49 protein-coding genes and 7 pseudogenes (2 of these 56 running past the window's edge) are annotated in these 57,671 nt (G+C 55.6%); 23 read left to right on the top strand and 33 right to left on the bottom strand.

Annotated features, from left to right (window positions below; translation table 11 throughout):
• Nucleotides 1-144, bottom strand: the beginning of a protein-coding gene (gene sdhD / locus AXG89_RS27565) for a succinate dehydrogenase, hydrophobic membrane anchor protein (RefSeq protein ID WP_062002455.1). It extends 231 nt beyond the left edge of the window; the window shows 144 of its 375 coding nt (coding positions 1-144); the start codon lies at nt 142-144; the stop codon falls past the left edge of the window.
• A 2-nt stretch (nt 145-146) separates the two neighbouring features.
• A complete protein-coding gene (gene sdhC, locus AXG89_RS27560; protein ID WP_060818444.1) occupies nt 147-557 on the bottom strand; it encodes a succinate dehydrogenase, cytochrome b556 subunit in 411 nt (136 codons plus the stop codon).
• 147 nt (nt 558-704) lie between these two features.
• Between sdhC and AXG89_RS27555 the strand changes: the two genes are divergently transcribed.
• The 7 genes from AXG89_RS27555 (at nt 705) to tnpC (AXG89_RS27515) (ending at nt 9,284) form a co-directional block, all read left to right on the top strand.
• Nucleotides 705-1,592: a LysR family transcriptional regulator gene (locus tag AXG89_RS27555; RefSeq protein WP_062173826.1), complete on the top strand. Its 888-nt coding sequence runs from the start codon at nt 705-707 to the stop codon at nt 1,590-1,592.
• 2,489 nt (nt 1,593-4,081) lie between these two features.
• A complete protein-coding gene (tnpA, locus tag AXG89_RS27545) occupies nt 4,082-4,510 on the top strand; it encodes an IS66 family insertion sequence element accessory protein TnpA (protein ID WP_062173830.1) in 429 nt (142 codons plus the stop codon).
• Complete coding sequence (tnpB, locus tag AXG89_RS27540) at nt 4,486-4,836, top strand: IS66 family insertion sequence element accessory protein TnpB (protein WP_062173832.1); 351 nt, start codon at nt 4,486-4,488, stop codon at nt 4,834-4,836. The genes tnpA and tnpB (AXG89_RS27540) overlap by 25 nt, the downstream gene beginning before the upstream one ends.
• A 121-nt stretch (nt 4,837-4,957) precedes the next feature.
• Nucleotides 4,958-6,556 carry an IS66 family transposase gene (gene tnpC, locus AXG89_RS27535; protein WP_062173834.1) on the top strand — a complete coding sequence of 533 codons (1,599 nt, stop codon included), beginning with the start codon at nt 4,958-4,960 and terminating at the stop codon, nt 6,554-6,556.
• A gap of 284 nt (nt 6,557-6,840) precedes the next feature.
• On the top strand, nt 6,841-7,344 hold the full coding sequence (locus AXG89_RS27525) for a transposase (RefSeq protein ID WP_062173836.1): 504 nt from the start codon (nt 6,841-6,843) through the stop codon (nt 7,342-7,344).
• Nucleotides 7,320-7,673 carry an IS66 family insertion sequence element accessory protein TnpB gene (gene tnpB / locus AXG89_RS27520; protein WP_062173838.1) on the top strand — a complete coding sequence of 118 codons (354 nt, stop codon included), beginning with the start codon at nt 7,320-7,322 and terminating at the stop codon, nt 7,671-7,673. The genes AXG89_RS27525 and tnpB (AXG89_RS27520) overlap by 25 nt, the downstream gene beginning before the upstream one ends.
• A 30-nt stretch (nt 7,674-7,703) precedes the next feature.
• Nucleotides 7,704-9,284: an IS66 family transposase gene (tnpC, locus tag AXG89_RS27515; RefSeq protein ID WP_062173840.1), complete on the top strand. Its 1,581-nt coding sequence runs from the start codon at nt 7,704-7,706 to the stop codon at nt 9,282-9,284.
• 43 nt (nt 9,285-9,327) lie between these two features.
• Here tnpC (AXG89_RS27515) and AXG89_RS27510 read toward each other — a convergent pair whose 3' ends face one another.
• Nucleotides 9,328-9,675, bottom strand: coding sequence for a hypothetical protein (locus AXG89_RS27510; protein WP_236873512.1), 348 nt, complete (start codon nt 9,673-9,675; stop codon nt 9,328-9,330).
• Between the two features lie 2,623 nt (nt 9,676-12,298).
• On the opposite strand from AXG89_RS27510, the gene AXG89_RS27490 reads away from it, so the two are divergent.
• Nucleotides 12,299-13,411, top strand: a complete 1,113-nt coding sequence (locus tag AXG89_RS27490) for an alkene reductase (RefSeq protein WP_062173844.1) — start codon at nt 12,299-12,301, stop codon at nt 13,409-13,411.
• Nucleotides 13,412-13,748: 337 nt separating this feature from the next.
• Here AXG89_RS27490 and AXG89_RS43470 read toward each other — a convergent pair whose 3' ends face one another.
• On the bottom strand, nt 13,749-13,946 hold the full coding sequence (locus tag AXG89_RS43470; RefSeq protein ID WP_082771638.1) for a hypothetical protein: 198 nt from the start codon (nt 13,944-13,946) through the stop codon (nt 13,749-13,751).
• A gap of 1,905 nt (nt 13,947-15,851) precedes the next feature.
• Here AXG89_RS43470 and AXG89_RS27470 point away from each other — a divergent pair.
• From AXG89_RS27470 to AXG89_RS27460, 3 genes are read left to right on the top strand one after another with little or no spacing between them, the layout of a single operon-like run.
• Complete coding sequence (locus AXG89_RS27470; RefSeq protein ID WP_236873513.1) at nt 15,852-16,946, top strand: glycosyltransferase family 4 protein; 1,095 nt, start codon at nt 15,852-15,854, stop codon at nt 16,944-16,946.
• Nucleotides 16,939-17,979, top strand: a complete 1,041-nt coding sequence (locus AXG89_RS27465; protein ID WP_062173847.1) for a hypothetical protein — start codon at nt 16,939-16,941, stop codon at nt 17,977-17,979. Before AXG89_RS27470 ends, AXG89_RS27465 begins: the two co-directional genes overlap by 8 nt.
• Complete coding sequence (locus AXG89_RS27460) at nt 17,976-18,800, top strand: glycosyltransferase family 2 protein (RefSeq protein WP_062173849.1); 825 nt, start codon at nt 17,976-17,978, stop codon at nt 18,798-18,800. Before AXG89_RS27465 ends, AXG89_RS27460 begins: the two co-directional genes overlap by 4 nt.
• A 227-nt stretch (nt 18,801-19,027) precedes the next feature.
• On the opposite strand, the gene AXG89_RS27455 is transcribed toward AXG89_RS27460, so the two are convergent.
• Nucleotides 19,028-19,909, bottom strand: coding sequence for an H-NS family nucleoid-associated regulatory protein (locus AXG89_RS27455; RefSeq protein WP_062173851.1), 882 nt, complete (start codon nt 19,907-19,909; stop codon nt 19,028-19,030).
• A 936-nt stretch (nt 19,910-20,845) separates the two neighbouring features.
• Between AXG89_RS27455 and AXG89_RS27445 the strand changes: the two genes are divergently transcribed.
• Nucleotides 20,846-21,130: a hypothetical protein gene (locus tag AXG89_RS27445; protein ID WP_062173855.1), complete on the top strand. Its 285-nt coding sequence runs from the start codon at nt 20,846-20,848 to the stop codon at nt 21,128-21,130.
• Nucleotides 21,131-21,289: 159 nt separating this feature from the next.
• Here the strand turns inward: AXG89_RS27445 and AXG89_RS27440 are convergent, their stop codons facing one another.
• The 5 genes from AXG89_RS27440 to AXG89_RS27420 all read right to left on the bottom strand — a co-directional run bounded on the left by AXG89_RS27440 (nt 21,290) and on the right by AXG89_RS27420 (nt 26,932).
• Complete coding sequence (locus AXG89_RS27440; protein ID WP_069638446.1) at nt 21,290-22,612, bottom strand: hypothetical protein; 1,323 nt, start codon at nt 22,610-22,612, stop codon at nt 21,290-21,292.
• Between the two features lie 197 nt (nt 22,613-22,809).
• A complete protein-coding gene (locus AXG89_RS27435; protein WP_062173859.1) occupies nt 22,810-23,019 on the bottom strand; it encodes a DUF1488 family protein in 210 nt (69 codons plus the stop codon).
• A 189-nt stretch (nt 23,020-23,208) separates the two neighbouring features.
• On the bottom strand, nt 23,209-23,484 hold the full coding sequence (locus AXG89_RS27430; protein ID WP_062173861.1) for an HU family DNA-binding protein: 276 nt from the start codon (nt 23,482-23,484) through the stop codon (nt 23,209-23,211).
• Between the two features lie 580 nt (nt 23,485-24,064).
• On the bottom strand, nt 24,065-24,505 hold the full coding sequence (locus AXG89_RS27425; RefSeq protein ID WP_062173863.1) for an SET domain-containing protein: 441 nt from the start codon (nt 24,503-24,505) through the stop codon (nt 24,065-24,067).
• 1,020 nt (nt 24,506-25,525) lie between these two features.
• Nucleotides 25,526-26,932 carry a replication initiation protein gene (locus AXG89_RS27420; RefSeq protein ID WP_062173865.1) on the bottom strand — a complete coding sequence of 469 codons (1,407 nt, stop codon included), beginning with the start codon at nt 26,930-26,932 and terminating at the stop codon, nt 25,526-25,528.
• A 654-nt stretch (nt 26,933-27,586) separates the two neighbouring features.
• Between AXG89_RS27420 and AXG89_RS27415 the strand changes: the two genes are divergently transcribed.
• Together AXG89_RS27415 and AXG89_RS27410 are read left to right on the top strand one after the other, a co-directional pair.
• Nucleotides 27,587-28,798 (top strand): ParA family protein, encoded by a 1,212-nt coding sequence (locus tag AXG89_RS27415; protein WP_062173867.1) that lies wholly within the window; start codon nt 27,587-27,589, stop codon nt 28,796-28,798.
• Nucleotides 28,795-29,766, top strand: a complete 972-nt coding sequence (locus tag AXG89_RS27410; RefSeq protein WP_062173869.1) for a ParB/RepB/Spo0J family partition protein — start codon at nt 28,795-28,797, stop codon at nt 29,764-29,766. The genes AXG89_RS27415 and AXG89_RS27410 overlap by 4 nt, the downstream gene beginning before the upstream one ends.
• A gap of 2,158 nt (nt 29,767-31,924) precedes the next feature.
• Here the strand turns inward: AXG89_RS27410 and AXG89_RS27400 are convergent.
• The 3 genes and pseudogenes from AXG89_RS27400 to AXG89_RS44910 all read right to left on the bottom strand — a co-directional run.
• The gene (locus AXG89_RS27400; RefSeq protein WP_062173873.1) at nt 31,925-32,914 is read right to left on the bottom strand and encodes an IS1595 family transposase; all 990 of its coding nucleotides are present in this window, start codon (nt 32,912-32,914) and stop codon (nt 31,925-31,927) included.
• Nucleotides 32,915-33,555: 641 nt separating this feature from the next.
• Nucleotides 33,556-33,738: a transposase gene (locus tag AXG89_RS42415; protein ID WP_144029421.1), complete on the bottom strand. Its 183-nt coding sequence runs from the start codon at nt 33,736-33,738 to the stop codon at nt 33,556-33,558.
• Nucleotides 33,689-33,991, bottom strand: a pseudogene (locus AXG89_RS44910) (hypothetical protein); the annotation flags it as partial. The pseudogene AXG89_RS44910 and the gene AXG89_RS42415, both read right to left, overlap by 50 nt.
• Before the next feature lie 789 nt (nt 33,992-34,780).
• Between AXG89_RS44910 and AXG89_RS44905 the strand changes: the two are divergent.
• The 3 genes and pseudogenes from AXG89_RS44905 to AXG89_RS27375 all read left to right on the top strand — a co-directional run.
• Nucleotides 34,781-34,986 (top strand): annotated as a pseudogene (locus tag AXG89_RS44905) (DUF1016 N-terminal domain-containing protein); the annotation flags it as partial.
• A gap of 59 nt (nt 34,987-35,045) precedes the next feature.
• A pseudogene (locus AXG89_RS27385) lies at nt 35,046-36,020 on the top strand (alginate export family protein); the annotation flags it as partial.
• Between the two features lie 889 nt (nt 36,021-36,909).
• Nucleotides 36,910-38,154: a sensor histidine kinase gene (locus tag AXG89_RS27375; protein WP_062173881.1), complete on the top strand. Its 1,245-nt coding sequence runs from the start codon at nt 36,910-36,912 to the stop codon at nt 38,152-38,154.
• A 4-nt stretch (nt 38,155-38,158) separates the two neighbouring features.
• Here the strand turns inward: AXG89_RS27375 and AXG89_RS27370 are convergent, their stop codons facing one another.
• The 14 genes and pseudogenes from AXG89_RS27370 to AXG89_RS27305 form a co-directional block, all read right to left on the bottom strand.
• Nucleotides 38,159-38,542, bottom strand: a complete 384-nt coding sequence (locus tag AXG89_RS27370) for a hypothetical protein (protein ID WP_236873514.1) — start codon at nt 38,540-38,542, stop codon at nt 38,159-38,161.
• Between the two features lie 294 nt (nt 38,543-38,836).
• Nucleotides 38,837-39,091 (bottom strand): hypothetical protein, encoded by a 255-nt coding sequence (locus AXG89_RS27365; RefSeq protein ID WP_062173884.1) that lies wholly within the window; start codon nt 39,089-39,091, stop codon nt 38,837-38,839.
• Between the two features lie 51 nt (nt 39,092-39,142).
• Complete coding sequence (locus tag AXG89_RS42405) at nt 39,143-39,310, bottom strand: hypothetical protein (protein WP_162916140.1); 168 nt, start codon at nt 39,308-39,310, stop codon at nt 39,143-39,145.
• A 910-nt stretch (nt 39,311-40,220) separates the two neighbouring features.
• Nucleotides 40,221-40,610, bottom strand: a complete 390-nt coding sequence (locus AXG89_RS27360) for a phage holin family protein (RefSeq protein WP_236873515.1) — start codon at nt 40,608-40,610, stop codon at nt 40,221-40,223.
• Nucleotides 40,611-41,255: 645 nt separating this feature from the next.
• The gene (locus AXG89_RS27350) at nt 41,256-41,594 is read right to left on the bottom strand and encodes a DUF883 family protein (RefSeq protein WP_062173888.1); all 339 of its coding nucleotides are present in this window, start codon (nt 41,592-41,594) and stop codon (nt 41,256-41,258) included.
• 56 nt (nt 41,595-41,650) lie between these two features.
• A complete protein-coding gene (locus AXG89_RS42815; protein WP_062173890.1) occupies nt 41,651-42,034 on the bottom strand; it encodes a hypothetical protein in 384 nt (127 codons plus the stop codon).
• A gap of 167 nt (nt 42,035-42,201) precedes the next feature.
• Nucleotides 42,202-43,080 (bottom strand): YsnF/AvaK domain-containing protein, encoded by an 879-nt coding sequence (locus AXG89_RS27340; RefSeq protein WP_062173892.1) that lies wholly within the window; start codon nt 43,078-43,080, stop codon nt 42,202-42,204.
• A 95-nt stretch (nt 43,081-43,175) separates the two neighbouring features.
• Complete coding sequence (locus AXG89_RS27335) at nt 43,176-43,634, bottom strand: YsnF/AvaK domain-containing protein (protein ID WP_062173893.1); 459 nt, start codon at nt 43,632-43,634, stop codon at nt 43,176-43,178.
• A gap of 83 nt (nt 43,635-43,717) precedes the next feature.
• Complete coding sequence (locus AXG89_RS27330) at nt 43,718-44,434, bottom strand: hypothetical protein (RefSeq protein WP_062173896.1); 717 nt, start codon at nt 44,432-44,434, stop codon at nt 43,718-43,720.
• Between the two features lie 333 nt (nt 44,435-44,767).
• A complete protein-coding gene (locus tag AXG89_RS43455; protein WP_236873516.1) occupies nt 44,768-45,238 on the bottom strand; it encodes a DUF6723 family protein in 471 nt (156 codons plus the stop codon).
• A gap of 689 nt (nt 45,239-45,927) precedes the next feature.
• Nucleotides 45,928-46,910: pseudogene (locus tag AXG89_RS27320) on the bottom strand (tyrosine-type recombinase/integrase).
• A complete protein-coding gene (locus AXG89_RS43450; protein ID WP_236873517.1) occupies nt 46,903-47,136 on the bottom strand; it encodes a hypothetical protein in 234 nt (77 codons plus the stop codon). The pseudogene AXG89_RS27320 and the gene AXG89_RS43450 overlap by 8 nt, the downstream one beginning before the upstream one ends.
• Before the next feature lie 180 nt (nt 47,137-47,316).
• Nucleotides 47,317-47,592, bottom strand: a complete 276-nt coding sequence (locus AXG89_RS27310) for a hypothetical protein (protein WP_062173900.1) — start codon at nt 47,590-47,592, stop codon at nt 47,317-47,319.
• An 82-nt stretch (nt 47,593-47,674) separates the two neighbouring features.
• Nucleotides 47,675-48,238: a TetR family transcriptional regulator gene (locus AXG89_RS27305; protein ID WP_062173902.1), complete on the bottom strand. Its 564-nt coding sequence runs from the start codon at nt 48,236-48,238 to the stop codon at nt 47,675-47,677.
• Between the two features lie 49 nt (nt 48,239-48,287).
• Here AXG89_RS27305 and AXG89_RS27300 point away from each other — a divergent pair, with 49 nt between their 5' ends.
• On the top strand, nt 48,288-49,301 hold the full coding sequence (locus AXG89_RS27300) for an NADP-dependent oxidoreductase (RefSeq protein ID WP_335671975.1): 1,014 nt from the start codon (nt 48,288-48,290) through the stop codon (nt 49,299-49,301).
• A 495-nt stretch (nt 49,302-49,796) separates the two neighbouring features.
• Here AXG89_RS27300 and AXG89_RS43445 read toward each other — a convergent pair.
• Nucleotides 49,797-49,939, bottom strand: a pseudogene (locus tag AXG89_RS43445) (DEAD/DEAH box helicase); the annotation flags it as partial.
• A gap of 70 nt (nt 49,940-50,009) precedes the next feature.
• Complete coding sequence (locus tag AXG89_RS27290) at nt 50,010-50,735, bottom strand: SDR family oxidoreductase (RefSeq protein WP_062173904.1); 726 nt, start codon at nt 50,733-50,735, stop codon at nt 50,010-50,012.
• An 87-nt stretch (nt 50,736-50,822) separates the two neighbouring features.
• On the opposite strand from AXG89_RS27290, the gene AXG89_RS27285 reads away from it, so the two are divergent.
• The gene (locus tag AXG89_RS27285; RefSeq protein ID WP_062173906.1) at nt 50,823-51,773 is read left to right on the top strand and encodes a LysR family transcriptional regulator; all 951 of its coding nucleotides are present in this window, start codon (nt 50,823-50,825) and stop codon (nt 51,771-51,773) included.
• 34 nt (nt 51,774-51,807) lie between these two features.
• A complete protein-coding gene (locus AXG89_RS27280) occupies nt 51,808-52,029 on the top strand; it encodes a hypothetical protein (RefSeq protein WP_062173908.1) in 222 nt (73 codons plus the stop codon).
• Between the two features lie 343 nt (nt 52,030-52,372).
• Here AXG89_RS27280 and AXG89_RS27275 read toward each other — a convergent pair.
• Nucleotides 52,373-52,888: pseudogene (locus tag AXG89_RS27275) on the bottom strand (SDR family NAD(P)-dependent oxidoreductase); the annotation flags it as partial.
• 228 nt (nt 52,889-53,116) lie between these two features.
• A complete protein-coding gene (locus AXG89_RS27270) occupies nt 53,117-53,995 on the bottom strand; it encodes an NmrA family NAD(P)-binding protein (RefSeq protein ID WP_062173912.1) in 879 nt (292 codons plus the stop codon).
• Nucleotides 53,996-54,090: 95 nt separating this feature from the next.
• On the opposite strand from AXG89_RS27270, the gene AXG89_RS27265 reads away from it, so the two are divergent.
• Nucleotides 54,091-55,026 (top strand): AraC family transcriptional regulator, encoded by a 936-nt coding sequence (locus AXG89_RS27265; RefSeq protein WP_062173915.1) that lies wholly within the window; start codon nt 54,091-54,093, stop codon nt 55,024-55,026.
• A gap of 193 nt (nt 55,027-55,219) precedes the next feature.
• Here AXG89_RS27265 and AXG89_RS27260 read toward each other — a convergent pair.
• Together AXG89_RS27260 and AXG89_RS27255 are read right to left on the bottom strand one after the other, a co-directional pair.
• A pseudogene (locus tag AXG89_RS27260) lies at nt 55,220-56,019 on the bottom strand (tyrosine-type recombinase/integrase).
• A 184-nt stretch (nt 56,020-56,203) separates the two neighbouring features.
• Nucleotides 56,204-56,503, bottom strand: coding sequence for a hypothetical protein (locus tag AXG89_RS27255; protein WP_162916141.1), 300 nt, complete (start codon nt 56,501-56,503; stop codon nt 56,204-56,206).
• 219 nt (nt 56,504-56,722) lie between these two features.
• On the opposite strand from AXG89_RS27255, the gene AXG89_RS27250 reads away from it, so the two are divergent.
• Both AXG89_RS27250 and AXG89_RS27245 read left to right on the top strand, forming a co-directional pair.
• Nucleotides 56,723-57,181 carry a hypothetical protein gene (locus AXG89_RS27250; protein ID WP_162916142.1) on the top strand — a complete coding sequence of 153 codons (459 nt, stop codon included), beginning with the start codon at nt 56,723-56,725 and terminating at the stop codon, nt 57,179-57,181.
• On the top strand, nt 57,165-57,671 hold the 5' portion of the coding sequence (locus tag AXG89_RS27245) for a carboxymuconolactone decarboxylase family protein (RefSeq protein WP_062173920.1). Its footprint extends 63 nt past the window's final position; 507 of the gene's 570 nt are visible here — the first part of the coding sequence; its start codon is at nt 57,165-57,167; its stop codon lies off the right edge, out of view. Before AXG89_RS27250 ends, AXG89_RS27245 begins: the two co-directional genes overlap by 17 nt.

Below are 57,671 nucleotides of genomic sequence, written 5' to 3'. Positions count from 1 at the left end.
ACCGAAAAACCAGAACAGCAGCACCAGCGTGTACAAAGCCATGACAACGGCGGTAATGCGCTGCGCGAGCCAGTCACGCAGACCGTAATGCGCGCCCACTACAAGGCGCTTGGGACCGATTCGGTTGTTGTTATTCGCGGCCATTGTCAGAAGGCTCCGAAGAGTTTAAGCGCAACGACGATTGTCAGCAGGGTCGACACCGTCAGTACCACGATGGACGTCTGCTTGCCGCCTTCCTTGCTTACTGCACGGTGCGTATCGAGAAGGAGGAAACGGATGCCGGCGCAGAAGTGGAACAGGAAGGACCACGACAGCACGAGCACGACGAGCTTGACGAGAGGATTGGCGAGAAAGCCCTTGAATGCATCGAAACTGATTTCCGATGTCAGGCTTTGGTCCAGCAGATAAAGCAGAAACGGTAGCGCTACGAATAGAAGCAGACCACTGATGCGGTGCAGAATCGAAACCTTTCCCGCTAGCGGCAAGCGGTAGGTTGCGAGCTGAGCAAGTCCGATGTTCCGGTACTCAGGCCTTGGTTTTTTTACAGCTTCAGCCATGCTAGACCCCCTTACTTGGACGAGACTGATCTATTAACCTCATCGCAGTGCGTGCTCAAATGAGTGGCAACAACCCATAGTGTCGCAACGGTGATATTCTGTCCAATATCTATCATGTCTTCCTGAAATACCTTAAAAAGATATCGCATGGAACTACGTCACATTCGGTATTTTTTGGCAGTTGCTGAAGAGAGCAATGTCACGCGTGCGGCCGAGCGGCTGGGCATCGGTCAGCCGCCACTTAGCACACAAATTCATGCTCTAGAGAAGGAGATTGGAACGAGGCTATTTCGCCGCACCGGGCATGGCGTGGTTTTGACCGACGCTGGCAACGCTTTTGCGACCGATGCGAAAAGGCTTCTACAAGACGCACGGCACGCTGTTGAGAAAGCGCAGAGCGCAGCTCGTGGAGAACTGGGACAACTTAACATTGGGTTCACAGGCTCGGCTGCCTTTAACCCAGTCGTATCGAAGTTAATTCAAACCTATCGACAGTCATTCCCAGGCGTCAAGCTAACTCTCGCGGAGGGCAACACCGCCCAGCTTCTTGACCTTCTGCACGACGGCAGCGTCGATGTTGCTTTCGTCCGTTTGGGAGGCGAGTCACCAACCGGCGTTCAGTTAGATCATATTGCTACCGAAGCTATGAGGGTAGTTATTCCGAGCACACATCCACTAGCTAAAAAACGGCGGGTGGCGCTCTCGGACCTTTCGCAAGAGCCATTTGTTTTACTCCCGCGGGTAGTTAGTCCGACACTGCATGATGTCATCTTGGACGCGTGTCGTAACGCAGGGTTTGTTCCGCGCGAGGGGCAGCAGGCCCCACAATTGTCATCCGTAGTAAACCTCGTTGCGGCAGGATTCGGGGTCTCATTAGTACCTTCGTCTGTTTGTCAGATCCGAATTGATGGTATTGCATACGCCGATGTGCTTCCGCCAAACGTATCGATTCGCCTCGCATTGGCTTCACGTTCAGACGATAGCGACGTTAAAACAAATAACTTCGTCGCGATCGCCCGTGGGTCATCCGGCTGACGAAACCTGGTCTGACTCCTTTCTCCCGACGCGAGTGTTTCGGAGCTTTTGATGTCGACAGATATTGGCGGGTCATGTTCAATGTGTCCCAGACGTGCATAGATGAACGGGCCACAGCATTGGCTTTCGCCGGCTTTATTATTGTTGGAAAGGAAGCGACTGTGCGAGTGGGAGCGCCAATCCCTTGCGCTAATCGCGACCCTTATGCCGCGCTCGGCGATAAAACGAATTAGGCGGCTTGACTCTCTCGTGCGATTCGTAAGACGACCGAGAGCCAGACCAACCAAGACGATTCAAAAGTTGAGATCAAAGATCGGCTACTGGTCTTCAGTAACGACGAAGGACGCCCGATCCTTGCCTGTGATGCGATGGGGTTCTCGTCCCAGGCCACTCCAGAACGCACCCGAATCTGGGTCATGATAGGAAGGGCCACTGTCAACGCGTCCCTTCCGTGTTTTATTTGTCGAAAACAAACCATCCACCTTGAATCGGCCCCGGCAATTTTTGCTTCGATCTCGGTAAGTGCTGATGCCGCAGCCACGTCAAGGGCCGCGGCTATCTGGTAATCGAGCTCTAACGCCCGAGCCAACAATTCTTTGTAGTTCGAAGCCGTTCCTCTCTTTCTCTAAGATCGATTTCCGTACGGTAGCTACTCATGCAGACTCAGGGCTATAGCGAGTGCTGAACTGCACGTGCCGAGCCGGATATATCATCCCCAACGCCTGCGATCGTATTACAGCCTGTCAAGGTAAGAAAAGCACCCAAGACCGATACAATTGCCAGAAGACGTCCGAATTTTCTCATTATCAAAACTCCATTGCGGCTTCCGGCCGCAGTACGGGGCGCGCGTGCGCCATATTTCCGGTATCCAAATGCAACATAAACTCCGCGGAGCATGCAACGACCTTCCGCGCGGATCCACTCAAAAGGCTACCTTCGTTACCCATTTTTTCGCCTTAATTGCCATTTTACATACGGTATAGGTCCCATCTTAAATTTCGCCGGCGCCAACAATAATTGGCCTTTGCATCCACCGGTGATATTGCCAATGGCGCCGCTGTTTTGGTGGTATCGGCGCACGATTGCTGGCGACAGGTGGTTGCGCAACGCCATGTAAAGGTCTCGATCGCCACGATGGTGTGCTTAACGCAAATTTGCAATGTTCTGACGTTCGCAAATGGCTGACGCTGACGCCGGTCATGCAACGACCGGCGAAGCGAAAATTCGATGGCTACTGTCAAACGTCGCCTCACCGATGTTTCCTCCTGGACCTCGCAACCAAATTTCGTGAGCTATTTATCAGCCCATCGATTTGTTCTAAAGGTGCGAGGGCGCAAATAGCTGAGCCGCTTTCGCCGAAATTTTTATGGCTTCACGCGGACGACACCACTTGCGTTTGTAAAAGTCGGCCCCATGTGATTTTTCCAAACATCCGGAGGTGTTATGCGCGTTACGAAGGTCTTGATTTTTTCACTCCTGACATGCTTAGGAGTTGCCCAAGCCAATGCCGCGGGTTGCCTTAAAGGCGCGGCCGTCGGGGGTGTGGGGGGCCACTTTGTCGGCAGCGGTCATGCGGTGCTCGGCGCAGCCGGTGGCTGTATAGTGGGCCACCACATGGCTAGCAAAAAAGCAAAAGAAGATGCGCAAGCCAAGGCGCAAGCCCAGCAGCAGACTCAGGCGCCGCAGCAACAGAGCCAGTCTAGTCCCCAGTAGCTGCTTCCGTGCTAAGTCCTGGTCGCCACAAGGCGCCAGGCAAGTTACAACCGATGCTGCACAAGCGAAGGCGCTCGGGCACTTATGTAAGCTGAGTAGCTTGCAACGTCCACAGCAGTATGTGTGGTTGTGTCCCACGGACTTTGGATAGCCCCGAGCGTGGCATAAGCACAAAAGTCGACCGGTTTGCGATGCAGAAGACAGCGAGGTCCGCTTCGAAGCGAAACGTCAATGTACTCCCAACGCAACGATCACCGAACTTACTATTGCAGCGCCGTCTGCTGAACACTCGAGTTCAAGATCCACCCCGTTGGGCAGGTAAGCAGTCGGCCGTGCCGCTTGTGCCGACGGTCGCGGCACGCAGGATGATTCTGCACTGGTAGCCCGCTGTGATGCCGGCAAGCCCACAATGACGACCGGTGTCGCCGCATAGCCCGCAACGGCTGACTTGCGATTATCACAGCTTGGAACAACGTGTTTCCAGCGAACGGCTAACGCGACTTTTCAATGCGTGGTGCTCAATGGTGATGGGACCACCTACTGGCACGCGTGTGTGGCTGGCCGCGGGCTTCACCGACATGCGTGAAGGCTTAATAAGCCTCACAGCGAAAGCGCAAGCCGTTCTCGAGCGTAATCCGTTCAGGTCATGCGTAGAACCACGTCTTGATCTGCGCGCCCAATTCATGTGGTAGTACCGTAAGCGGTCCGTTGTCAGCGTCTAGCGGAAGCGCCTCACAGTGGCGACCATATGTCCACGTAAATCAACGTGGACATCTATGACTGACATCACCTCAGAGTTGAAAGCGCGGCTTATTGTAGGCCGCAAGCAGGACGGTCGATGCGTGTACGACCCGAAAGCCAAGCGAGAACTGATCGAGGCCTGCAAGGTGCCGGGCGTGTCCGTCGCACGTCTCGCGCTGGACCACGGATTAAACGCAAACTTGTTGCGTACGTGGGTTACGGCTGATAAAAAACGGCAGGCGAGCACCGGGATCGTGCCGGTGGCTAAGCCCTTGAACCCGGCGGCAGCGGCTTTCATACCCGTGATTCCAACTCAGGCCCAGCCAAAGGAGACTGCACCTCGCTTGGAGGTTCGATTTCCCAACGGCATCAAGGTTGAATTCGATGATGCCCGAGACGATCAGTTGCTGTCACTACTAACCACGCTGAGTACCTTGCCATGTTTCGATTCGACGAAGACTTGAAGGTCTTCCTTCACCGCGACGCCATCGACGGTCGTAAAGGGATTAACGGGTTGGTTGCATTGGTCGAGCAAGCATTGAAACTCGACCCGTTCGCGCCCGCCGTTTATGCCTTTACCAACAAGCGGCGCGACCGTGTAAAGCTCATCCTGTGGAACCGAACGGGCTTCTGGCTATTGATCAAACGGTTAGAGGCAGACCGCTTTGCATGGCCCCGCGAGGCGGCAGTTCTTGAGCTGACGGTGGAACAGTTGCACTGGCTGCTCGACGGTGTCGACCTGGCGGCCATGAAGAAGCATTCGGCCCGTCACTACATGCGCGCGAGCTAGCCGCGCTCACGCGCACGACCGGTGCATCTCGTTCATTGTCTGTCCCATCCACGAGACGCCGGTCAGATGTTTAGAAATTCCCGTAAACCTACGGAGGCTCGCGATTGGCTATTGTTACGCCATGGCCCGCGACATTCACAAACCCCACTCGATCACCGCCGAAGAGCTCGCCGCGCTCATCGCTGAGCGTGATGCGGCGCTTGCCGATAGCCGAGCGTTGCGCGGCGAACTACGGGTGACCAAGGTCGAACGCGACCTTCTCAAGGAACAACTCAAAGCGTTCCAGCGCCAGTTGTTCGGCGCCAAGAGCGAAGCACGTAGTGCTGAGCAGCGGGACCTGTTTCTGAACGAAGCCGAAGCGCTTGCCCCCACCGCAGCGACGGCGCCGGCACAGTCTGACGAAGCTGAAACTGAGGTCGCGGGTCATAAACGTAAGAAGCCCGGTCGAAAGCCGCTCGATCCTGCTCTGCCGCGTGAAGTGATTCGCTACGAATTGCCCGAATCAGAACGTACCTGCCCAAACGACGGCACGACGTTGATCGAGATCGGCGTCGAAGTCAGCGAGCAGCTTGACATCGTTCCACAGCAAGTACGGGTGATTCGTCACGAGCGCGTGAAGTACGCGTGCGCAGAGTGTGACCAGGGAATCTTGGTTACGCCGGCGCGTTTGCGCATCATCTCGAAGGGTTTGTTCACCGAAGCGGCGCTGGCCTGGTTCGTGGTGTCGAAATTCATGGATGGGTTGCCGCTGTACCGCATTGCGGCGCTGCTCAAACGCTTTGGCGGTGACATCTCGCGCAATACGCTTGCGGCCAGTGTCGTGCGCCTGGGCGAGGCGGTGCAGCCCATCATCAATTTATTGCGGGTTCCCTTACTCGACAGCGAGATTGTGTTCGCTGACGAGACCACCGTGCAAGTGCTCAAGGAGCCTGGGCGAGCGGCGCAAACCAAGAGCTATATGTGGTGCCAAATCAACGGCAGCGGGCGACCCGTGCGGCTCTTCGGATATGCACCCGGGCGTGGCACGCAACACGGGTCAAACCTATGGGCAGGCATGCGCCACGGCGCCGTGCTGATGAGCGACGGGTACGAACCATACAACGCGATCGCGCAAACCCATGGCGCCGTGCATTTAGGTTGCTGGGTTCACGCGAGGCGTTACTTCGTGAAAGCGGAAGACGGGTTACCCAAAGAGGCGCGTGGTGTACATCAGCCGTCCACGCAATTCATCCATCTCATTGCCAAGCTCTATGCGGCGGAGTCGCACGCGCATAAGAAGTCCAACTGGCGAGCGCGCTTACGTCGGCGCTACAGTCGTGCAGTGCTCACGGAAATCAAGAGACTCCTTGACCACCATCTCGATACGACTGCGCCGAGCGGAAAATTAGGCGAAGCCCTGAGGTATCTTGCCGGTCAGTGGCCAAAACTGATTCGCTATGTGGAAAACGAAGCGTGGCCCATTGATAACAATCCAGCTGAGAATTCGATTCGTCCATTTGTAGTCGGACGCCGAGCATGGTTATTCGCTGACTCTGTGGGTGGGGCTAAAGCGAGCGCGAACCTGTACTCGCTTGTCCAAACGTGTGTCGCAAATCGTGTCGACGCTTATCGATATCTGGTCGACCTATTTACGGCGCTGCCCTATGCCAAGACCGCCGACGACTACGAGGCCTTGTTGCCTTGGAACCTCGGCAAACCCGAAAGGGATGCCTCGGCATAATCTATTCCAGTCCGAGGTGTGTCCTTCACCGACCGCTTACGTAGTACCGGCCCGGCGCCGAAGTCAACCTGTGCGGCCCCCGCTGGCGCAAACTCAAGGATCGTTGTGGCCGGCACGCCGCGTTCGGCCCTCAGGCCCAGCAGGATACGGCGCATCGCCGAGAAGCTGGCGGTGTAGCCATGGTTGCGTTTCAGCGGTATGCGATCCATCAGTAGCGTCCTTGTGTAGAAATCGTTGCACTCTGATGCTAGGTGTCCACGTGGACACTTAGAGGATTTGCACCGATGACAGAAGAAAATGACTTGCGAAGCCGTTTAGTGATTGGCCAAAAGCGCGATGGCCGACGCGAATACGATGACGAAGCGCGGGATGAACTTATCCGTCTGTGTCTGAAGCGAGGCGTATCGATTGCCCGAACAGCCATGGAACATGATATCAACCCGAATCTGTTGCGCACCTGGGTTACGCAGTATCGGCAGCGGCAAGCCGCCACAGAATCGGTTGCTAAAGTCTCCGAGGTATCGGACGAAGTGATGATCGACATTGCGGTGCCTGCCGCGCTAACGATGTCGTACAACGATCACGCTGCGCCATTTGTTGCGGTCGCCCATGCGGCGACGCCACCATCGGCTGCGCCACCCCCGATGACGATGTCTCTGGCGCTGCATGTGCGTCTATCGAACGGCGTCGAACTTGAGCTGGGCAGCTCGATCGCGACCATCGACGAACTGACGACCGTAGTGCAGATCCTGGGGAGGTTGCCGTGTTCAGGTTCGACGAAAAGCTGAAGGTTTACTTGCACCGGGATCCTGTCGATTTCCGCTACGGTATGAACAGCCTGTCAATCCTCGTTGAGCAGTCCATGCAATTGAACCCGATGGACTCCTCTCTTTACATCTTCGGGAATCGGCGTCGTGACCGCATCAAGATTCTCTTCTGGGATGGCAGCGGTTTCTGGCTAATGATCAAACGATTGGAGACGAGCCACTTCATCTGGCCGGACAACAAGGCCGAGGTCGTGACGATGACAAGCGACGTCCTGCATGCGCTGCTCGACGGCGATGACATTACGACGATCCGGCGACATACAAAGCGAGAATATCTCCGCGTTAGCTGAACGCGCCCTTGGCATATTAGTCCAAGCAGTATGCCGATCGAGGTCACGATCACCGCCGACGAATTGAAAGAGCTGCTCGCTGAGCGCGAGGCCGCTCGCGCACTGCGCGAAGAACAGGAAACGCTACGTGGCGCGTTGCGGCTCGTGACAGCGGAACGCGATCTTGCCGAGGAGCGGCTTCGTGCTTACCGTCGTGAACTGTTCGGCGCGAAGAGCGAAGCGCGGGGTTCCGATCAACTGGGTCTGTTCAACGAAGCCGAAGCGCTCAGTGCGAACAGCACGGCCGCCTTGGAAGACACTCCAGAGACGACAGCTGGTACGCATCAGCGCAAGCGGCGTGGTCATCGCAAACCGCTCGATCCGAATCTGCCGCGCGAGGTTGTGCGACATGATCTCCCCGAGGCCGACCGCTTCTGCACGAACGACGGTCACGCGCTCGTGGAAATCGGGGTCGAGATCAGCGAGCAGCTCGATGTGATTCCAGAGCAGCTTCGTGTGATCCAGCATCAGCGCGTCAAGTATGCGTGCCCATGCTGCGATCTCGGCATCAAGGTCACGCCGGCGCCCGCGCGCATCATCCCTCGCGGACTGCTTACCGAATCGGCGCTTGCGTGGATCGCCACGGGCAAGTACCAGTTCGGAATGCCACTTTATCGTCAGGCTGGTTTGCTGCGGCGCTTTGGCGGCGACATCTCGTCCAACACGATCGCCGCGAGCATGGTTCGCGTCGGTCTGGCAATACAGCCTGTGATTAACCTGATGCGCGATGCATTGCTCGATGCGGAGCTGGTCTACTGCGACGAGACGACATTCCAGGTCTTGAAGGAGAAGGGGCGTAAGCCTCAGACGAAGAGCTATCTCTGGTCGCAGATGACGGATTCAGGAAATCCGATCCGCTGCTTCACCTACACGCCCGGTCGCGGTGCGCACCTGGCTGACAAACTGTTCACGGGCATTCGTAAAGGTGCGGTTCTGATGACGGACGGCTATGAACCCTATAACAGCCTCGCCGAGCGATACCAGCTTGTTCATCTTGGATGCTGGGTTCACGCGAGACGATACTTCATCAAGGCAGAGGAAAATGTGCCTAAAGCAGCGCGCTCGCCCGATCTGCTGGCCACGCGTTTCATCAAGCTCATCGGAAAGTTATTCGCCGTCGAGACACGCAGCGCGCAATGGGCTGTCGATCGACGACAGCGATTGCGACAACGGTATTGTAGGCGCGTGCTCGATGTGATTCATAAGCTGTTGACCGAGCAATCTCCCGGCGTCGTGCCAAATAGCCTCCTCGGCAAAGCGCTAACTTACCTGCGCGGACAGTGGCCGAAACTAATTCGATACACCGAGAATGGCAGCTGGCCCATCTCGAATAATGCTTGTGAAAACTCGATTCGCCCATTCTGTGTAGGACGCCGCTCCTGGCTCTTTGCAGACACCGTTGCGGGCGCCAACGCCAGCGCTAACATCTACTCAATCGTGGAGACCTGTCGCGCCCACCGCATTGATCCCTATCGTTACCTCACCTGGCTGTTTCAACGGCTGCCACTTGCAAATACCGTCGATGAATACGACGCGCTGCTTCCTTGGAAGATGCCGGCCGACATTCCCTGATGGCGCGCTCCCTACACCGTCCACACTCCAACGGCGTGTAACCTTAGAGAGGCGTCGTTGATGGATCGCATACTTTCAGCGCGTGGTGAATCGTTGTTCCCTGAACGCCGGCGTCATGCCAGTCACGGATCTGCTCGCGAAACGGCTCGAGCGTGGACACGCATGTGCTCGGCAAATGTGGAGTGCGGCCAAACACGCCGGCAATCACGGTGTCGTCAGGCAACGGCTGCCCGGGATTCAGCCAGCCGCGCTCGTCGGCCATACGACGAACAGCGGTCAACTTCTTGCGACCCATCAGGCCGCTACGCCCGATGTCGCGATCAGAATCGCCTTGCCGCATGCGGACAAGGACTTGACGGTACTCAAACAATTCGAACCTCCGGTTGGTCATGGACACTCCGTTCAGAAAGAACGGGAGAGTACCCATCTGGAAAGTTCGAATCGCGTTCAACACCTCGCGCCAGTGGCGCCTATACGCCGATCATTGACTGGCTCCTTTACGCCGGTCACGGACTGGCGCCATAACGCCGATCCTGCGCTGGCGCCTATGCGCCGATCATCAGGTGGCGCCAATACGCCGATCCCGGAATGGCTCCATAACGCCGGTCAATGACACGCCTCGACGATGGATGGGTCCCTGGAAACACCAATGGTGCAAAACCAAATAAGGCCGGCTGCCGATATCCGCGAAATGTTTCTTCGCGTATCCGGCTCACGCAAGTCGGTGTCATGGGGCAGCGAGAATTGCGGTCCGGACGGCTGAGAACAGCCACATCAGCACGGTCTTTTGAAAGAAGTCTAGCCGAGTTCAAACACATCCAGCTGACCATATCAATGAATCGATACTGCATTCGTGACCATTCGTGACAGAAGCTTGGAATTCCACTTGCTCGTTCGTCCACGTCCTCACTTATATGATCGCTAAACGCCACGTACAATGCATTTTGAATCACCAAGCGAATGGACCTAACATGCAAATTCTAAGTGAAGATGAACGGCAGGCGATCCGTGCAGTAGCTGACGGCGATCGCTCGCAACTCGAGTGCGCGCGCCGTGCGTTTCACCGTGCCGCCCCGCGCCATGGCATTGCGTCCTGTGTCGAACTACAGTTTATGTCGGAAGTCTTGACGCCCGTGCCGGACCTCCTGCTTCGATCAAGCTATCGCCGTGCGTTGCTGCGGCAAACCGCTTGACTGCTGTGGTTTATCCGACGGGCGTTTGTTCGTCGGCTCTCCGTGCTCGCATTCGCATTACGACGCACTTTCATTGTTTAGGATAACGGCGCTTGATAGCAAATACACACAGCCCCATCCATTTGGTGACAAAAGTTCTAAGCCGACTTTGCGGTGGTGAGAGTAGGCCCCAACTTAAGTGTCGGCGCCCCTGGATGCGGGTCTCGCCGTAGGTCGCTTACCTGCTCAATCCCATTCTTCAGTACCGATTCGCAGAATGCAAGCCGAGACCGATAGTACTCGGCCTGCACCTGCGCATCAAGAATGCGCTGCTCTGCCTGGTACAACGCCATGCGCAATTCAGGCATTGCTTTCTGCGCTTGCTGTTCCACTGTGGGCGCGTAACGGGCAGCCCAACTTGCAATCCATCGCAGCATTTCAATTCTCCTGTCCGAACCTGTCTCGGCACACGGGTGTTAATCTCCTTTTAGCGCCGTGATCTAAACATACCAAATACTCGGATACTTACTTTAGAAAAAGAGCGCACTGTTGCGGAAACGTCGAAATGCTTTATCAAAAAACTCTTTGCGTCGTCTTCCAGCATTCACGGATATTCGACACGCACAGACACCGAAGCGGTCCGCAGTGACGCGCGGCCTATGATTATTGTTGATAACGACTTCACATAGAGATGTGACTAAAACCACGCTCTAAAATTTGCTCGAAACGCACCGAAACGGTCAACTTTCACGTCTCAACATGTGCATTGCAGACCCGGTTACGCAAAATCTCGTACATGGCAGCCAAGTAGCGCTCCCCTATCGCGGAACTGGTATCTGCGGTTGGAAGCCTCGGGACTCGCAGACCGATCTGCCGACAGACCATAGATAAATACGGTTTCGAATCGCCCTGGGCACAGGCCTGTGCCGCTAGCGCGATCTCTGCATCCCCAACTTGCCCACGTAGCCAAGCCAAAAACCCTCCGATCCCGATCGTTCTGAACGCGCACCCAATTTTCCATAGCGCCTCCTAAATACTGTACATATATACAGTATAAGCTAGCCGACTTTTATGACAAAGGCAAGGCATACTCAGCAAGGCTATCGCCAAGCGCAGCATAGATCGAGACGAAAAACGGAGCGGCACAAGTGCGTTGAACCCGGCGTGAGTCGCCCGTGCACAAGATGGTAATTTAACTATACGCAGTGAAACCCGGCGGCTCGGACGATCGGTGCCGGCCATGCTCGATAACCAAGCGGTACCTCGATAGCGCGCCCCAGAATACGCCTGTCGCCAAATGAGCAAGTCCGCGGGACTCTGTAGGCGAACGCTTGCTCGCACGTCCGGCATAGGTTCTGCCTTGCACATAGTGAGCGACAGCGTGTAATGACTCTGCGGCGCTCGATCCATGACACCTTCCCGCGACTCAACTGCAGCAGCGGCGATTGCAGCACAAGTGCCAGACGCGAACGCGCGATCGAGTGAGCGAGCAAATTGATGATTTGGATGTTGCTTCTGTGTGTAATCGATCCACCGCAAGGGGCATTCTCAGACGTCAATCCGTCCCAGCGGCAATGGGACATTGCTCTGTGGATGCTCTCGCGAATTTAGAAAGACGGCAAGGATTGCCTTCATTCGACCCAAACCACGTTTTACGTGCGCGTTACGAGTGTCGATATCAAGAAACACGACGAGCCGTCCGGCTTGAGCCCGGCGGCTTTTTTGTGCCACCAACCTTGTATGCACAACCTTCTGTCGCAAGCAGGGAGCGATTATTGCACGGCAACAAATATCACCGCGACCTGTTGCGCTCGCTTCGCTCACGAATAAAAGGAATCCCACATGTCGCTAGACAAGCTGTTATCACCGATCAAGGTCGGTTCGGTCGAACTCAAGAACCGCATGGTCATGGCGCCGCTCACACGCAATCGCGCTTCTCAACCCGGCGATATCCCGACCGACTTGAACGCGCGCTATTACGCGCAACGTGCCGGTGCAGGTTTGATCGTGTCCGAAGCGACACAGATATCGAAGCAAGGACAAGGTTATTTCGCGGCACCCGGCATTTATACGGACGAACAGGAAGCGGGCTGGACCAACGTGGTTAAAGCCGTTCACGAAAAAGGCGGCAGGATTGCCCTCCAGTTGTGGCACGTCGGGCGGGTCTCGCATCATCTCGTACAAGCCGATGACAACCAGCCGGTGGCACCGTCGGCTATTCGTGCCGAGAACACGACCGCGTTCGTGAAGCACAAAGACGGTTTGCTCGGACCGATTCCGGCCGATACCCCGCGTGCGCTCGAGACGCGGGAGTTGCCGGGCATCGTCAAGCAATACGTGAGCGCTGCGAAGCGCGCAAAACAGGCCGGCTTCGATATGGTTGAGGTCCACGCGGCCAATGGATATTTGCTGCAACAATTCATGTCGACGAATACCAATCATCGCACCGACCAATACGGCGGCAGCGTCGAAAGTCGCGTACGGCTAGTCGTGGAGGTGCTCGAAGCAGTGGTGGCTGTGTTCGGCGCAGATCGCGTGGGGATTCGCATTTCGCCGAAATTTGTCGGCTTCGACCTAAAGGACACGGAAGCGGAAGCGTCGTCTCTTTACTTGGCGAAAGAGTTGACGCGCCTAGGCGTGGCGTACATGCATATTGCTGAACCGGACTGGGCTGGCGGCGAGCCGTTGTCAGACCTTTTCAGGCAAAAGCTTCGCGCAGCGTTCAGTGGAAAGATTATTGTGTGCGGGCAGTACACAGCCGAAAGCGCCGAGAAGCGGATCGAACGCGGTCAGGCGGATTTGATCGCCTTTGGCCGCGCGTATCTGGCAAATCCGGATCTCGATGTGCGGTTCCGCGAAAACGCCCCACTCAACAAGCCAAACGTAGCGACCTTTTACCGTGGCGCTGATGAAGGCTACACTAACTATCCGACACTCGATGGCAGCTCAACCTAAACCACGATGGCTCACAGATCAGTGACTTGAAAATTCAAGAGAGCCGCTGCTTGCCGACAACCGTCGCAGGCGGCAGCCTTTTGCCAATCGTTTGTCGAGTTTGAGCTGGCCTGTCGGCGCGCGTCACTAAATCGGTTTTGCGATGACAGAAACCGAAAGTCATGTTGACGTGAGAAGTGGATGTCACGTTGAGGTTCTTCTTCCGCGCGGTCGCGGTAGTCGCGCATGCTTCGGCCAAACAGTAGCGGGGCGACCCCGGATCAAAGCTCCCACGTTCGGCCAGGACTAAACTCAGTTGATATGCCGTGGTTTGAGGAAATCAACCACTTTCCTCGACCTAAGCATAATCTGATTCGCCTGACGGGGGAACGCCAGACGCGGAGTCCGGATCGACTAATGGGTTATCGTCGTCCTCCTTTGACGGCAACGGCTGATTTAAGCCGGGCTCTACCGGCGCTGGTATTGCATCGCCAACCGGTTTGGAAACTTCCGTTGGCGGTTGTCCCGGGTCTTCGTCGCGCGCGCTCGTTGTCATGTCACCCTCCAGTCGTCATGTATCCACCTATCTGAGCAAAAAGGAGGCCTCAAGCTGTAAGCAAGGCCTGCGGCTAGACTTCGCGGCTGAGATTAAACAGCACGAGTTATGCGGCTTTGAATCAGGAGTGAATGGCCTGTGGTCGGCCCGCCTCGTTGATGCACAATCGCTGCGTCCTTGAATTTTGGCAGCGGCCCTCTTCTTGTCTGCAACGGGTTTTGAAACAATGAATTGCCCCTTTTTAGTCGATTACGGAGGCTGTTGTGGATATGCTTGTTTGTCGAATGCATCCATGCCGGAGGGCGGCCTTCGTAGCTGAGCTGGGAACGGCCTTCGGCGACTTAGTGGACGGAGCGGTGTCTCGCGGGATGAATGGCAAGCCGGGAGTTCACGCGCGCGAAAACGCGCGCTTGGTCGGAACGCCGCCAGCCGACCATCACACTCTGGATGGCGACCAGGGACGTTCGGGACTGTCACTGTTGCGACGGGTGTGACGAATGTTGCGTCGGAACTGCGACCAGGTGAAGCCAGCGCATAGTTCGTGCACACCGCCGCACGATGCAGGTCAAACAGAAACGCTAGATGAGGAGTTGCATGATTGTAGAGAGTGAACGTCGCGCCGAATTGTTATGCTTCCTGGTCCTGACCGCTGCGGCTTCGCATAGGTTGACCAATGAATGGCGAGTGGACCACGTGGTCGAAAGTTGCCGGCTATGGCTCAGACGAAACGCTGTAAAGATGCCGTGGCTTGAGCGAGTCAACCTGGGGCAACTCGCACTACGGCTCGCGAGACATGACCTGTTCAAAGCCAAGGTCGTGATCCGGCAGGCTCACGTTCAAGCGTTATTCACGGGAGATATGTCGTTGAACCTTTCAAGCTCCATGGTTCAGCGCGTGTTGGCAATCTGCTCGGATGCGATCGCGCAGCGCCAATAGCAGCCGGCTTTTGGTTACTGAAGAGCCGAGACATACGCGCTAGCGTTGTATCCCAATGGCACAGCGCATCGCTATCGTGATGCACCGACGGGTTCCAATAATCTTCTCAAGGATCGTTGCTCAGTGAGCGTTTCCGAGCAAATGCCGAGCTCATCGACCATCGATCGCCGCCGGCGACGTCTTCAATCCATCCCCGGCAATAGGCATCGACATCGCTAGACCGGGCCGCGCGAGAAGAGAAGTGCACGACAGTACTTTCGCCATGGGCGTTTCGCAGATAGTCGGACGAAGATTTTGCCAACCCGGTTTCCCAGGTCTGAGATTGCCGAAAGATAATCAGATAGAACCTTTAGCTTGCGACAGAACTACCTTCAAATGGCTCGATCGCCTTATGGACCGAAAAGCGTCCCGTTCCGCTAACGGGGCTTTACGTATCTCGTCCCAGCAGTCTAAACACTCGCGCGGTCGTTCAATCTCAACATACACGCATTGATATGTATGTCGGGCCGATTAAGCTGGCATCTTTATTGCGGCTAAGCATCGCAGCCGTCATTAGCAATGTGCGGAGTGATGAGTTGCTATCTCCGGCCTTGGAAGTGAATCTTTTGTCACGAGGCAGGGCGGAGACCGGCAAAAGAGTGAACTCACCTAGATCTGAAGTCTGTGATGACCGATCTCTTTACTGAAAACGGAGCTTACGCGAAGGCCTAACAAGTGTTGGAGCAAGCGGCCAGCCCAGTTGACAGTGTAGAAATCAAATGAGCTCAATTGTTTTAAAGGGTGGGATACCTTGCCGTCCTACCCACTCGACGAGGTGAAGTCCCTGACAAGAAGCTTCACAAGAATTAGCGCAGCAACGAGTTTCGTCGATACGCTATTACTGTTCCCACACGCGGTCTACCGATGGTCGACCACGTGAAAACTCGCTCAAGACCGCAATGATGCGCGAAGGGCTAACTCCAGGCCATTGTGAACCCATCCCGTTTGAAGATCGGAATCCTCACGCACATCAAACACCCAATCCGCGAGCCCTTCGCAGGTGGCCTGGAGGCATTCACCCACGACATTACCCAGCACCTCAAGCATCGCGGCCATGACGTGACGCTCTTTGCGCATCCCGATTCGGCGCTCCGGTTGAATGCAGTGCCAATGGCGCCTGTCGGCAGTTATCGCGGCGATGCCGTTAAACATGAACACGACACGCTGAGCTCCGATTTTATTGCGGAACACCATGCGTACATGGACTGCCTGCAGGGTATCGATGCATACGAATTCGACATCATCTTCAATAATGCCCTGCACTACGTTCCCGTCACAATGTCTGGCATGATCGCCACGCCGATGCTGACCGTTCTGCATACGCCACCATTTTTTGAAATGATCAATGCCATTTCCGCTCAGCACAGACGTGGCGGCGGTAACTACTGCACGGTGTCGCGCTCCAATGCAGCAGACTGGGAGGAACTGACGCCCGACTGTCACGTCATTCCAAATGGTATTGACCTGGAGCAATGGCGGCCGACGCATAGACCTATTGGCAACCACGCATTCTGGTATGGCCGGCTTGTAGCCGACAAGGGCGCCCATCTCGCGATCGACGCAGCCCAACTTGCAGGAATTCCATTACGCATCGCGGGGCAGGCAATTGACCGCGCGTACTTCGACGAAGAGATCGCGCCCCGGCTTTCGAGAAATGTCGTTTATCTGGGTCACCTGTCGAGGGCCGAGCTTGTTGAAGAACTTGGTTGTGCGAGCGTCTGCCTCGTCACGCCGTGCTGGAACGAGCCGTTTGGACTCGTCGCGGCTGAGGCTCTGGCCTGCGGCACGCCGGTCGCGGCATTCTCTCGAGGTGCAATTCCTGAACTTTTGACTGCCGAGACGGGCGTGCTTGCTTCGGCCAACGACGCAGCGTCACTAGCCACAGCGTTGCTCAGCGCACGCACGCTCGATCGTGCCGCGTGTCGCCGCCATGCTTCATCGCACTGGGATATAGATCTAATGGTCGCTCGTTATGAGGTTCTACTCGCCAACTTGGCCCGGCTAAAGGTTCGTGATTATGGCTGAGACAACAGTCGGCTATTACGCGCATCATCAGGGAGCAGGACACGTTACGCGCGCCTTGACGATCGCAGCCCACCTGCCCGGCTCCGTGACATTGTTCGGCAGCAGCCTGCCTAGCGAAACCGAGCTTGCCAACGTAACGCTTTGTCACCTCCCAAGCGACTACGATGAGCACACACTCGTTGATACTCCGGTAGGCCTTCACTACGCGCCGTTGGCTGTAGCTGGCCTTAGGGAGCGCATGGGCGCAATGGTTGACTGGTTCAGATCAAGCTGGCCGTGTTTATTGGTCGTTGACGTATCTGTCGAGGTTGCGCTGTTTGCGCGACTTTGCGGCGTGCCGACGGTCTATGTGCGTCAACGCGGACATCGTCTCGATCAAGCTCATACGCTCGCCTACGCATGCGCGAGCCGTTTGCTTGCGCCCTATCCTGCACAGCTTGAAGAACCTGACACGCCTCTGGAGTGGACGCTCAAAACGGATTACGTCGGATCAATTTCGCGCTACGGTCGTTCCCCTTCCATGCGACAAACCAACCACCGGCATGTGACAGTCATTACGGGCTTCGGTGGTACGGAATTGACTGTCGCACGGTTGGTCGATGCCGCACGAGCTTGTCATGATTGGCAATGGACTGTGCTTGGACCAGTCGCCGACGATCCTTCGATTCCAACGCCGCCAAACCTCCAGCTGCTCGGCATGGTCAACGATCCGCTCCCATGGCTCACATCCGCACATGTTGTCGTAGGATCAGCGGGCGACAGTCTCGTGAGCGAGATCGCGGATCTGCGCTGTCGATTTATCTGCGTGCCTGAAGTTCGCCCGTTTGGCGAACAACAATCCGTCGGAGAACGGCTTGGTGGAGCCGGTCTGGCGATACACTGCGCGGTTTGGCCTGCGGCGGAATCGTGGCCCTCATTGCTCGATCGCGCCGCAGAGCTCTCGCCTGCGAACTGGACCACGTTCGCAGACGGCACCGGCGGGCAGCGCGCCGCGTCGGCTATCACGCGCACGGCACAAGAGGTAGGGCGATGAATGTCTTGACTCTCGTGCACGGTCGTCGCGGTCATTTGCTCAACATGATCCGTGGCCTTGAGCAGTCGACGGTACCGCCGGCTGCGCTCGTTATCGTGCAGATGAATGAAACGCCCTTCCGGTGGGAAAGCTCGCGTTTCCCGATCGTTCATTGCGCCCTAGACAGCGGCGACGACAAGTTACCGCTCGCAGCCGCTCGCAACGCTGCCGTCGACAATGCACCTGGTGATGACCTTGTATTTCTCGATGTGGACTGTGTTCCTGCGCCGGATCTGTTGGCAGCTTATCGCGATAAACTTGCCCTCTCAAAAAACGTCCTGTACCAAGGCGAGGTGCTGTACCTTCCCTCGGCCCTGGAGAACACTGAAACGGCAATGGACCTATTTGCGCAATACGGAGCGCCCCATCCGCTTCATGTGGGGCGATGCAGCGGTGAAACCGTGCCGCACGCCCTCTTTTGGTCACTCAACTTTGCGTGTCAACGTGAGACGTTCGAGCAAATCGGCCGCTTCGATACGCAATACCGCGGCTACGGCGCAGAAGACACGGATTTTGGCTTTCGCGCGGCGGAAACCGGAGTGCCAATAGAGTTCATCCAGGCGCGCGCGTTCCATCAGTTCCATCCTAGCTTCGATCCGCCGCTCAATCACCTTACAAGCATCGTTGCCAACGCACGACTCTTCCGCGCGCGCTGGGGATTTTGGCCCATGGACGGCTGGTTGACTCAATTTGCGAATGCTGGCTACATCGAAATGGACGATGAAGCGATCGTGCTGCGCCGAATGCCGACACGCATTGAAATCGCGGCAGCTCTACGATGAGGCTGACCCGTCACAAAGTAAGATAACCTTCGCATGGTGCTTGGCTCTGAGATGAGCCGACGCCACGGCAGGTTCGGAAGGGGTCGAGCCGTGGTACCCGCGTGCCGTGCATGTCGGCGAATCATGCATGACCGCCTGCGGTTTGAATCCAAAAACAGGGCTGCGGGTCCTGCTGGTTGCAACAGGAGCGAGCGGCCGAAAGGCCGCCCTACTTACTCTAGCTAGATTTACACTGCCGGCGCTGTCAACGCTGCTTGTGGATCGCTGACAGCGTCAGCCACTGTCGGTGCGGACGCTGTATTGCTTAATCGAGTCGCCTTCTTTGCAACTCTCTTTTTCGCGACCGGTCCTGACTTTTTAGCCGCAACCTTCTTGCGTCCAGCCACGGCTTTCCTCGACGGGGTTTCCTTCCCTTCACTTTTCACAGCAGTTGTTTTTTTGACAGTGGCCTTCTTCGCCGCAACCCTCCGCAATACTTTTTTGGCCGCGCTCGCTTTTTTGGCAGCTGCAGGCGATTTACGCGTCGCTTTGGTCGCGAGTTCAGTGACGGGCGACGCACCCGCCTCTTCAATCAAGAATTTGGTGCGGTCTTTGACGTTCGCGAGCCACGCGGGTGCGCGGCCTTTACCGCTCCATGTTGCGCCTGACTTGCGGTCGCGATATTTAGCCGGCTGCGGTCCCGTTCGGTACCCGCGGGGTTTCGCGGTAGCCGTTGCATTAGCGTTCTTGACTGCGGGAGACGTGACGTGCGCCGCCACCGCATTGTTTTCAATCAAGAACTTGGTGCGATCTTTTGCTTTCGCGATCCAAGCCGGTGCGCTTCCACGGCCGGTCCACATGGCACCGCTCTTCGGATCCTGAAACTTCGGAGCGACTTTAGTGCCAAGGGCATTGGATGCTTTCCGCTTTGTCGTAACAATCGGACTGCCTGCCCCTTTCGCTTCCCGCTTCGCTTTTGCTTTGGCTTCGATATCTTCGGTCGTTAATCCGTGTTCCAGCATCAGGCGACGAATCTGGTCCAATGCAGACTGCGCTTTCTTTGCGATCAGCGCGTCGGCTTGCGCCTGCAACCTCTTAAGCTTTTCTTGAATGACTTCGAGTGTGGGCATAGTACTTCCGATAGTAAATACTTGCACTATGCCATGCCGCTTGATTTATGCAAACAAACTAGTCAAATCACAGCACTACATCCATGTACGACACTACTTTGCGACCACAGACTTACCTTTATTTCCTGTACTTTGATGCTTGAGTCGGGAGGTGGTATAGATTGTCGCTTCCAAAACCATCGGTATCCATTTGCCTTGATGGAAGTTCATTGAGACTTCCCTGATCCTTCTTTTTTAGATTCGATCTGCCTTGCGCGATCCAAGCTTCTTCTTGTCTCGTCCCCCGGATCGGGTATGCGAAAATCCCCGTCATTCCAAAAATATAGCGAGCACAAAGAAGGATCCCTGGAGCCTTCGTCGCCGTTTAAAACGACAATTTGAGCCGGATATCGCTCAGTAGGTTAGGTAAGTCGTAACACAGACTGTCATTGACTCAAGCTTCGACGCATCGAGAGTAGTATGTCTCGCATCTGTTACACGAGGAAGTTGATATGGCCGAATTGAGTTGGTTTAACCAAATCCATCGAGAGTGGCTAGCGCTTAAGCTTCACGATACGGCGTTGGACATCGAACAGTTCTATCGACATGTTGTATCCGCGTATAGATCGGGTTTTGCGCCACTCGAGTCCATTGCCACGACCGCCAACGCCCTGCTGTTATCAACAATCGCCGGCGCTCCGTATCTTGGCCGGAAACTTCTTGTGCAGGTCGGTATCGATAAGCATCCAGCGTTGCGCGTCGCTACGCGTTGTCGCTCTTTGCAGGCACGGGCGGCGACAGCGACCCGGAGTTAGCCAATCGCATCCTTGGAGACGTCTTGAAGGATGAAAACGTGCAAGACAAGCGGAAGGGATTTTCGGCTGCGGCGCTTGGCGATAGCGCCCGTCTTGGACGGGGCGAGGCGCCTGACGTCGAGCTCGCAAAGGCGAGTACGAGATGGCATTCGGCTTTGGTCATCGCGAAGCTGCCCAAACGCTCGCTCTCTATTGGGAGAATCGCTGGGGGTGTGCGGCGTCAGGAGACTCGCTTCCTAACCGCGCAATTGCGCAGATGTGGTACAAGCGTTGCGGCGAAAATAGTCAAAATTTGCTGCAGATATCAAGCCCCGCCACTTCGAAGATAGTGACCTGCGATATCTTCCGGCTCAGCATCATCCGTCAGGCTAGACGCCGATTGACCGCCATACCGCTGCTCGGCTTGATAGATGCCTTTCCTCGATGAGCCCGTAGATGCGACGCTTCGACGACCTGTTTCAGCGGCGTCTGACCGACCTAAATCTGCACAAACCTGTTTGTGCCGCTGCCCCCCGCTTCCCGGACAAGCTAAACGAAAAGTGATGTGTTGATCAATCAAACAATGGGTCCAGGAAGAAATACTTAATCAGAGCAAAACCATTTGTTGCAAGAGTTCCAACGCCGTGGTTTCATTCAAATGACCCGTCCGCGCCTTCGCAGCAATTGTCTTCAGCAATGCTTCAGCGATGGGTGGAATGCCACGCAGATGAGCAAGGTCGCTTGCTACTGAAAGCGAAAACGCTTCGTTAGCCAAATCTTCCTTGGTACTCGACAATTGGTTAAACTGGTCTGCAACCTCAACCTGTTCAACGGGTGGTTTAAGTAAGGGTGCAGCCGCCATCGCAGTCGTGACATTTTCCATCGCGTTGCTCATCACGTCTTTCTCCGAGACGCCAACATTTTGCGATGGAGACACCGCACTGGTTTCGTCCACATCATCTCTCGCCGCCGCTTGCGGTTTTGGACTCGTTGCTGTTGGCATCACTTTCTTACGTCTTCTCGAGGTCGGTGCGAGGAGTTCGTTCACGTGACCAGGCACGTCATCCGGCTGTCGCGGCGTGTCGAGCCACCCCGCTGGCAGCTCCAATACATCGGTAAATCGCTTCGCCTCAACATCGTCCAAACGCTTCTTCCCGTGCAGCCGATGCGCCATGTTTGACTGGCTTAGATTCAACATTCGGCTCAGCAGCGCTTTCGATCCATTGCGAGCAGTCAAGACATGAAGGTTTGCTTGTCGAACCTCAGTGACCGACGGCGTGCTCGCCAGTTCAAGCGACTGCTGCTGCACCGCCTTAGCCGCTTTCAAAACGCTCTCCGGCTGCTCATTCTTCGCGCTTGCGCTGGTACCTTTCGGCGCAACCACTTTGCCCTTTTTGCTAGCCGGTACGGGAGCGGTGCTGGTCTTTCTTGGCATATCAACATCCTTGGCTGTTACAGCTTCGCTCACCGTGGGGTGCTCTATATGATCGGCGGACTGATGGCTCGGTGAAGGCTCCACGGGTTCATCAAAAACGCTGTCATTCGGCCTATTTTCCAGCGGGGAACGCAGTCGTGCGATCACGTTTGGTGGCAACGTCGGATTTGGATGATCGAAGAAACCATCGGGAAGACCAAGCGACGTTTCCATGTGAAACGCCGTCTCGGGCGTAAAACGCTCACCGCTGACCAATTCCGCGATGCGGGCCAGATTCGAGTCGAGACCCAATGCCACATTTTCGGCACCAACGGTGTCGACGAGTACTTTGAACGCTCGAGTCTTAAATATAGATGCTGTCTGGGTCGTATCCTTTGCCTGAACGGGTTTTACATAGTGTTTTTTTTGCGTCTGAGGCGCGCTGCTCGGCGGGTGCTGGCGCGCTGGACGTGGACCGCTGCCTCGCGAACCTGGGCGTCCAAATGTACGACTCATAAAATGAAACTCCGAATGTTTCGCTCGCCAATTTAGATAAGAGCGAGAGCCCAATATGCAAACAAATTTTTGTCAGGTGGCTCAAGGTTTGGCTACTGCAATACATTGAATCTAAAAATTAACCAGGCCTACGCGTCACCGCAAAACCGATAAGGGCTCAAAGTATCTGAGCGTGTTGAAAGCGTAAGCGCCTACTGCTAAAAGTCTTGCTCATCAAGGCGAACTTTTGTCGAACCGCTACGTAAAGCCAAACGTCGCGTGACGGCCGCGATGCGATGGCGGCCGTCAGCAAATATACGCAGCACATGGCCTTCGTTTGCATCTGGGCGCGACCAGAAGTACTGCTCTAACGCCGTCTTCGTGATCAGTGCGCTTACTTCGCGACCAGCGTTCAATGCCGTGGACATAACGACCCGGCCATCCTCCACAAGGGTTGGTTCATATGAATGTTGCACGCACTTCTTTCTTTGTCACTTTTCAGAGCTAAGCCGAGTCAAACGAATCATAACGCAAGCGTATCGACCCCAATGCTAACACTGCACCGCCTATGAGCACGTCGGGATTACTAGCGCGCAAACTGCCGGAAACACGGGGCGTTACTGATTGACGCTATCCTTGAAGCCTTTTCCTGCAGTGAACTTTACTGTGGTAGCTGCAGCGATTTGCAGCGGTACGCCGGTTTTTGGATTGCGCCCCGCGCGAGCGGCACGTGCCCTCTTACCGAACGAACCAAAGCCGATTAATTGAACGGTATCACCTGACACCACTGCTCGCGTGATCGCTACTAGGACCTCATCTACGATCTCGCTGGTCAAAGCCTTGCTTGCGCCGGTTTGTGCCGCGACTGCATCAACATGTTCTTGCTTGTTCATCAAAGGTCCTCTCAAGAGTTTTTTTGTTGGTCAATCTTTACCATCTTGCGTTAGGTCGGCACCAAGAGAGGTTTTAAGATAATCGATTAATATTTGCTGCGCGCTAGCCTCGGGTTCCCGCCACCCTCAACAGTGCCCGCTCCCGTTCAGGATGCTGCACAAAAGCTTTACCGTCAACGGCAATGGTCGAAGACTTGCCCTTGGTCTCAGCTGACATACGGAGAACATGGCTGAGGCTGCTAAGCATCGACGATTCGGAAGTTTAATTGTTTATTATGCTTCTCGGGACGTCCAAATGCAGACCGCAACGCTGTTGCGGATGCAGCTCGCAGGCATGCAAGTGCGACCGGCATAAAAATCGATCTCCTCTGTTTTCGAAGTGTTACAGGTTCGACGGGCGGTGCGGGATCGTCGACTGCGACGGCGCGTCAGCTGAACTTTATTTGCCCGATTAATGTACGCTGGCGATACGTTATCTTAAGCAAATTGATACGGAGTGCCAACAGATGGAACGGCGCAGGTTCGATTTAAGCGTGACGTTGAGCTACAGTTGATGAATGTTTTGCAATTTTTCTGCCTCTCATTGCACGTAGAGCATCGTCAGGCGACAATTTTTAGCACCACATCGACGGCCATAGGTCGCCGTCAACTTCTTAGTAGTACGGCTTCCAGTGTCGAGCCGATAATCAATGAAGGTTTGTTCACCAAGTTTGATTTTTTCGATAGTACGGGTACACATCCGATCGCCGTCCTGTTCGGCCTCTCGGTTCGTTTCACAACTTTGACTGATCCAGCATGCGGAATTTCCGCTAACGGTTCCATCGATCGCCCGGCCGTCGCCTAAACCAAAAAAATGACGTGCGGCCCTCCACGCTTTCGTGCGCGCAACCCGATGATTGGCCTCGCGTTCAGAAAGCACTTCGCCCTTGTATTCCAGCAAATAGTCGGCGTGCGCAATAATGGTATCGGCGAATACGCCGCGTCCATGGATCGGAGAACGCCTTACGAAAAATTCCTGCACGTTTCTTTGCCGCTCAATAGGCTAAATGACCGTCATCGATGACACATCAAAAGACGGAAAGTGACAGATTTGAGGCGTCTGGTTTCTGTCTAATAACATTGCTCGTTTTAAGCAACAGCCTCCTCGTGGGACACTGGTGCGTTATAACGATCGCGTAGCTGAGGTACTGGGTATCGCCAGACGTAACAAGTCCACGGGAGATCTGTTCATGCGAGCAGTACAACACGGAACCGTGCGGTCGAGTGTAGAAACCTGATAGCGCTTGGTGGCTGCTTCCTTCGCTAACATGTTTCATTCACTCGGCCCTTACTACTTACTTTCGCGCTATTGGTTTTTCAACAAGCCTTGAAGAAGCTGTACTCGCGTACACCATGAAGTATTCTACCGAGTTGACATTGGGCGGTCTGATTCTTCGAGACACAGATGCCACTCGTGCTCGACTTGCAATTATCTTCGCTGCAAAAGACAACGTAGAAGTATGACTCGGGCTCGGTTCGGCTAGCCGGCGGTGCAAGCTCAATGCCTCGCTACTCGTTCTGCGTTCAAGCGACATCCGCCAGATTAGAGTTCAACGGCCTTTTATGTGCGCTAAGCAGTAACGACAAACTTTACTCATCGAGAGCCTGGCCGAAATCTTCCACGGCGGTTTCGGATTTGCGTCGGCTGGCGCGCAATCGCTTGAAAGCAGCGATTGTGTCCATATCATAGTAGTGAACGATGACATGTCACGATGTGGCGCTTCGATTCCGTAGGAGGCTCAACATTGCGTCGGAAAAATTCGCCAATCCTATCGACGCTTACATTAATCACCACTGCCCGAATGAAGCGGATTAGCGCGCGTAATCACGGGCCGGTCCTCGGTGCAGTGCTTTATCACGGTCAACACGACTGAATCAGCCTTCAATACGAGCACTGCCTCTTCACCAGTGTCGTTCAAAGCGGGTAATAGGCGTTCATTTCCGTGCGCGCCACTCTCCTGACCATTAGGCAGTTTATCGTCTGTGTGCAGTTAAAATCGCATCAGCCTTGACGAGCGGACAGCGCTTTTTTCATCTTTACGAAGACATGCGAGCAAAATGCATCGGCGACAACCCGGTTTGCCGTGAGGATATTGCTTGGCGTCAGCAATTCGCGAGTCAGTTCCTGTTTTTCAATGAGTCGTTGCGGTATCCGCTGCCCAACGAACGAATTAAACAGATCGCTTTGCGTCTGTGCATCGGAGGAACCGAAGAAGTCGCGCCCTGCTCTAATTTCATCTTCCATCTTGGCTTTAGCGACGTTTTCTTGTGCCTGCCGATGGGCGTTAACGTTCGCCGTGACGACTTCGCGCGCCAGAGCGTCTTTCTTGTTTTCCGCAGCGTGCGCAAGTTTGAGTGCGGCCATCTTGCGGTCCGCTTCACCAATCCGATAACTGCCTTCCAACGCTTTGAACAAATATCCTTTTGGGCTGACTGTAATCGCACCACGGTCGAGCTGGAAGCGAGTGTATTCAATCGCTTGCTCAAGCCGAGCGTCGGTCCAGACGGCGCGATTTTTCGCGAGCCGTTCGAAGTCGGGGGAATCAAAGGCGAACTCATGGTGAAGCACGAGATACATGGAATCTTGGATGCCGGCGCGGGCAGCGTCCGCGCCTTGCTTTTTGGTGAACCTGAAACGAAGCTTCAATTTCTCGGGTGCAATGCGCTCAGCGTTAGCTTCCCAACTGACATCGAAATCGGAGACTTCGTTCAGTTGCTCGATCGCGGGCTGAAGGAAACGCTTTTTAAATTCCTTTAATTCCTTACGCGATTCGCCCACTTTGCCAGGCCACTCCAGCACGTCTTCGTATGCGAACCACTCCGTCACGCCCGGCCCTTCGCAGGGAATGAGCCGGTCATAGATAGCGCGCGCGAGCGAAAGCGAAAATGCTGTCGACGCGCGCAAACTCAGCCAGTGCGCTTTGTACGGGCTAATTAGGTATTTGATAAGCCGCCCGGACAGCAGGATGCAGACAACATTTCTCTCGATATAACAGTCGCCTAGCAGCCCGATGGTGCCCCACGAATCTTTCTCTGTCAGTTCTTCGATAGACGGAGCCGTCATGATTTCGACGCGTGCCTTGGCGGCGGCTCGCATCAACGAGATTAGGTGGCTATGGTTACGGCTGTCGTAGCGCATCAGCCATTTGAAATAATTGATTTCGGCTGTGAAGGTGTAGACACGATCGTCGGAAAGCTCCTCAGGCGCTTTTGTTGCCACAATGAAGTAGGCTGCGTCAAGCACCCGCCGCGCGGCAATTCCGAGCCCGCCTACACGGGTAAAGATGTTATTCCTGAGGAAGCCAATATCCCTCGTGGCACCGCTTATAGCCGTGCCTTGAGCGGACATGTCGTCATAGATGTCCAAGGCAAGCTGGTGCGGCGTAACAGAGATATTTTTGTTTTCCATGCGGTGGTTTCGACCTTAATGCTGAAACTTTATCAGTCGCCAGAAGGGTGTCAACACAAAAACCACCCCGTTCCAGTGGTCGCCCCGTCGCGCGTCGCCCCGAATTGGATTGACCATCGATTCTGTTTGGCATGAGTCGCGCAACACAATTTCCACCCCTAACGTCCCAATTTTCGCCGGGGTTGCCCAATTTCAGGTCGACCCTTCACAAAAACCACCCTGTGGGTCACAAAAACCACCCTTATTCACAGGAGTCGGCGTTGATTTCTAACGGAATTTTTTTCCTGTTTGTATGTTCGTGGGTTATTTTTTAAAGATTACAAAACAAACCTGCATCCAATTTGTCCGAGCTTGCTTTATTCATTTTCGAAGAAGTAATGCTAAGTATTTGAAAACAATCATAAAAATTTCCTGTTTGAACCAGCACAAAAACCGCCCCCGGGGTGGTTTTTGTGCTGAGCGAGACTTTGCCCATATTGGGGTCGTTGGAAAAGTATCGGGAATGCAAGACATGATCTGAGTTGCAGGGAAGGTTTAAAAGTACTGCCGTCCCAAGGCCGGCGCTGCGTCATGATTAAATGTTAGGCATCGCAACTGTGTTTACGCATATTCGTGTATTCTGCGCTTTAACGTCAATAATTGGAGAAGCGCAGAATGGTCAACGTTGGCACCTTACCGATGGAAAATCGTAAAGTCACACTTCGCGAGGTAGCCGACTTCGCAGACGGACTTGAGCCTTTCGCGGACAACTTGCGCGAGCAGATACTTGCACCGCGACCCAGGAAAGTTGCGCCGTTCTATACCATTAGTGAATTGGCTGAGATGTGCAACATGACTCGTCAGCAGATTCAATACTTAGTCACCAAGGGAGAGGCCGGCTTGCCGATCGGCACTTTGAACGGCAGCGGCCGCAGCCGAACATTTACCCTGCCGGAGGTTCGCGTATGGGTGAAGATGGCTTCGGACATTTATCAAACCCGACTGGACGAAGGCGACGGAAAGTTTCGGGGCAAGATACTGACAACAGCACAACTTAAGGGCGGTTCGGCGAAGACCACGACTACGGTCTGTCTTGCTCAGGCGTTGACGCTGCTCGGCCGTAAAGTGTTGTTGATCGATCTGGATCCGCAAGCGTCGGCTTCAGAGTTGTGCGGTCTTTACGCGGAAAAGGAGGTCACTGGAGAAGACACCGTCCTTCCTTATATTTACGACCAAAATATCGAGGGCGGACTTGCTGCAAAAGTCCAGTCGACTTACTGGGACGGTCTCGACCTCATCCCAGGGCACACCTTCCTATACGGCGCAGAGTTCCTGTTGCCCGCGCGTCAGAAAACAATCCAAGGTTATCGTTTTTGGGCGGTGTTGCGTCAAGGACTCGAACCATTGAAGTCGCTATACGACTATATCCTAATCGATACTTCCCCTTCCCTGTCTTACATGAATCTGAATGCCCTGCTTGCCGCTGACGCGTTGATTATGCCCATGGTGCCCGAAAATCTTGATTTCATCAGCTCGCTCGCTTTCTGGCGCTTGTTCTCTGATGTTGCGGAGGATTTTCTTCCTTATGAGGAGGACAAGGTTTACGAATGCATATCCGTATTGCTATCAAAGGTCGACTACGGGAAGACCTCGTCGGCGCCGGTCGTACGCCAATGGGCACAGAGCGCGTACGGGCGGTGGCTCGATCCGTTTGAAATACCTGCAAGTTCGGTCATGAGCGGAGGTGCGCTGTCCTTTTCAACTGCGTTGGATGTTGTGAGCAGTCATTCGACGTCGAAGTCTTTACAGCGCGTCAAGCAGCCAATGATCCAATACGCGAAGTGGCTCGACGACATGTTCGTCAAATCCTGGAAGGAGTCGGCATGAGCAATATCAGAGAGCAGCTAATGGCGAAAACGGCGAATTTGCCTACCCCGGCCGATTTCAAGGGTGACAGTAAAAAAGATAAATCCGGTCGCGGCCCGCAGACGATGCCAGGTATCACCAGTGCGCTCGCTGCGGCGCAATTGCGAATTCAAGAGCTGGAAGCAAAAGGAATCGCAACAGATATTGAAGTGGATTTTGTGACCCCAAATCCGTGGCAGCCACGACGCCAATTTAATGAGGCGAAACTTGCGGAGCTCGCTCGTTCCATCGGCGAAGTCGGTTTGCTACAGGCTGCGACAGTCCGCAGAGTGGGGGACGGGTTCCAGCTCGTCGCTGGGGAACGGCGTTGGCGAGCGCACAAGTTGCTTAACAAGCAGAGCATTCGAGCGGTGGTGATTGAATGCAGCGATCAGGATATGGCCGCTTTGGCGTTGATGGAAAATGTCACGCGCGATGATCTTACCGACTACGAAATTGCAATTGCGGTTCGCCGCGCAGAGAGCGAGTTTCCGCAACGTACCCGGCTCGCAAAGGTTATGGGCGTGACTCGGAACGATCTATACAAATTTCTTGCGTTCGATGAACTGCCTGACTTTATCAAGAGTGATCTTGATCTTAATCCATCGCTGTTAGCCGCGAACTCCGCGCAGGAGATTGCCAATGCGCTCAAGAAGACGGGGGAGGCAGGGCTAAAAGCAATAAAAGACCTTTGGCCGCTTGTTGTGAATGGTGATTTAGTTCCGTCGAAGGTCGCTGCATCGATCAATGCGCAAGTAACTAGAGGCGTTTCGGCTGCGGATGCTGGTGGGCGCAGCATTCTCAAAATCTTTTCAGGAAAGATTCAGGCCGGCAGCATCACCAAAGACGTGAAAGGTTTGACGATCAAATTCAAGGCCGGAGTGGTGACTGAAGAGCAGGAGACTCTGCTCCGTGAGCAGATTGGAAAGATGTTTTCAATTACGGAGTAGAAGGCAATCGTACCTTTATGGTTTGCTCTTGCTGAACGGGTAGCGCTTTGGATCCGCAGTCTTGGTGACTCTTGCACAAAATTGCGTGCGTTGGAAAGTGTTCTGATCAGAACACTATTTATTTTGTTCTGCCCATTCAGCCTGCTCCCGTAGCAAGGATAACAATCTTCGTGCGCCCAAAGCACCATGTCGTGATTGAACAAATATCAATCGCGAGGTGGGAATAGCACGCAGCCCGCGCTGACCGTCGTTACAAAATTGGTGGGAAGACACATTTCGAATTTGATGAGCGACCGGCTTAAGCACCGCGTGTGGATCACTGAAGCGGCACAAACACGCTTTCTTAATTACCGAGGCGAGCGGCGAATGATAGCTGGCAGCAGCGCGAACCCGAAGAAGTTGTGCGTTCACGTTTAATGATGCTGGATTCAGCTCGGCGTGCAAGTTGGCGCACGCCTTTTTTTTGTAAGAGGGCTGTGTTCGTCGTGCTCGCAAGAGACCGGACTCACACGCAAGGAGCCGTGTCGATGTCTGCCGACCAGCGCTAAATGAATGGTAAGCGCCGTGTGCACCACAGTGTTTTGGTGAAAACCGCACAAAATTACATGCGTTAGAAAGTGTTCTGATCAGAACACTTTCTACTTTGAGCTGCTCATCCATCCTGCCCGACAGCGCGGTAACAATCATCGCGCGCTCAAGGCACCCCTTCGTCATTAAACGATTGTCGATTGCGAAATAGGACTAGCAGGCAGCCCGTGCTAGCCGTCGTTACAAATTGGCTGGAAGACATATTTAGAATTTAGTATGCAACCCGCTAAAACACCGCGTGTGAATCACCGGAGCAGCGCGAAGGCCGGAAAGAGGTGCGGTCAATTTTTGATGACGCAGGATTCAAGTCGGCGTGCAAGTTGGCGTATGTTTTTTTTAAGGGGGCTGCGTTCGCCGTGCTCGCTAAAAGGCGGGACAGATACGCAATGAGCCTTGTCGGTGTTGACAACCCTGCGCTAAAACTGTTCCTCCCGTAGTCTGCTCTGCCGCCTACCAATGAGGTGTGTTCAAAGCAAGCGCTCTCGCCCGCTAATCGATAGAAACAGTTGAACGCGCGCTGTATTAAGCTCCGCTTTCAGCACTCAGTACGGTGCCCGAATCATTGCGTCGTCTTAGATGCCGCTGCCTAACAGTTCGCAACTCTCTTGGCGTCAACACTCTCAAGTCGCGTTTATAGAAATGTTCTAATCAGAACACTTTTTCCTTCGCTGCGAGCGGTGTTTTGCAGCCTCAAGGCAATAGTCAATTGCAGTCGTGCTGGCGATTTGTAACGAACAAGACTGATCGTTTCACCGGGACCGCATGTGAGGCGCTTCGAGCGTGGTGTAGAACGGGACGCGAGAAGGGTTTCTTACCTTTGACCTGCGATGACGCTGACGCGCAATAGGGAGCAACAACGGGCGGTGCGAAGGACTCACGGAAAATGTAATAAGCGATGGAAGATCGTTGCGGCAATGTCGCGCGGACTTGGACGTTTGTGTCTTTTCTTTAATCAGTTTCTTCCAGTCGCGTTACAGCTTGCCCTGCAGGTTTTTGAGTCGGCAGACAGGCAAGCGTACGCCTGTATGAACCACATTTACCGGCTGTCCCTGTGCTTGTCGAAGTGTGCAAAACACGAGATTGGCGCGTGCGAAAGTGAACACGATCAGTGCTGGGTGGCCGGCATTGAAAGGCACTGAAGCGCAATCTGATCATGCGCCTCACGAACGAGATCCATCCGATGCAAGCGCTTTGATTCGCTTTCCGTTGGAGACAACTAAATTCTCAGCGAATTAAGTTTTTCCAACGTCACAGTCCCTGCTCGGCGCCGTTAAACAGGGTGCTGCATTGTCGCCGCCGAATACGCTCTAACTGAGCTTTAAGGTTTTACTGCGATCGCTGCAAATCTGCATTAGCTGTAACAAACCGCGGAGGTTGCTAACGCGTGGGGGATTGAGCTTGAGAGCACTCAAATCAATCGCTAATCCGTGTAACAGCGTGCGCATGAAGCTAATTAGTAATGCCCCGACGCAAGGCTAGTAAAGCCCGTTTTCGACATGAGCTTGCGGGATTGGGTACTGTGTATACATAAGGGCTATCCACTTAGAGCCACCATCCCGCAAGCCGAAATTTAAGCGTCGCGAGATGTTCTTTTTGCGATCTGACGGTAGGTGATCGGGTCGGCTTGAACGGCCTGTTCGAGCAAGCGGTAGAAAATAAGGCCGCGAGAACGTGACGCGCGTCGGTTGAAGCGGAACACGAATTCGTCGAGATAGTGTTCCAACTGGGCCGGCTTAACTGCTCCTAGATGTGTACCGAGGAGCCAGCGCTTGAGCAACGAAGCCACCCGATGTACGCCAGGCAGCGGCATGTGAGCTGGAATGGCATCCGCCGGTATCACGTTTCTGACCACCGTCCGTTCATGCTGATATTCCTCCCGCAGGTCCCGGTAGATGGCTGCGCCGTCCGTACGCAGCACGGAGCCGCGTTCCACGACTTCTCTCACGAACGGAACGATGTTGGCGCCCGACTCCGCTTCAATTCGCTGGATACGGATACGGCCGAACCCTTTTGGCACCAAGATTTCCACGGCAATCACCACGATAGCTTTAGTGGTCAGCCCCCTCGTGCCTTTACCGACGGGGGTAACACGGCGATCACGAATTGCAAGATAGCTCTGGTCTACTTCGACGATGCCTTGCAAGCGCTCTCGCCCCGGGCGAACCATCGCCCGCCGAAAGCGATGCAGAATGGTCCAGGCGGTTTGGTAACTACCAAAGCCCAGTACACGCTGCAAACCCAAGGCGCTCATGCCTGATTTCTGGCTCGTAATATGCCACGCAGCTGCCAGCCAAACCTTGAGGGGCGTGCGTGTCTTATCTAAAATCGTACCTGACGTAACCGTGCACGAATGGCGGCAGGCTCTGCAGATCAGGCGTCCGCGGCTACTTCGATATGGTTCACCCTTAATTCTACAATCCGGGCAAGCGAATCCATCTGGCCAGCGCAGTCGCTGAAGATAACGCGCGCAGTCGTCCTCGGTGGCAAACCATTCTTCAAACTGGTTCCACGTCCGAGGGTAGTCGACGCCCGCAAGAGGGGTAGGTTGAAATTCGCTCACGCCGACATGATCGCTCCGTTGGCGCTAAGTGAATAGCCCTTATATACATACAGCTCTAAGACGAAGCCATGGGTAAATGACCGCAATCAGGGAGATCTTGCGATGGGGTTGGTCATTTGGAAAGCAGTGCTGCCTACGTCGCTCCTGTTTATTATCGCCGACGCGTGGACGCTGTATTTGTCGGTCGTAGGTCATCGAATCGACTCTTGAAGCGCGAGTTCAAGTGAGCTGGGCGACTTGATAAAAACCACTGACACTGTTCTGGCGAACAACCTCATATCCTGCTACCTAGCAGGCAATGATTTCCGTCTCCGATCGTGAAACAATTTAAAATTTTCACCGACCAGATTTTATTTAGCGTTATCAATGACTTATTGCGTGTTTATGAGATTGTTTCACGAGATTGTGTGTGCGCTCTGCCGTTCGACGGGCAAGATACGCGACAATGTCTAATTCTCACCAAAATCCGTTGAGTGTAGCCGATCGCGTACTTTTCACTACGTGTATTGTAACCATCAGTACATGCATAGTTCGATGCCGCAGCTAATTCTCGGCCGATAAATCCCAATGCATCGAAACTGCACTGCAGAGAAGATACAACCCCCTCCAGTTGCTTGTACCAAACGGCGAAGCCCTAGATTCTAGTGAAGAATCTTTAATTTGGAGCGGTACTGCGTCTCGAAGGCGAATAGGTTGACCGATGCAGGCTTCTGCGCAGGCAGCGGCTCGCCAAGGTAAGAAAAAACGTAAATCGCCTTGCGCATGTCCACAGGATCACGGCTGATGTATGCGCGAACGTCCGAGGCAATCAGCGCACCGGCCATCTCTGAACTGTCCAAGCACGAATCGAACGATGAGCTCGGCATTAAACCCGCTTAGCTCGATGCGAACGCCAGCCAGCCAAAGCACCACTCGGTCACGCGAGTACGATGCGTGCAACGGCGGTGTTGCGTCGGGCGACAACGGCATCGAACCCGTATCTGTATAGGACACGATGAATGCCGCATCTGTAGTAATTGCAAGCTCCAGTTGGTTCTCTTTGAGGGAATCCGAAAACTTCTTGCGCCACAGACCAAACGTGCTGACCGCGAGTCCGCGCTCTCGGGAAAACCGTCGGCCGCCGAGTCCACTCGCCTTCTACGATGACACTATCTCCTGCCAGAATACTTCGCCTGATGCGGCCGGGGTCTGCCCAACGGGGTTGCCGCTTTACTGATTTCACCTTCCATCGCATTGCCTTTGTTCTTACGAAACCAGTACCTTCGTATCCATGGTGTCGTAATTCGAGCCGGATACGCTGACGATTACGCTCTTAGATGGAAATCAAATGATGCGCCGTCGGCGGGTTCCGCGTGTTCACCTGTGCGGCGGTGCACGATTCTCTACTAGGGGAGGGGAGCAATTACGACTTTTCTTATAATTAAAAAATGCAACTAACCGTCTGTTCCTTTCAACTGCGCAAAGTTAAATGCTCTATACATCGTCGAGCAAGGCTATAGCGAATCGTCCCGCAGGCTGCTGCCAAGTTGCAGTTGTTTGCAAATTCATACGTCGCTGGACCGACTAAAAGCCAACGTAATATAGTGCCGGCAGCAAATTTGACCCCAGCGCCGCACAGGAGCAGCGGTTTGTTAGACAAATCACTCCCAAACGGAAATGTCGTGATTTTATTGCGTGAAATTGCTTGTGGGCGACGCACGATTCACATTTGGTCCATCTTATGTGTGGTGTGAGCCGATGAGCTCAAACAGTTAGCGTCCTCGAACCCGTACCATCGTGACAACGACGGATCGGTTATCTTTAAGTTCAGGAGGACTCCTAGGTAGGCTGCCATCTGTCCTTCTTTTATCGTTTCGTGACAAAGCAATGTCTAACGTCGTTTTGAGCAGCACTGAGTACAAAGGCATTCACGGCGATATCATCGCAATCACCGAGGGCAGCCGCCGAGCCGCAGCGCTCAGCGTGAACGCGGCAATGACCGCAACCTATTGGGAATTTGGCCGACGTGTCGTCGAGTTCGAACAAAGTGGAAAAACCGGGCAACGTATGGTCAAGCGCTGCTTGTTCGACTGCTGTCTCACGGTCCAGACAGTTGCGCTTGGGATAAATGCGGATGCCACCGACCGTCTTGCCGGTCACCAGCCATCAGGCGTTCCTTGCCTGGGAGAGCCCGCTAGGCCCGAAAACGATAAAGTTGCGCATTAGGCGGCAGGAAATGGCGTTCGACTTGTAGAGATTTATCTCTATGCGTGACGGCCCAAATATACCGCAGGCATACGACGCACTATGGGCAGACTACGAGTACGAGAAGTAGCGGTTCATCGGGTAAGCGACGCGGCCGGTTCAGTACCGCGATATCTCGGAATTTGACGACACCTCGAATCGTCATTTGACCTTTAGCGGCGTACGTTTCGAAACGCAAGGACGTGGGGCTTGAGTACCTATCTGGATGTTATCCGCTTTACACGCGTGCCGGTGCACAGTTCATTGATGCGCAAGGTGAGGAGCATCGCAATGTATTTGACCTGCGATATACGGGGAAAGTCTCTGCTTGAGATTGGGACGTAGAGTCGATGTTTGAAACGGGTAACGTCGGCGAAAAGACGATTGGGGCATGGGCGGTTGGCTCGCTGTTCGGCTGCACGCAGAATTCCCTCTGGACGCCCCGATTCGGCTTGCAGGTTGAAGCAGCATCCGGTGACCGTCACTTGAACGACGGCCGCGTTGAGACCTTCAATCCGCTTTTCCCAAACTGTTATTAGTTCATGTTTGCGGGCTACACCGGGTATGCAAACCTCATCCATGTAAAGCCCTCTTTTTCGCTCAAACCGTCCAGCAAACTTGCCTTATTGTTCGCTGTAGGTTTGCAATGGCGGATGAGCACGAACGATGCGATTTATCAGCAGGGAAGTGCTGTTGTCCCGATACTGCTGGGCACCGCACGCGATGGACTGGCGCCTACTTACAGATACGTGCTGACTGGAGAGTGGCGACCAACCTTGTTGCATCCGTAGAGGCCGTGCATTTCCGGGTCGGGGATTCTATCCGCGAGCTGGGCGGGAGCAACTCGGGCTATGTGGGGCTGGAGCTGAAGTATGGCTGGTAGGGTCGCGTGGGCGCGGCTTACGCTTCCCATGTCCCGTAAGAAAACAAAACTTCACCATGGCTGTCCAGGATACGCTCGCGCGCTCGGAATTGCCTATGAATAACGTCCAGTTCCTCCATTACCTGCTGGCGCTAATGGTGGGTGTACACGCGAATTGCTCTATGGTTTTTTAAGGAGCGACCACGGAAAGCACGGGAATGACTGATCAGCAGCGTCGAACAATAGCTCTGGAGTATCTGCAGCGCCTCGACTCCCGAGTACATTTTTCGAGCTGTTCGATGACCAAGCCCAGGTTTATTTTCCGAAGTGGGGACTTGCAACAGGGCGCATTGAGTACGAGTGGCTTTTCTCGGACCTCGGCAAGATGGCTGCGGAGTTTAGACACGACCACGCCTACTCAACTTTATCCAGCAGGGGGATGTTGTTGTCATCGAAGGAACGAGCTCAGATGTGACTTCAAATGGCGTCCGCTGGAGCGCCGAACAATCGTTGGCTGGGAGATGGTGTGATGTTTTTGCAATACTCGATTTTAGGATTCAGCGGTGTTTCATCTATCTGGATCCTGACTACGAGGGCGCGGATACTGTTCGTTACCCATGGCATGCGCAGCAAACTCGCCTAACGAGGCATAGTAGACTGTCTGCGGTGCTTACGAGGCGGTTGAGTTGTGCCAACTATGTAGGAAAGGATGGCCGAAGATTTGTTGGCTCTTGCGATTACCCGTCGACGAAAGGAGCCTGCCCGGCGCGCCGGTAGCTTCGCCTCAGGGAGGCGCCGCGCTCGGTTAGCTTTCCTGGCGCCCGTGACTTGGTACCATTAAAAATATCCTAGGCAGTCCGCGTCACTACGGCGCCCCGTTCCCTCAAAACACTATTCTGCAAACACCAACATGACTGAAACGCAAGCAGGCCCGCTTCGCGGTTTTGCCGAATTCCTGCGTCGGGAACGGACCACCCTGACCGAAAAGTGGATGAAAGCAGTATTCGGCGACGCCAGCCTCGTCGAGGCTGACAAACTGACGTACGACCAGCTCGCCGATCATCTTCCGGAAATCCTGGACGGAATCTGTGCTGCGCTCGACGCGCAGGATCTTGAACAGGTGGAGCCGGCGATCGAACGCGACGCTCGCACCCATGGCAAAGTTCGCTGGCAGCAGGGCTATCGAATCGATGAACTAGTACACGAACTGGATCTGTTCAGGCAGGTGCTGGTGGATGCGGCTGAGACGTTCGCGGAATTGGATGGTGTTTTCACTAGGCGACATGAAGGGCGTGCTCGCCGGCTGATTGACGAGGCGCTCGGTTTTGTCACCGTCACGTCCATCCGGGAAGTCGTCACAGAGCGCGATCGAAAAATCGACGAATACACCGGTAGCCTGGAGCGGGCGAACCACGAATTAGCACTGAAGCAGCAGCTGGTGAGCGACCTTTATGAATCGCGCATGCAGATCACGCGCAGTGTCGTACATGATCTTCGCAATTTCCTGAACGCTTTTTCCACCGCGTTACAACTCATTTCGCGCGCGCCATCCAAAGCAGAAGCCGGTTTGGCGCTGGCCACCCGACAGGCGGCGGACATGAAACAACTGGTAGACGACATGGTCGTATACTCAGTCGTGTTGGGCGACCGGGCACCGCTTGCGGTAGAGCCTTTCGACTTGCGCGAACTCTTTGATGAGTTGGTGACGGCTTGCCGTCCTGGTATCGAGGCGAAAGGCTTACACCTTTCTACCTGTTTCGACGCCGCGGTGCCAACGGTGCTATCAAACCGCATCAAGGTAAAGCAGGTGGCGCTAAACCTCTTGTCGAACGCGACAAAGTACACCAAAGCTGGTGAAGTCAAGCTGGCGATGGGCGGGCACGGAGATGGCGGCTGGTTTTTGCGGGTTGCCGATACCGGTGTCGGCATTGCGTCGTCGGACACCAACCGAATATTCGACGAATTTCAGCGGGCCGCAGGCGAGGATATACCCGGCGTGGGCCTAGGGCTGGCGATCGTCAAGGAGCTTTGCCGGGTGCTTGATGGCAGAATCCACTTCGAGACCCGGCAAGGTCACGGCACGACCTTTGAAATCCGCTTTCCCGTTCGAGCCGAAGCACCTTTAGATAGCCAAGATGTCCCGGGAATCGTGTGAGTAGCTAGTAAATAGGAAACACGTAGTCCGGCTCTGGCATCGGAGAAAACCGGACACCAGAGCTTGAACAAGTGACGCGTCCCCTGAGGGCGATTCGCTGCCCACGACGAGACAGCAAAAGCAACGGTTCTGCCTGGCCTGCCTTATCCAGCTTGACCGCCGTTACAACGTGATTGTCGCAGGGCGATATCGCAGGAAAATCCAACCGGAGGGTCGTCTGCTTTCCCGATAGGAACTGTCCGGCATGGGGTTGCATCGTTCCAGTGATCCAGATGTCCTGTTGTAACGGCAATGTTTTCAGGGGTGGCTCAGCGGCTATCGCCAAAGCCGCGCAGCCGGCGGCCAGAGTGGCCAACGCAAATAGCGCGTGTGAGCGGATTTTCATCATGTTGCTCCCGTCCGGCTTGATGCTTCTGATCCAGGGCGTGGCTGCCGTTTTACTTCGACCGCCCTTGCGTTTCAGCACAAAATTGCACGTCGGTCACTGGATTGGCGGCACGACGCCCAGCTTCTCGGCGAGCATGCGCTCATATACGCCAAAGCGGGGAAATCAAAGGATCACCGGGCGGCACAGTCTCGCATGCGGCGCGGATAGCGATTATCGAAGCCAGCCCGGTGGAGAAAAAATCGGGCAATCTTGTGGGTGTTTGCCTCAGATCCGAAGCGAGTCGCTAACGCCGTCTTACCCATGTGCGTCTCGGAACTGGCGACCCACTAATGCGGCATAAGCGTCCGGCTGCATATCAACAATCGCGCGCAGCATGGCGATAAGGGCATTCCCATCGGGGAGGTTAGCCACAATCACGCGCGCCGTCCGCAGTGAAATGGATTCATTCCGGGCGGGACCTGCTCCTCCGTCGTCCAGCATGTAATGAAAAATGTGCAGTTGCTCATCCCCTTCAGGGACTAACGAATGCCCGAGAATAGTGGCTCTCACGGCATGCTCCAAGTGTTGAATTTCAAAATTTGGCGGCAAGATCGATGCCGTTTAGCGCGACTCCCTAGCCGCGTCATCGAATGACCTGCCGACCATTGCGTTGTAGATCTGCGGATCTGCGTTGGCGATAGCGACCATGAGCATTGCGAACGCACTATTGCCTGCCAGCTCGGCTGCGAAGACCTTGGCGGTCCGAAGATTGACAAAGTCTGTATGCATAAGCCCGTCGTTTCCATACAGCGCGTAGCCGAATTGATCGTAGGGGGCAACGTCTAGCGCGGTAACGCAAGCATGAGAAGTAATTACAGCTTTCACGAGCAGTGAGTACCAAGAGAGGTGATACTTTCAAGTAATAGTTGCAAGTCTCAACGGCTCGCCCTGCTTGGTCAATGATCATAGCCTGCCAGAACGAACGCTTTACAGACAGTTGGTGTTTTCGCAAAAAGGTTGCGAAGAGACTATCACGCAATGGCAAAGAGCGTCATGAGCAGGGGCACTACCAATCGGGACACGCGATTTGGTCCCGGACGTTGACGACGACGCCGGCGCTGGGCAGCCAACGGGCCAAGCGTGACTTGGGAGCTGAGGTGCTTCGGGGACTGCGTTGAAGGCCTTATTGACGGCTACGGTCAGGGAGACTGCCACCATCCATTCGGGTAAGCCCGTCAATCGCCCGGCTACACGCACGTCGGCACCGTCGCAGAAAACGCGCATCAGACTGCAGGCTCCTTCGTCTAGGAGCTTGCACCTACCAAACCCGCCGGCATTCGTGTATTTTTTTCTTGCGCTTTCGGCGCCGTAATCAGATTACGGACTGCGCGAGTCGCCCACGCACGCACGATGGGAAGCCCCACTAACGCGAATAGACGGCGTGGACCGAAAATCACCGAGCAAACAAGCACAGCCGTGATTGTTTGAGCATTTGGTGACGCAAGCAGGATGCTGCCGCGAGACCGTTTGATTGGCAACGAGTTCGTACTGAGAGCACGGTGGTGAAACAGCCCGTTTCCAGTAATCTCGCCGGTGCTGTGATCGGCCATAAATTCAGCTCGCGTCAGGGCTAAGCGCGACAAGACGTGAGCCCGACGTTCCTTGCGGGTCTCATGGTAGGTCCATTCCGGCGGCGTCTTCACAGGGCCTCCTTGATCGCTTTCAAGTCTTCGCGTAGTTCGGATTGAAGCGAACCGAAGTGGTTAGCGCCGCGCAGCTGCGTACGCATGGTAAAGAACGCTGCGACAGATACGATGAGCCATATGCCCGCGATTGCCCACACCACAGCCAAGAAATATGGCGTTCCGAACGCCGTCGCAATCAAAGCGAAGCATAGAAACGAGAGAGTGAACAAAACACCCACGGCGAGCGCGACCATCGAGATCAACTCCCGTAATACAGTCGCTTTCGTCTCGGCCAGCTCGAGCCCGGCTAACTCAGCATAGTCGCCTGCGCGAGCGGCGCAAAAATTAGCGATCGCCTTCCAGCGTCGAATATTGGCTTGCGCTTGGAACAGAGGGTTAAGCACGCGAACCTCAGTGAAAAAATCGTTCCGCCTAGTAATTGCGAGGTGTGCCCCGGACATACTTGAGGGTTATCTAAGACTCCCCGCTCCGTCCGGTCACATCAATGGAAAATCAAATAGAGAATCACTAACACGATAACTGGAACCCCAAGCAGCCAACCCAAAAGATACGGCATGTCCATACTCCCTATTGAAAGTCGTTGAATGGATTCTCGCTATGCGGCGGGTGCAGCAAATGCTAGCACTCGCTCATCCGCACACGTGAACCACCTTCGAGCAAAAGATGTTCCCAAATAAACGAAACGACACTATGGATGCCGAAATGAAAACTACGCTACGGTCTTCAATCCTCAGCGCTGCAGTGATCGCCTCTATCGCTTGGCTACCGGTGCTGGCGTTCGCCCAACCCTCGGCAACCTCGGCAGCGGATAATGTGTTGAAAATGGACGCCGCAAAGCGCGTCGTTGCTCATCCCCCAGTTGACGCGGCGAGTAGTACCGGCGTTGCGACGTCGCTGCCTATATCAGCGCCGCCCGTAAGCGATTCCGCCGAGGGCGGTCGTAAGCCTCAGTCGCCAACGCTTGATGCGCCTTTGCCAAAGCCCTATTGAACAAGGCTCATGCAGGCGGCGAACAAAACGAGCCAAATCTAACGGCTTATCAGCATGCCCAAGATGATCCCGCCGACCGCCGCCAGGGTGATGGTCTTCCACGGGTTTTCGTGGACGAAATCGTCTGCGCTGTCAGACGCCGCGCGATAATTCCGTTGCAAAACTTCTTGTGCGTCGTCGAGAACTTCGCGCACTCGCTTGGCTGATGCCTCGCTATCAGCGGCGGAAGAATTACTGGAGCTCGTTTCAGGCGCGTCCCACGACTGGGAGGCGTGCGCAAAATCGCTAAGCGTCGTCTTTGAGTCCGGATTTTTAGAGGCATCGGGCTTTTCATCAGCGCCGCTCGCCTGAGCACTTTCTTTCGCGATGTCAGACATTGTTGACCCCCATGGGTTATGGCGCCCCACGGTAGGACCGTGCGGCGCTCGACAATTTAGTTGCTGGTGCCGTTGCTGGACTTCGCACCTGCGCCAGCGGTACCTGGTTGGTCACCCGTGCCTGTTCCGGTACCACCTCCAGGAACAGTCTTTCCAGGCGCGCTCATTGCACCGCCGGTCTTGCCGGACTGATTGGGTGCTCCCATGCCAACGCCCGAACCGCCGTTCCCGCCATTGCCTGCGCCGCCGCCGCCCGATCCGCCGCTGGAACCTCCCGCGCCGGCTCCACCTGCTCCGGCACCGCCGCCCGCGCCGGCTCCCCCACCTGCGCCTGCACCCCCTGCGCCGGCTCCGCCGCCTCCGCCGGCCTGGGCGTATGCACCACCCGACAGGCCAATAACGGTTATCGCCACCAACACTCTTTTCATAAACACTTTCATTGCCGTCTCCTTAGACGTAGCGTTTTCGTTTCCGCAACCTCTGCGGTGCATTGAAGTACCGCAAACGCCGTGCCGTCGTGCCTGTTGGCGATAGCGGCAGGTCAAGATCGGAAAAGCAAAGCGGCGGCCAGTCGGCCGCCGCTAAGAACTACGAACGATTACTCGAATTAGGGCTTCTTCACTGAAACGTCGGGACGCAACGCTCCCTCTTGACCCGCGACGCGTTCCACTTCGACGTCCGTACCGCGAACCGTGTCGTTGACTGTTTCAGTGCGATTGCTTGATTCCTTGCCAACGATCACTTCTTCAACAACGCGTGCGGTTTTGGCGACAACGGGTTGTTCTGCCGTCTCCCGAACTTCGACAAATCCTTCCTTCAGATCAGCAGCCGTAGCGGGGCGGTCAACAGGACGGCGCTCGATCGTCGCGTGCTCTTCGCGCAGATCGACCGACTCGCTCACCGGGGTTTCGGTCAGACGGGAATAGACGCGAACGCCACCTGTGGACACCTCACGTTTGCCTACAGCGAGGTCTTCCTTCACCACTGGAAACGCTTGGCGATCGGCCGCGATTTCGTCGGCCGTGTACGCAGGCACTGTACTGTCATAACCGTTGTAGCCCGAGCTCTTCCAATGCGCGACCCGCTCGTCGATATCGATTGCGCCCGCGCTATTGAGTGCGGCGCGAACGGCGTCAACCCGTGTTTCATCGTGCACATCAACGGAGAGCAGTGCGTGGCCGCGGCGAAGCGATTCGTGATAGTGGCCAACCTCTTCCGGCGCTTCATCGTCACCGAAAAGGCGTTTAAAAAATCCAGCAATGCCGCCGGTGGAATGTTCATGCACGTCGCCTGCTGCGTGGTCACCGACAACTGTCCGCGTGCCGCCGTTATCCGCTGCGGAAAGCGTTCCATCGTTGGCTTGCAGCGCATCGTCATTCGCGTGCACATTCACGTCCGTGCGCGGGATACCTTCTTGCGTCAGACGGTCTGCGGCGCTGCGTGCATCTTCGAACGTATTAAATAAGCCGATAAGAGTTTGTGCCATTACGGTCGCTCCATAAAAGAGGGGCCAAAGGCGGCCCATGAAGGGAATTGCATGCAGCATTGGAGGTTGCAACCGCTGTGCCCGACGCCTGCGACCTACTCGTTTTTCTCGCCGTCGCGGTGCCATTCTCCCTGAGCGCCCGACCGGCGTTCAACGACTAATTCTTCAGTGTTTAACAACACGTTTTGGAAGACTTCCTGCTGTGAAACGGTGGTGGTTACATGCACCTCTTCTTTCAATGTCAGTTGCATCGTGATGATGGGAACATATTCAAAGACCGGAATGATGAGCGTGTCGCCTTCTTGGCGCGCCTCGTACTTGCTTTCTACGGGACGATTGATCGCAAAGCGCCGAACATCGACGGTCTGGCTGCGCAAGCTGACCGGCACCGGGTGCATCTCTTCATGCACCACCTTACGAATCCGAACCGCTCCTGTTTCGGTTGTTTTGACGCCCACATCGACTTCTTCCTGTACTGCCGCGATTTTCAATTCTTCTCCACTGTCATCGCCTCGCGTGAGTCCAACTGTCGGTGGTTTTGAGTCATGTTCCATGGTTGAGCCCCATAAGGAAAAAGGCCGAAGCGGGAGCCTCGGCCTGGACGCGTTAGAGAGGCGATAAATGGGTGAGGCTTAAATCAGAGGGCCCTGGTCGGACGTGTCACTCGGCTTAGTGTAGAAACGGCATCGTTACCTGCAGCTGTACCGCCGGCGTCTTCAAAGGACGGTTGATGGCGAAATCCAGCACTTCCGGAGACGATCGAAATGATCGCACCCACCAACAGCGCGGCGACAGCGAACCAACTTGCACGGGCCACGCCTCGGGCGGCCGTGTCGGCCGCTTGCCGTCCATCTTGCTCGGCTTGAGGGCTCGATGCTTCTGAGGCAGCCGATGCAACCGCTGCCTGTATTTGTTGCTTGGCTGAGTTGACCATCGACGGGTCGACGTTGGTCTGATTCGCCGCTGTCGCGCTAACCTGAGCCCCGGTAGCCGCCACACTGCCAACAGTGCTTACCGCACTGCTGATCAACGACGTGGTGCCAAAGACGATCAGAAGGGTCATGACCGCCCAAGCTAACAGTCCATGCAGCCAGCCAAGAACTGGGGCGCAGCGGCCTGCGAAATAGGAGCCCACAAAGACTGCCAATACCGTCGTTACAATAACCCATACGCCGGAGCCGAAACCAAATCCATGCAAAGGACTCGGCTGCGACAAAGGCGAAAGGAGCGACGCCCCGATTGCCGTGCCAAGCACGCTCATGATTAGATAGACGATGGACGACAATATGACGCCAGCGATCACGGAACCCCATGAAAGCCGAGGCAGTCCGTCCTGAGTGGTGAGTATCTTCATGATTTGACGTCTTCCGTAGTGAAAGGGTTTACCACTGGTGGCCATCAGGCGCGTGCGGAACCATTGCGTACGCGCACGGCTCTAGTGCAAAGCGTGTGCCGGACCGCTGCTACTGCGGCGCGGCGCCGGCATACTTGTAAATCGGTTCCAGCAAAAAGATATCTTTTTGTACAGCACTACGGCTAGGGTGTCGCAGACCGATGGGGCTTGCCGTTTCAATGAGTGAATGAACGCTGCTCGTAATCATAGGCAGGCACTCCCAGCGCAGCAGGGCGAACTTAGGGCGTGGGCGATGACCTCTTCTCCGAGTGCGATGAGCCATGTCGCAGCGCCTCACGGTTCAGGATTGGCGATGTCGCCTTCCACGATCTGAATCCCGAGTGTCTCGGACGCGCGCAGTGCTTCCTCCTTGTGGTCAAACGGCCCAATGGTAGGCGCTCCTTCGAACGGAAAAAGCAGACGGTTGTCGGTTTTCCTAACAACCTTGAGCGACCCTATAAATCGGCCTTGAATCAACCGGTATGTGGCGTAAATTGCGAAGTCGTCGTGGCATAAAGTTTCGCGCGTGGCGGCAGTGGAATCTTTGCGAGAAAACATTAACTTGGGTTTTTTTCCAGCTAGTCGCATGGGACGCTTCCGGCGAATGAACTGAAAGGGAAAACGAAAGAGTGTCAGAATACTTGGCAATGAAATCGGCCTTGTTCCGGCGCGACGTTCGTCACTGAGCGTTGGTGCCCATGCGCCGCAACGGGCATGGAGACTCGCCGACCGCCACGCTGCAGTTGGACACTCGGTTTTATTCATTTCGCTGCTCTGAGCAAGCTAAGCCGCAAAGCGCGACAGCGAATCGGCGGTTGCCGCTTCTCTTTCTACGTGTGCTATTGCTGCAAGCGAGCGCGAGAGTCTGGCTACTCGAGTTTTCTGTTGCGGCAAAAGTTCATAACGATCCCCCAGCTGCTCCACGCGTAAGCGCCAGTAAGCGTCATCGATTCGAGGTAGGCCGGTTGCGGCGTTCGCTCGCGAAGCGAGGCTTAGCACCGCTTCGAGATGGCTGATTTCTTGGTCTGCAATTCGAGGCGGCATTTTTGGCGTGTGGATGTGCATAAGATTTCACGTTAGTGGCAATGGGAGCCGATCGATGAACGCTTATAAATGCAATCAACGTGCCATTGGTACGAGGATTGAGGCAATAGGTAAGGGATTTCTGTAAAAACCAAAATTGCCGAACGTTTCGTCACACAAAACGTTTGCGTCTCCCGACAAATTCGTCCCGGCGGTTTTCCCGTAGTGCCGGACTTTTATCCGACGTGTAAAAACGTCGGCTTCTTTTCCTTCTTTTCTCCGGATTAATCAAAAAGCGATAGCCATTCGTGACTGTTTCAGGTCGCCTTTTTATTGTCCACGCGAGCTTCTTCGATCCCGAACCAGCTACCTTTTTGCCGGAGTTGTCCCCTATCTCGACCGCAAAATACGCTTGTCAGCCTTGGTATTAACTACAGCAGAAACTCCGCAACTCGCACGCAAATACGCTCCACCTCGTCAAGGCTACTGTCGTCACGGCGCTGGTCGTAAAGCTGTGTGGTACGGGTCGATGCATGCTTCGCCATCGCTGCGGCGTTCTTGTAGTGTGCCGCCGTTTTTCAGATAGGCAGTGATGCCGGTAGCGCGAAACGTGTGATTCCCAATCTTGGTGTCGAGACCAGCCGCAGGCGCTCGGCGCGTCACCGTCACGTACGCATTGGACTGGGCAGGGCGGTGGTGCTCAGACGCCCGGTGCCCCGTTGAATGGTACGAAACAGCGGCTCCTTGCCATCGGCGCTAATCCCGACGGCTCGGATGTATGCATCCAATTAGGCTTCTAGCGTGTGATGACAGGGCATCTCATGTTGCTTGCCGCCTTTTCATGCATGCGTACCCACAAGCGCCGGTGCTGGCTATAGACGTCCTCCACACGCATGGCGAGCGCTGCGGCTACCCGCGCGAACGAAAATACCATCAACGCAATCAACGCCCGGTCTCTCAGGCCAATGGGCATACTCACATCGATACTGTCCAGCAGCTGCCGCGCTTCGCTCGCGTCAAGCACGGGCGTCTTGCTTTAGCGGGTCGTATAACTCGGTCCGCGCACGGACGCGGCTGGGTTGTCCGGCACGACCTGGCCGATCACCAGCCAGTCAAAAAGGTGGCGAATCGCGGCCGGGTGCTGCTTGACGGTCGGGGCCGACAGCGTCCGTGTTTGCAGCTCGATCCATGCCGCCACGTGCAGCGGCTGCACCTCGATAATGGACCTCACGCCGGCCTGCGCGCACCACGCGAGAAACTCGCCCACCGCATGCGAATATGCCCGTCGTGTGTTTGGGGTGCGAATGTTCGATGCAAAAAATTCCAGTAAACGGACGCTCGCGTGCTCGCCGGCACCAATGATCAGCGCAGGGAGCGTTGTCTCTACGCGAACGACAAGCGCCGCCTCATTCATGACTGTTACCGGCGTTGGTCTGGCGTTTCCGGATCTCAATTGCCAATTCAAGCAATTGCTCAACCTCTGCCTGATTACTGGCCTCGACTTCGATATCACCCACTTGAAGTCGTAGCTTTCGGCCGGCGCGTCTTTGAAACCATCCGCTGACCGCAGCACCGAGTGCCGGGCCCAGAAAAGGACCTACTGTTTTTCCCAAATTCGACCAGGATGCTAACCGCTGCATCGGGCAAGGATCCTTGAACGGCGACCGTGCCGCCCTCGGCTTAGGCAAATTCCCGGATCGAGCGCAGCGCAAGCACAAAGTCATTGGGAAGATGAGCGCGAGCTTCGTCAGCCGACGGAAGGAAAGTCACACGAATCTGAGTGGTACGGGTCAAGGCAGTGTCATAAAAGGCCAGCACGATCAATGCAGCGTGCGCGTGCCGCGATCGGTGGCCTGCCAAAGAATGTTAGCCCGGCATTCGGCTTTGATCGCGTCTGCCGCTTCCTCGACAAGACGGTTGCCGCGAAAACGTGCGATTTTCGCATCGATGACAGCTTCGACGTGGGCGATGGCCGCTTCGGCACTCACTGGGTCGTCCGGATTGAACTCCGCGGTGATGACTTCTTCCTCGAGTGCCTTGAGCCCTTCGGCGGCGTCTTCGAGGATGCGCGTCATCTCGTCCGTTATGGTCGCCATGAGATGCTCCGTATATGTAATAGAGGACACTATCATATGTATCGGCGGGCAAATCCCAGGCCGCCCTTCCCCTACTAGAGCTTTAACCGGTAGAGGCCAAACCTCGCAAACGGGCGAAAGCGACATCGAGATGATTGTTCAATCCCGATGACGGATCGCTGTGCCAAGTATTGGTCGCATAACCAAACGCCGCGATGCCTGTCTGGGCGGCAAGCATTGCAAGGGGAGAATTTAGGCCGCGCTCGACCAATGCCGCCGACAAGGCTGTCGTAATGGCCGCGGCTTTGGCCAGCGCACGCTCTCGAAGAGCAGGTGCAGCTTCGATCACTTTTTGCCGCGGTGTCAGAAACGGACGATTCGCTTCCACGAGCGCTACTACCGAACGGAACGCATGTAACAGTACTTCCATCGGCGCACCTCCATCGGGCGCACGGCGCACTCCATCGACCAGCATTTCAATCAACGCAGCTTCGCCATCGAACACTACCTCTCGCTTATCGGCGAAGTGCCTGAAAAACGTGCGCTCCGTCACGCCTGCCAGCGTCGCGATCTCAGCAGTTGTGGTTTGATCAAATCCGTTCGCTGCGTACAACTCAAGCGCCGCTTCCTGCAAGCGGCGTCGCACCTCGGTACCGTTTCTTGGCAATGAAAAACTCGTCTATGTGTCAGTAACTGACATTATATGCTATGGTTAAATGTCAGTCACTGACAAATACATTTTTGTTAAACAGGAGCAGGTTATGAGCGGACAAGCAGAGTCGATTGAAACCATGCGGGCAGTGCGTTTTCATCAATTTGGAGAGCCGTCCTCGGTATTGCGCATGGAGCAGGTGTCGATTCCATACCCGGATGCCGGCTTGATCCGCGTGCGCGTGGTTGCATGTGGTTTGAATCCGTCCGACTGGGCGCTGTGCCGAGGCTTGTTTCCGGGAAATATGCCTCGTGGCATCGGCCTCGACGTATCCGGTATCGTGGATGCTGTCGCGAATGATGTTCAAGGAATTGCCGTCGGCGACGCTGTGTTTGGCGCGGCGGACTACGCGAATTGTTTTAGTGCTGGTGCTGCTGACCACGCAATTATGAAACACTGGACATTGGTGCCCGAAGGTTTGTCGATGGAGAGTGCTGCCGCTATTCCACTGGCCGCTGAAACCGCGTTTCGCAGCCTCGAGCGCTTCGGAGCGGATCAAGGATGCACGGTGCTTGTTCATGGAGCAGGTACGACCGTGGGTTTTGCCGCCGTGCAGTTGGCGTTGATGAAAGGTTTCCGAGTCGTCGCGACCGCGGGCGCCACGTATTCGGTTAAGCTGGCCGAGCTTGGCGCATTGGTTACTAATTACGGCGACGGAATGGTCGAACGAGTCGAGGCTCTGGTGAATGGGCATCCCGATTTCGTGCTGGACACTGCTCCGCCCAGCGGCGTCTTGCCCGACCTCGTCAAAATAGCTGGAGGGGACACGAAGCGCGTACTGACAATTACAGACTTCACTACTGCGGATGCACTGGGAGTGCGGCACTCGTTCTCGGAATCGCACCCGGAACGCTGGGACATGTTAGGCGAATTCGCGAGACTCGCCGCAGAAGGAAAGCTGTTTGTTCCAATCGCACGGGTCCTACCCCTTGAAGCGTGGCGTGAAGCGATGGCAATAAGTTTAAGTGGGCAGGCGCGCGGCAAGATTCTTCTCAAGCCGCGTGCGGAAGATATGTGAGTCTCCGAAGCTGTATGAGAGGTATAACTCGTGTCGAAGTACGGAATAACTGCGAATATGAACAATAAATTGCGAATATGCCGCTGCACGGGACATCACGCAGGCTTCGTTACCTATTGGACAAAGCCAGTGAACGACCTCCGGGCAGGATAGGCATTCGCAGGTGTCAGCCTGCATCGCATTCGCGCAATTTGCGTTCAAAACTGATGGCCTGTTGTAGCGAGGCAACTTGCAGTTATTCTGACGAGACATGCTACAAAGTCTTATCAGCGTCAATCTGGGCACAACTGGCCGTTGGCAGGTTATTCGGTCATATTCGCAATTTACTCGTTCTTCGACACCTGCGAGCGCCATATTCGCCTTGAGCGCCGCTGAGTGCGTGCGTCGGTTCCCTACATCACCAATGGTTTCCTTTGCAGGCGCCGCCCAGAAACAAACGGGTGGCACAATCTCCGCTCAGTTAAAGGACCCGAAATTCGCGGGCAACATCAGACAGCCGGTCTTCGCCGCAGCCATGACGTCCTTGCCACTGAGCACAGCAGGAATCGCCTGGGCCCGCACCGGCGGAGGTGTCTGGTAATCATGTCCTGCACATTACGCAGCAACGGATCAATCAGGCCAAGCGAGGCAAAAGAAATTGGGATAGTCCATGGTAAAGCAGCAATTCTATCGTTACCGCCTGATTGCGCTGCGCACGATCAATGGTCATCACCACGGAATCTGCTCCTGTTCGAAGTAGAACCTTCCTGAGATGCCCGACGGGTTGCGGGTTGCCAACCAGACAACGCCGGCCGCCGCCTGTTCCACAGTGCGATACCCGGAATGGTTGTTGAAGTCGGTGGCGGTGTAGCCCGGATCGACGGCATCAACATTAATTCCAACCGACGCGAGCTCTTTCGCAAAAGCCACGGTGATGGCGTTAAGTGCCGATTTGGAACTGTTGTAGCCCAAAATGTTGACCCCATAAAACTGGTTATCCGGATCTGAAAGCCAGCCTAGCGAGCCAAGTCCGCTGCTCACCATGACGACGACGCCGTGACCGGCGACTTTTAACAACGGCAAAAACGCCTGAGTCACACGGATTGGACCAAACACGTTCGTCTCGTACACAACACGGATGTCGCTAATCGGCTGCTGGCTAGGCAACGTGCTCGCCCCTCCTGAAATGCCGGCGTTATTGATCAGCACATCGAGCCTTCCGTCTTCGTCCTGCACCCGCGCAGCAGCAGCCAGCACACTGTCGTCCTGGGTCACATCGATAGAAAGAAGCCGAACGTCATGACCCTGCGCTACTAGCGATTCCACAGCTGCAGTGCCGCGTGCGATATCGCGGCAGCCGAGCCAGATCCGGTGGCCCAGTCGACCTAGCTGTCGCGCCGTTTCGTAACCAATGCTCTTGTTGGCACCAGTAATCAGAATTGTTTTGCTTGTCATCTTTTGGTCCTCAAGAAAGTATGGAACCACTCTAGGCCTGTTCGCTGCGTTGTGATAACTGGGCCGGAACCGAATAGACTGATCGCTATGCCGAACAATCATGACGAATCCAATCTGGATCTGCTGTCGATTTTCCTGGCCGTCCTGGAGGCCGGCGGCTTCAGGGCCGCGGCTCGCCGGCTCGGCCTGTCCTCGTCGACAGTCAGCGAAAGGATTGTGCAATTGGAAATCCAGTTGGGCGTACCGCTGCTGATTCGCACCACGCGCAGCGTCACGCCCACAGAGACAGGGCGCGCGCTCGCCGCCCGGATTTCGCCACTACTGGCAGAAACGCGCGCAGCGTTGCACGATGCGGCAAGCTCCCAGCGCGTGGTACGGGGACTTCTGAAGATCAACGTTACGGGCGCGGTGATGGTCGACATCTTGCCGCCCATCATCGACCGGTTCCTGCAAAGACATCCTGAGGTCCGCGTGGAAATCATGGTGGACGACCGGCTCGTCGATATCGTCGCGGCCGGTTACGACGCCGGGATCCGTTACGACGAGCATTTGGCGCAGGATACGATCGCCGTGTCGATCGGACCCCGTCAGCAGCGAATCGCTTGGGCCGCATCACCCTCATATCTCGCAGCGCGCGGCGCCCCGCGACATCCGGACGACTTGGTAAATCACGAGTGCATACGGCTGCGTTTCTCAAGTGGTGCGCTCGTCGAGTGGCAATTTGAGCGCGGCGACGAAAGGGTACGAGTCGATCCGCCTGGACGCCTCATCGTCGGCGTGGATGGTGCCTCGGCGGCAATCGGACTCGCATGTGGCGGACGAGGCATCATCGGCACGTTCGAAAACTGGCTGTCTCCATGCCTGCAAAGCGGCGAGCTGCAACCTGTCTTACAGGGGTGGTGGACCGAATTCGAAGGGCCTCAGTTGTATTTTTCGAGCAGATTCATGTCCGCCCCGCTACGAGCGTTCATTGAACTGGTCAAGGAAGAACGGACCGCTTCCGATAGTCAAACCTGTCCAGACGGACGTCCCAACTGAGGTCACGCTACGCAGGCATGGTCGCAAAATCTTATTGAAGCCGAGCGCGGCAGTATTCTTTGCAAGTCAGGTGATTCGCCGACCGCGCATCCGGCAGCCGCTTGGCGATCCTGGCGCAACTGAGGATGAGCAGTCGGCGTTCCTCACCATTAGCTCGGACGCTGAACTGGACCCGGCCGGTTTCAACGTTTCCTTCACCGATAAGATGCCGGGCGATGCCACCGTTGTGACTGGCGGCCGGTCAGTGATTGTGTAGCGTGGTGCGACCACCCGCGCGCATAAAAATGACGAGAAGCACGCTCGCACCATCGCTTTTGAGGAGGAGGTGAAAGTTGTTTGCGGCGATGCAAATCCGATACTAAGCGGCGGCATTATGTTGACCGAAGCGACAGCGAATGGGGCCATCGTTGTGGATGCCCGTAACCTTTGAACTGGACGTGATGCGAAGAGGCTACTCCACATGAACTCGCGCTTGAGGTTGGCACCAAGATGAAAACGGCGCGCTATAACGTAGCGCTCGATTTGACAGTTAAAGTTCGGGCTGTTTTGAGCAGGACGAATAGGTAGGAGTGAAGTGCATGCGAACGTCGGGTCAGCAATCAGAATCGCTCGCCGACCGTTTCCTCGCTTTTGATCCACAGCGCTTTTGCATGCTCGGGATCGAGAGCATAGGCCTTTACACCGAAGGCGTCCGCGGGGCGGTTGTTCACGGCAGCGACGTGACAGTCTTCGCAATAGAGGCCGCCGACCTCGTCGGCAGCCGCGACGAAACCTGCCCACACCGATGTTGCCGCACCCTGTTCGACGGTTTTCCATTGGAAGGCAGAGGCGGCAGCCGGCTGCTTTTCGATCATTTTGCGGGTGGTCTCGGTCAGCACGGCGCCAGGGTGCACGGCTGCGGCGCCCACGCCCGCAGGCTCGTGACGCCGGTCGAACTTGACCGCGAAGAGGATGTTCGCCGTTTTGGATCGGCGATACGCCACCAGCGGATCGTAGGGCGTGTGCTCGAAATTAGGATCGTCGAAATCGACATCGGCGCCGCGATGACCAGTTGAGGCGACCGTGACGAGACGGCCGCCAGGCTTGATGAGGCCCGCGATGCGGTTGACGAACATTCAGTTGAGTACGGGCTTACGCGGTCAGGCACGGCAGCGAAGTACCTGCACTAAGCCACGCAATGCCCCTCCCGACGGCGCGGCTGTGTACCTCTAGCCTCCTTCTGTCTATCTCTTTCGATGATTTACGCGACGCGGTCGATGCCGCGCTTGCGGGTTGACTCACGAATCGATCCCGGACTAACGGGCCAAGCTGGATGTATGCCGAGGCGACGGTACCGCCGATCTTCAATCGACAATGGCGGGCTTCAGCTCCTGCTCGACCCACCGCCTGAAGCTGGTCGGGCCAATGATGGCGGTGTCACGCGAAGCCACGTTATCCATGCCTTCCTCTTTCGCACGCAACATGTCGACATAGCCTTGCGCAAAAGCATCGGTTAGCCCGCGTGCCATTGCGGCCTCCTTATAGGATTCGTAGGATTGATGCTCATAGCGTACTTCCCGACCGATCACGTCAGAGACGATATTCGCCAGATCGCTATAAGAAAGTTCTTCGGGACCAAGCACCGGAATGTCCTCCTGTCCCGACCATGAGCGATCGATCAATAACCCGGCGGCGGCAGCGCCGGTGTCGCGCGTGGCGGTGTGCGGCAGTTTCTTGTTCGGATCAATCGGGCCGAGCATCTTGCCCTGACGGATAACATCGATTTGTCGCAACGCGTTGTCCATAAACGCAGGCAATGCGAGCCCGCGCACGGCGGCGCCGGTCTGGCGCATCAGATCGACCATCCGGATCGAGCCTGTCGCATTGCCGGCTTGGTCTTGCCAAGGCGTGTCGCGGCCGAGCGTGGTTACCGCGACGATATGCGATATGCCGTGCCGTCGTATTGCGTCCGCTGCTGGGCGGGCGAAATCCACCGTGGCGGCAGCAGGTGTTGCCGACGGCGTTGGTGGGCAGAGCCAGAACACCGCTTCCGCGCCTTTGAACGCCTGATCTAGAACGGCGGCATCGCCATGTGATCCTTGCACGACGTCTACGCGATCGCGTACCGCCGACGGCAACTTGCTTGAATCGCGCACAATAAGGCGCAGGGGCTCGTTCGCATTGAGCAGAAGCCGAACGACTTGACGGCCGATATTACCAGTGGGGGTAGTGACAACGATCATTGGTGGCTCCAGATAAAATGGGAGATTACCTGCGCAGGTGACATACGATATATAGCTGATCGTCGCTATTTACTTCGCCATCGTCCGGGAGAGTTGTGGACCCCCTTTCCGAAATTCTTTCAATTCTCAAACCTAAGAGCTATCTGACTGCGGGCCTTGATGTAGGTGGCGTCTGGGCGATCCGGTTCGGGAATCGCCCGGGTACGATCAAGTGCCATGCGGCGACGGCCGGAGCCTGCTGGTTAGCGGTGGAAGGCATGGACGAGGCGGTACGGCTCACGGCGGGCGACTGCATCATCCTGCCTAGCGGTCGACCCTTCACCCTCGCGAGCGACCCTACGCTGCAGCCGACTGTCGCGCGCGACCTGCTCGGCAATTCACTTCCCGGCGAAGTGGTTGTCCACCAAGGTGGTGGTGATTTCGCATTTGCCGGCACCCGTTTCGAGGTCGACACGCGCAAGGCGGGGGCGCTGCTTGGAACGCTGCCGCCGCTCATTCACTTGCACCAGGCGGAGGATCGGGCAGCAATGCGTTGGTGTATCCAGCAGATGATGTCCGAGATGCAAAGTGGAAGGCCAGGCGGTGCGCTTGCGGCCCAGCATCTGGCGCATTTGATGCTGCTGCAGGCGTTCAGGCTTCATCTGTCGCGACAGGCTGACGATCGAGTAGGCCTGCTGTACGCGCTCGCTGATCCGCACCTTGGAAAAGCCATCGAGGCCGTTCACCTCGACCCGGCACATCGCTGGACGCTCGCCGAGTTGGCCGCCCGGGCCGGGTTGTCGCGGTCAGTATTCGCGCAACGATTCCGGGAGCGGGTTGGGGAAACGCCGATCGACTATCTAATTCAATGGCGCATGATGCTGGCCAGAGAAAGGTTGGAGGGCGGCGGGGAAACCCTTGGAACGATCGCAAACGCGGTAGGCTATGAATCCGAGAGCGCCTTCAACACGGCGTTCAAACGCGTCATTGGCTGTTCGCCACGTCGTTACGCTCGTGCCGAAACGAATGGTTTCACTACCACTGAAATTTGAGCGCTCTCACACTTGACGTTGTTGAGGCGGTGAACCGTGCTGCAATCGAATTGCCTAAACGGGCTCGGCGCGCCCCAGTAGTTGAATGACCGCAGAGGAGAAAGCCGAATGACTTAGTGGTTGGTCAAGGACATTCGAAACGCCGTTCAAGATATCTGTCGACGTTACGGGAACTCAGTAGAGCCTCCGCAATTCACACGCAAATACGCTCCACCTCGTCGAGGCTATGTCGTCGCGGCGCCGGGCATAAAGCTGTGTGGTACGAGTCGATGCATGGTTCGCCATCGCTGCGGCGTTCTCTAGTGTGCCACCTTTTTCAGGTAAGCAGTGATGCCGGTCGCTGGGAACGTGTGGTTGCCGATCTCGTGTCGATGCCGGCCGCAAGCGCTCGGCGCGTCACCATCGTGTACGCATTGGCTTGGGGCAGGGCAGCGGTGCTCAGGCGCCCGGTGCCGCGCTGGAATGTGCGAACAGCGGCCCCTTACCCTCAGCGCCAATCCCAGTGCCCTTGATGTACGCATTCAGATACGTTTCCAGCATGTGGTGACAGGGCATTTCGTGTTGTTTGCCGCCTTTCTCGCGCAAGCGCACCCATAACCGTTTGTTGTGCGTGTACACGTCGTCCACCCGCATTGCGAGTGCCGCCCCCACGTGCGCAAACGAAAACACCATTAACGCAATCAACGCCTGATCTCTAAGCCCAATGGATGTGCTGACATCGATGCTATCGAGCAGCTGTCGCGCTTCGATCGCATCCAGCACGGGCGTCTTGCCTTTGCGGGTCGTGTGGCTCGGCCCGCGCACTGACGCCGCGGGATTGTGCGGCACGACCTGGCCGACCACCAGCCAGTCAAATAGGTGACGAATCGCGGCCAGGTGCTGCTTGACCGTCGGCGCCGACAGCGTCCGTGTTTGCATCTCGATTCAGGCCGCCACGTGCAGCGGCTGCACAAACTCTCCGACCAGGCAGCCGCTCGCGCCGGCGCAGTCCATCGTGAAAGCCACCGGGTGCGCGATAACGCTGGCGTCGCGCAGCTGCTGGAAGAACGCACGCACCGCGGCCTGGCACTCCGGTGCAAACAACTCGCCATCGCCATCGCCGGCGCTGGGCAAGAGCTTGATGCGAAACGCTGGATTAGCTGCCATGGGCCTCTTTCCGATTAAGTCGCCAGCGCGGTTAATGCAGCGTGCGCGTGCCGCGATCGGTATCGCGGTCGGTGGCCTGCAGGAGAATGTTGGCGCGGCATTCGGCCTTGATTGCGTCCGCCGCTTCGTCGACGAGACGGTTGCCGCGAAACCGTGCAATCTTGGCATCGATGACGGCTTCGACGTGGGCGATAGCCGCTTCGACACTCGCCGGGTCGTCCGGATTGAACTCCGCAGTGATCACTTCCTCCTCGAGCGCCTTGAGCCCTTCGGCGGCTTCTTCGAGGATCCGCGTCATCTCGTCGGACAGGGTGGTTATGGGCGGCTCCACTATATTTGATAAAGGACGTTATCGTACATGGCGGAGCGCGCCCGTAAAAATAGGTGCGGGCACAAGCGGTGCTGGGAATGTGTGTTGGACAGAGTTTTGGGAATAGCTGCTCAAAGTTATGACTGCCTCAATTTGCAAACACGGTTTACGCTACCCTTTCTTCTGTATCGTCAACCTGCTTTCACCGCCATACACACTAGTAATATTCTATGGTCCACGATGTCGACGACCCGCCAACGGGCGCGGCGCTTCGCAACGATTCGACCCGCATCAAGGACACGGCTTTTTGAAGCTGTAGAGCGCAAGGCTGTAGAGTTGGAAGGTCTTCTTCTGCATGTCATCGAGACGTTGGACCGGCAATTCAAGTGGGCAATCATGCAGTTGGCGCAGAAAGATTTCGACTTGGAGCGCTATGTCGATTTGAGCAGCTTTAGCGATCGGATTGAGACGTTGTCCTACCGAGTATTCATGCCTGATTTGAAGGGCTTTGTTCCGAATGTATATGACCCGACCATCGCGGAAGCGTGCCTGAAATTCAGACATATTTATCGCCGTGCAAAAGGCATTTACATCTTCACCGACATGCGAGGCCGGGTGGCCGAGAATTCGCGAAATCGGCCGATAAACGAAGTGCACACCATACAGTGGGAGGTAAAACAGCATGCCAAAAAATCCTAGCTTCGGCACATTCGGACGCTACGAAGAGATCCCGAGAGAGAAGATGTCTCCGGACATGAGAGCGGCGTATGACTTCACCATGAAGCTCCGTGGCCAGGTTCCGGGGCCGCACAAAATCTGGCTTTCCAATCCCAAACTGTCTGAGACGATCGTCCCCACTGGCGCCTATTACCAGACGGCATCGACGCTCACGAAAGCCGAGATCGAGATCGTCACAAACGTCATCAATGGCCGATGGCTTGCAGCGTACTCCAACTACGAGCACGAGAAGATTGGAGAAAAACAGGGGCACCTTCCGCCTCATCAGGTGCAAGCCCTGATTGCCGGGCTACCTGCCTCGTTCGACGACCCTCGGCAGCAGATTGTCTACGAGCTCGCGTCCACACTCGCCGCTCCCCGTGTTGTTCCAGTTGGGATGTACCAGCGTGCAAAGGAGCTACTGGGAGACGCAGGCATCGTCGATGTCACCGTGCTGATGGGTTGGTTCACC

The organism is Burkholderia sp. PAMC 26561 (genome assembly GCF_001557535.2).
GTDB lineage: Bacteria > Pseudomonadota > Gammaproteobacteria > Burkholderiales > Burkholderiaceae > Caballeronia.
This window is presented reverse-complemented; position numbering and strand designations above follow the sequence as displayed.

What these genes read in the sequence shown, in the direction of transcription:
- AXG89_RS42405 (WP_162916140.1), bottom strand. Translation starts at nt 39,310, where the DNA reads ATGCATACAGACTTTGTCAATCTTCGGACCGCCAAGGTCTTCGCAGCC.
- tnpC (WP_062173840.1), top strand. Translation starts at nt 7,704, where the DNA reads ATGCCGATCGAGGTCACGATCACCGCCGACGAATTGAAAGAGCTGCTC.
- AXG89_RS42415 (WP_144029421.1), bottom strand. Translation starts at nt 33,738, where the DNA reads ATGGCCGGTGCGCTGATTGCCTCGGACGTTCGCGCATACATCAGCCGT.
- AXG89_RS27370 (WP_236873514.1), bottom strand. Translation starts at nt 38,542, where the DNA reads ATGATGAAAATCCGCTCACACGCGCTATTTGCGTTGGCCACTCTGGCC.
- AXG89_RS42815 (WP_062173890.1), bottom strand. Translation starts at nt 42,034, where the DNA reads ATGAAAGTGTTTATGAAAAGAGTGTTGGTGGCGATAACCGTTATTGGC.
- tnpA (WP_062173830.1), top strand. Translation starts at nt 4,082, where the DNA reads ATGACTGACATCACCTCAGAGTTGAAAGCGCGGCTTATTGTAGGCCGC.
- AXG89_RS27440 (WP_069638446.1), bottom strand. Translation starts at nt 22,612, where the DNA reads ATGAGTCGTACATTTGGACGCCCAGGTTCGCGAGGCAGCGGTCCACGT.
- AXG89_RS27290 (WP_062173904.1), bottom strand. Translation starts at nt 50,735, where the DNA reads ATGACAAGCAAAACAATTCTGATTACTGGTGCCAACAAGAGCATTGGT.
- AXG89_RS27330 (WP_062173896.1), bottom strand. Translation starts at nt 44,434, where the DNA reads ATGAAGATACTCACCACTCAGGACGGACTGCCTCGGCTTTCATGGGGT.
- AXG89_RS27335 (WP_062173893.1), bottom strand. Translation starts at nt 43,634, where the DNA reads ATGGAACATGACTCAAAACCACCGACAGTTGGACTCACGCGAGGCGAT.
- AXG89_RS27300 (WP_335671975.1), top strand. Translation starts at nt 48,288, where the DNA reads ATGTCAGTCACTGACAAATACATTTTTGTTAAACAGGAGCAGGTTATG.
- tnpC (WP_062173834.1), top strand. Translation starts at nt 4,958, where the DNA reads ATGGCCCGCGACATTCACAAACCCCACTCGATCACCGCCGAAGAGCTC.
- AXG89_RS27285 (WP_062173906.1), top strand. Translation starts at nt 50,823, where the DNA reads ATGCCGAACAATCATGACGAATCCAATCTGGATCTGCTGTCGATTTTC.
- AXG89_RS27250 (WP_162916142.1), top strand. Translation starts at nt 56,723, where the DNA reads ATGTCGACGACCCGCCAACGGGCGCGGCGCTTCGCAACGATTCGACCC.
- tnpB (WP_062173832.1), top strand. Translation starts at nt 4,486, where the DNA reads ATGTTTCGATTCGACGAAGACTTGAAGGTCTTCCTTCACCGCGACGCC.
- AXG89_RS27510 (WP_236873512.1), bottom strand. Translation starts at nt 9,675, where the DNA reads ATGACCAACCGGAGGTTCGAATTGTTTGAGTACCGTCAAGTCCTTGTC.
- AXG89_RS27310 (WP_062173900.1), bottom strand. Translation starts at nt 47,592, where the DNA reads ATGGCGACCATAACGGACGAGATGACGCGCATCCTCGAAGACGCCGCC.
- AXG89_RS43450 (WP_236873517.1), bottom strand. Translation starts at nt 47,136, where the DNA reads ATGCAGCGGTTAGCATCCTGGTCGAATTTGGGAAAAACAGTAGGTCCT.
- AXG89_RS43455 (WP_236873516.1), bottom strand. Translation starts at nt 45,238, where the DNA reads ATGAATAAAACCGAGTGTCCAACTGCAGCGTGGCGGTCGGCGAGTCTC.
- AXG89_RS27410 (WP_062173869.1), top strand. Translation starts at nt 28,795, where the DNA reads ATGAGCAATATCAGAGAGCAGCTAATGGCGAAAACGGCGAATTTGCCT.
- AXG89_RS43470 (WP_082771638.1), bottom strand. Translation starts at nt 13,946, where the DNA reads ATGACAACGAGCGCGCGCGACGAAGACCCGGGACAACCGCCAACGGAA.
- AXG89_RS27270 (WP_062173912.1), bottom strand. Translation starts at nt 53,995, where the DNA reads ATGATCGTTGTCACTACCCCCACTGGTAATATCGGCCGTCAAGTCGTT.
- AXG89_RS27455 (WP_062173851.1), bottom strand. Translation starts at nt 19,909, where the DNA reads ATGCCCACACTCGAAGTCATTCAAGAAAAGCTTAAGAGGTTGCAGGCG.
- sdhC (WP_060818444.1), bottom strand. Translation starts at nt 557, where the DNA reads ATGGCTGAAGCTGTAAAAAAACCAAGGCCTGAGTACCGGAACATCGGA.
- AXG89_RS27350 (WP_062173888.1), bottom strand. Translation starts at nt 41,594, where the DNA reads ATGTCTGACATCGCGAAAGAAAGTGCTCAGGCGAGCGGCGCTGATGAA.
- AXG89_RS27490 (WP_062173844.1), top strand. Translation starts at nt 12,299, where the DNA reads ATGTCGCTAGACAAGCTGTTATCACCGATCAAGGTCGGTTCGGTCGAA.
- AXG89_RS27430 (WP_062173861.1), bottom strand. Translation starts at nt 23,484, where the DNA reads ATGAACAAGCAAGAACATGTTGATGCAGTCGCGGCACAAACCGGCGCA.
- AXG89_RS27435 (WP_062173859.1), bottom strand. Translation starts at nt 23,019, where the DNA reads ATGTCCACGGCATTGAACGCTGGTCGCGAAGTAAGCGCACTGATCACG.
- AXG89_RS27525 (WP_062173836.1), top strand. Translation starts at nt 6,841, where the DNA reads ATGACAGAAGAAAATGACTTGCGAAGCCGTTTAGTGATTGGCCAAAAG.
- AXG89_RS27555 (WP_062173826.1), top strand. Translation starts at nt 705, where the DNA reads ATGGAACTACGTCACATTCGGTATTTTTTGGCAGTTGCTGAAGAGAGC.
- AXG89_RS27460 (WP_062173849.1), top strand. Translation starts at nt 17,976, where the DNA reads ATGAATGTCTTGACTCTCGTGCACGGTCGTCGCGGTCATTTGCTCAAC.
- AXG89_RS27340 (WP_062173892.1), bottom strand. Translation starts at nt 43,080, where the DNA reads ATGGCACAAACTCTTATCGGCTTATTTAATACGTTCGAAGATGCACGC.
- AXG89_RS27415 (WP_062173867.1), top strand. Translation starts at nt 27,587, where the DNA reads ATGGTCAACGTTGGCACCTTACCGATGGAAAATCGTAAAGTCACACTT.
- AXG89_RS27445 (WP_062173855.1), top strand. Translation starts at nt 20,846, where the DNA reads ATGGCATTCGGCTTTGGTCATCGCGAAGCTGCCCAAACGCTCGCTCTC.
- AXG89_RS27420 (WP_062173865.1), bottom strand. Translation starts at nt 26,932, where the DNA reads ATGGAAAACAAAAATATCTCTGTTACGCCGCACCAGCTTGCCTTGGAC.
- AXG89_RS27375 (WP_062173881.1), top strand. Translation starts at nt 36,910, where the DNA reads ATGACTGAAACGCAAGCAGGCCCGCTTCGCGGTTTTGCCGAATTCCTG.
- AXG89_RS27465 (WP_062173847.1), top strand. Translation starts at nt 16,939, where the DNA reads ATGGCTGAGACAACAGTCGGCTATTACGCGCATCATCAGGGAGCAGGA.